The sequence below is a fragment of the Curtobacterium sp. AC272 genome (assembly GCF_979258155.1).
Genome location: NZ_OZ409838.1, coordinates 1,708,901 through 1,764,383, shown reverse-complemented (window position 1 = coordinate 1,764,383; position 55,483 = coordinate 1,708,901). Strand labels below are relative to the sequence as shown.

The 55,483-nt window shown below is 71.9% G+C and carries 57 protein-coding genes and 8 pseudogenes (2 of these 65 cut by a window edge); 24 read left to right on the top strand and 41 right to left on the bottom strand.

The window, feature by feature from the left end:
* On the bottom strand, nt 1-594 hold the 5' portion of the coding sequence (locus ACZZ0J_RS09040; RefSeq protein WP_463436317.1) for a LamB/YcsF family protein. It extends 168 nt beyond the left edge of the window; the window shows 594 of its 762 coding nt (coding positions 1-594); the start codon lies at nt 592-594; its stop codon lies off the left edge, out of view.
* Between the two features lie 172 nt (nt 595-766).
* Here ACZZ0J_RS09040 and ACZZ0J_RS09035 point away from each other — a divergent pair, with 172 nt between their 5' ends.
* On the top strand, nt 767-949 hold the full coding sequence (locus ACZZ0J_RS09035) for a hypothetical protein (protein ID WP_463436315.1): 183 nt from the start codon (nt 767-769) through the stop codon (nt 947-949).
* Between the two features lie 113 nt (nt 950-1,062).
* Here the strand turns inward: ACZZ0J_RS09035 and ACZZ0J_RS09030 are convergent, their stop codons facing one another.
* The gene (locus ACZZ0J_RS09030) at nt 1,063-1,647 is read right to left on the bottom strand and encodes a TetR/AcrR family transcriptional regulator (protein ID WP_463436313.1); all 585 of its coding nucleotides are present in this window, start codon (nt 1,645-1,647) and stop codon (nt 1,063-1,065) included.
* Between the two features lie 131 nt (nt 1,648-1,778).
* Here ACZZ0J_RS09030 and ACZZ0J_RS09025 point away from each other — a divergent pair, with 131 nt between their 5' ends.
* From ACZZ0J_RS09025 to ACZZ0J_RS09015, 3 genes are all read left to right on the top strand, one after another.
* Nucleotides 1,779-3,143 (top strand): MFS transporter, encoded by a 1,365-nt coding sequence (locus ACZZ0J_RS09025; RefSeq protein ID WP_194646996.1) that lies wholly within the window; start codon nt 1,779-1,781, stop codon nt 3,141-3,143.
* Nucleotides 3,144-3,235: 92 nt separating this feature from the next.
* Complete coding sequence (locus tag ACZZ0J_RS09020; RefSeq protein ID WP_111086653.1) at nt 3,236-4,069, top strand: sugar phosphate isomerase/epimerase family protein; 834 nt, start codon at nt 3,236-3,238, stop codon at nt 4,067-4,069.
* On the top strand, nt 4,066-5,217 hold the full coding sequence (locus ACZZ0J_RS09015) for a Gfo/Idh/MocA family protein (RefSeq protein ID WP_123939342.1): 1,152 nt from the start codon (nt 4,066-4,068) through the stop codon (nt 5,215-5,217). Before ACZZ0J_RS09020 ends, ACZZ0J_RS09015 begins: the two co-directional genes overlap by 4 nt.
* Before the next feature lie 100 nt (nt 5,218-5,317).
* On the opposite strand, the pseudogene ACZZ0J_RS09010 reads toward ACZZ0J_RS09015, so the two are convergent.
* From ACZZ0J_RS09010 to ACZZ0J_RS08995, 4 genes and pseudogenes are all read right to left on the bottom strand, one after another.
* Nucleotides 5,318-5,440, bottom strand: a pseudogene (locus ACZZ0J_RS09010) (DivIVA domain-containing protein); the annotation flags it as partial.
* Nucleotides 5,441-5,479: 39 nt separating this feature from the next.
* A pseudogene (locus ACZZ0J_RS09005) lies at nt 5,480-5,572 on the bottom strand (DivIVA domain-containing protein); the annotation flags it as partial.
* Between the two features lie 79 nt (nt 5,573-5,651).
* Complete coding sequence (locus ACZZ0J_RS09000) at nt 5,652-5,996, bottom strand: hypothetical protein (RefSeq protein ID WP_123341193.1); 345 nt, start codon at nt 5,994-5,996, stop codon at nt 5,652-5,654.
* A 146-nt stretch (nt 5,997-6,142) separates the two neighbouring features.
* Entirely contained in the window at nt 6,143-6,964 is an 822-nt protein-coding gene (locus ACZZ0J_RS08995) for an alpha/beta hydrolase (RefSeq protein WP_463436307.1), read from the bottom strand.
* A 64-nt stretch (nt 6,965-7,028) separates the two neighbouring features.
* Here ACZZ0J_RS08995 and ACZZ0J_RS08990 point away from each other — a divergent pair, with 64 nt between their 5' ends.
* On the top strand, nt 7,029-7,637 hold the full coding sequence (locus ACZZ0J_RS08990) for an LppP/LprE family lipoprotein (RefSeq protein WP_463436305.1): 609 nt from the start codon (nt 7,029-7,031) through the stop codon (nt 7,635-7,637).
* Here ACZZ0J_RS08990 and ACZZ0J_RS08985 read toward each other — a convergent pair.
* Entirely contained in the window at nt 7,628-8,293 is a 666-nt protein-coding gene (locus ACZZ0J_RS08985) for a hypothetical protein (RefSeq protein WP_463436303.1), read from the bottom strand. The two genes, ACZZ0J_RS08990 and ACZZ0J_RS08985, sit on opposite strands and share 10 nt — an antisense overlap.
* A gap of 57 nt (nt 8,294-8,350) precedes the next feature.
* Between ACZZ0J_RS08985 and ACZZ0J_RS08980 the strand changes: the two genes are divergently transcribed.
* The 3 genes from ACZZ0J_RS08980 to ACZZ0J_RS08970 all read left to right on the top strand — a co-directional run bounded on the left by ACZZ0J_RS08980 (nt 8,351) and on the right by ACZZ0J_RS08970 (nt 10,316).
* Complete coding sequence (locus ACZZ0J_RS08980; protein WP_123341189.1) at nt 8,351-9,382, top strand: YeiH family protein; 1,032 nt, start codon at nt 8,351-8,353, stop codon at nt 9,380-9,382.
* A gap of 71 nt (nt 9,383-9,453) precedes the next feature.
* Entirely contained in the window at nt 9,454-10,086 is a 633-nt protein-coding gene (locus ACZZ0J_RS08975) for a hypothetical protein (protein WP_463436301.1), read from the top strand.
* On the top strand, nt 10,086-10,316 hold the full coding sequence (locus ACZZ0J_RS08970) for a helix-turn-helix domain-containing protein (RefSeq protein ID WP_463436299.1): 231 nt from the start codon (nt 10,086-10,088) through the stop codon (nt 10,314-10,316). Before ACZZ0J_RS08975 ends, ACZZ0J_RS08970 begins: the two co-directional genes overlap by 1 nt.
* Nucleotides 10,317-10,331: 15 nt before the next feature.
* Here the strand turns inward: ACZZ0J_RS08970 and ACZZ0J_RS08965 are convergent, their stop codons facing one another.
* The 12 genes and pseudogenes from ACZZ0J_RS08965 to ACZZ0J_RS08910 all read right to left on the bottom strand — a co-directional run bounded on the left by ACZZ0J_RS08965 (nt 10,332) and on the right by ACZZ0J_RS08910 (nt 21,510).
* The gene (locus tag ACZZ0J_RS08965) at nt 10,332-11,150 is read right to left on the bottom strand and encodes a GntR family transcriptional regulator (RefSeq protein ID WP_463436297.1); all 819 of its coding nucleotides are present in this window, start codon (nt 11,148-11,150) and stop codon (nt 10,332-10,334) included.
* On the bottom strand, nt 11,147-11,437 hold the full coding sequence (locus ACZZ0J_RS08960; RefSeq protein ID WP_463436295.1) for a TetR-like C-terminal domain-containing protein: 291 nt from the start codon (nt 11,435-11,437) through the stop codon (nt 11,147-11,149). The genes ACZZ0J_RS08965 and ACZZ0J_RS08960 overlap by 4 nt, the downstream gene beginning before the upstream one ends.
* A complete protein-coding gene (locus tag ACZZ0J_RS08955; RefSeq protein WP_463436293.1) occupies nt 11,362-11,790 on the bottom strand; it encodes a TetR family transcriptional regulator in 429 nt (142 codons plus the stop codon). Before ACZZ0J_RS08955 ends, ACZZ0J_RS08960 begins: the two co-directional genes overlap by 76 nt.
* A complete protein-coding gene (locus ACZZ0J_RS08950; RefSeq protein WP_463436291.1) occupies nt 11,787-12,410 on the bottom strand; it encodes an isochorismatase family protein in 624 nt (207 codons plus the stop codon). Before ACZZ0J_RS08950 ends, ACZZ0J_RS08955 begins: the two co-directional genes overlap by 4 nt.
* A 46-nt stretch (nt 12,411-12,456) precedes the next feature.
* The gene (locus ACZZ0J_RS08945) at nt 12,457-13,914 is read right to left on the bottom strand and encodes an MFS transporter (RefSeq protein WP_463436289.1); all 1,458 of its coding nucleotides are present in this window, start codon (nt 13,912-13,914) and stop codon (nt 12,457-12,459) included.
* Nucleotides 13,915-13,957: 43 nt separating this feature from the next.
* A pseudogene (locus tag ACZZ0J_RS08940) lies at nt 13,958-15,606 on the bottom strand (amidase).
* 14 nt (nt 15,607-15,620) lie between these two features.
* A complete protein-coding gene (locus ACZZ0J_RS08935) occupies nt 15,621-16,532 on the bottom strand; it encodes a carbon-nitrogen hydrolase family protein (protein WP_463436287.1) in 912 nt (303 codons plus the stop codon).
* Nucleotides 16,529-17,629: a pyrimidine utilization protein A gene (gene rutA, locus ACZZ0J_RS08930; protein ID WP_463436285.1), complete on the bottom strand. Its 1,101-nt coding sequence runs from the start codon at nt 17,627-17,629 to the stop codon at nt 16,529-16,531. The genes ACZZ0J_RS08935 and rutA overlap by 4 nt, the downstream gene beginning before the upstream one ends.
* A 54-nt stretch (nt 17,630-17,683) precedes the next feature.
* Nucleotides 17,684-18,655, bottom strand: coding sequence for an ABC transporter permease (locus ACZZ0J_RS08925; RefSeq protein WP_463436283.1), 972 nt, complete (start codon nt 18,653-18,655; stop codon nt 17,684-17,686).
* Between the two features lie 64 nt (nt 18,656-18,719).
* Entirely contained in the window at nt 18,720-18,872 is a 153-nt protein-coding gene (locus tag ACZZ0J_RS08920; RefSeq protein WP_463436281.1) for a hypothetical protein, read from the bottom strand.
* Nucleotides 18,857-20,323 carry an ATP-binding cassette domain-containing protein gene (locus tag ACZZ0J_RS08915; protein ID WP_463436279.1) on the bottom strand — a complete coding sequence of 489 codons (1,467 nt, stop codon included), beginning with the start codon at nt 20,321-20,323 and terminating at the stop codon, nt 18,857-18,859. The genes ACZZ0J_RS08920 and ACZZ0J_RS08915 overlap by 16 nt, the downstream gene beginning before the upstream one ends.
* 5 nt (nt 20,324-20,328) lie before the next feature.
* Complete coding sequence (locus ACZZ0J_RS08910) at nt 20,329-21,510, bottom strand: sugar ABC transporter substrate-binding protein (RefSeq protein ID WP_463436277.1); 1,182 nt, start codon at nt 21,508-21,510, stop codon at nt 20,329-20,331.
* A 608-nt stretch (nt 21,511-22,118) separates the two neighbouring features.
* On the opposite strand from ACZZ0J_RS08910, the gene ACZZ0J_RS08905 reads away from it, so the two are divergent.
* Complete coding sequence (locus ACZZ0J_RS08905) at nt 22,119-22,634, top strand: NADPH-dependent FMN reductase (RefSeq protein WP_463436276.1); 516 nt, start codon at nt 22,119-22,121, stop codon at nt 22,632-22,634.
* Nucleotides 22,631-23,134, top strand: coding sequence for a flavin reductase family protein (locus ACZZ0J_RS08900; RefSeq protein ID WP_123673676.1), 504 nt, complete (start codon nt 22,631-22,633; stop codon nt 23,132-23,134). Before ACZZ0J_RS08905 ends, ACZZ0J_RS08900 begins: the two co-directional genes overlap by 4 nt.
* A gap of 102 nt (nt 23,135-23,236) precedes the next feature.
* On the opposite strand, the gene ACZZ0J_RS08895 is transcribed toward ACZZ0J_RS08900, so the two are convergent.
* The 5 genes and pseudogenes from ACZZ0J_RS08895 to ACZZ0J_RS08875 form a co-directional block, all read right to left on the bottom strand.
* Nucleotides 23,237-24,313: an ABC transporter permease gene (locus tag ACZZ0J_RS08895; RefSeq protein WP_463436275.1), complete on the bottom strand. Its 1,077-nt coding sequence runs from the start codon at nt 24,311-24,313 to the stop codon at nt 23,237-23,239.
* Nucleotides 24,310-25,190, bottom strand: a pseudogene (locus ACZZ0J_RS08890) (ABC transporter ATP-binding protein). The gene ACZZ0J_RS08895 and the pseudogene ACZZ0J_RS08890 overlap by 4 nt, the downstream one beginning before the upstream one ends.
* A 335-nt stretch (nt 25,191-25,525) precedes the next feature.
* A pseudogene (locus tag ACZZ0J_RS08885) lies at nt 25,526-26,228 on the bottom strand (response regulator).
* Nucleotides 26,210-27,136 carry a sensor histidine kinase gene (locus tag ACZZ0J_RS08880; RefSeq protein ID WP_463436274.1) on the bottom strand — a complete coding sequence of 309 codons (927 nt, stop codon included), beginning with the start codon at nt 27,134-27,136 and terminating at the stop codon, nt 26,210-26,212. The pseudogene ACZZ0J_RS08885 and the gene ACZZ0J_RS08880 overlap by 19 nt, the downstream one beginning before the upstream one ends.
* A 64-nt stretch (nt 27,137-27,200) precedes the next feature.
* Nucleotides 27,201-27,482: pseudogene (locus tag ACZZ0J_RS08875) on the bottom strand (DUF7134 domain-containing protein); the annotation flags it as partial.
* Between the two features lie 62 nt (nt 27,483-27,544).
* Here ACZZ0J_RS08875 and ACZZ0J_RS08870 point away from each other — a divergent pair.
* Nucleotides 27,545-27,883 (top strand): YciI family protein, encoded by a 339-nt coding sequence (locus tag ACZZ0J_RS08870; protein WP_194646965.1) that lies wholly within the window; start codon nt 27,545-27,547, stop codon nt 27,881-27,883.
* Here the strand turns inward: ACZZ0J_RS08870 and ACZZ0J_RS08865 are convergent.
* A complete protein-coding gene (locus tag ACZZ0J_RS08865) occupies nt 27,789-28,577 on the bottom strand; it encodes an MFS transporter (RefSeq protein WP_463436273.1) in 789 nt (262 codons plus the stop codon). The genes ACZZ0J_RS08870 and ACZZ0J_RS08865 overlap by 95 nt on opposite strands.
* Nucleotides 28,578-29,066: 489 nt before the next feature.
* On the opposite strand from ACZZ0J_RS08865, the gene ACZZ0J_RS08860 reads away from it, so the two are divergent.
* The gene (locus ACZZ0J_RS08860) at nt 29,067-29,726 is read left to right on the top strand and encodes a TetR/AcrR family transcriptional regulator (protein WP_463436272.1); all 660 of its coding nucleotides are present in this window, start codon (nt 29,067-29,069) and stop codon (nt 29,724-29,726) included.
* 1,026 nt (nt 29,727-30,752) lie between these two features.
* On the opposite strand, the pseudogene ACZZ0J_RS08855 reads toward ACZZ0J_RS08860, so the two are convergent.
* A pseudogene (locus ACZZ0J_RS08855) lies at nt 30,753-31,236 on the bottom strand (ATP-dependent zinc protease family protein).
* Nucleotides 31,237-31,269: 33 nt separating this feature from the next.
* The gene (locus ACZZ0J_RS08850) at nt 31,270-32,373 is read right to left on the bottom strand and encodes an RES family NAD+ phosphorylase (RefSeq protein WP_463436271.1); all 1,104 of its coding nucleotides are present in this window, start codon (nt 32,371-32,373) and stop codon (nt 31,270-31,272) included.
* A 335-nt stretch (nt 32,374-32,708) separates the two neighbouring features.
* Between ACZZ0J_RS08850 and rimK the strand changes: the two are divergent.
* From rimK to ACZZ0J_RS08830, 4 genes and pseudogenes are all read left to right on the top strand, one after another.
* Nucleotides 32,709-33,888, top strand: a pseudogene (rimK, locus tag ACZZ0J_RS08845) (30S ribosomal protein S6--L-glutamate ligase).
* A 68-nt stretch (nt 33,889-33,956) separates the two neighbouring features.
* A complete protein-coding gene (locus tag ACZZ0J_RS08840) occupies nt 33,957-35,048 on the top strand; it encodes a 3-oxoacyl-ACP synthase III (protein WP_463436270.1) in 1,092 nt (363 codons plus the stop codon).
* 94 nt (nt 35,049-35,142) lie between these two features.
* Nucleotides 35,143-37,758: an alpha/beta fold hydrolase gene (locus ACZZ0J_RS08835; RefSeq protein ID WP_463436269.1), complete on the top strand. Its 2,616-nt coding sequence runs from the start codon at nt 35,143-35,145 to the stop codon at nt 37,756-37,758.
* On the top strand, nt 37,755-38,741 hold the full coding sequence (locus ACZZ0J_RS08830; RefSeq protein WP_463436268.1) for an NAD-dependent epimerase/dehydratase family protein: 987 nt from the start codon (nt 37,755-37,757) through the stop codon (nt 38,739-38,741). Before ACZZ0J_RS08835 ends, ACZZ0J_RS08830 begins: the two co-directional genes overlap by 4 nt.
* A gap of 82 nt (nt 38,742-38,823) precedes the next feature.
* Here ACZZ0J_RS08830 and ACZZ0J_RS08825 read toward each other — a convergent pair whose 3' ends face one another.
* The 13 genes from ACZZ0J_RS08825 to ACZZ0J_RS08765 form a co-directional block, all read right to left on the bottom strand.
* Entirely contained in the window at nt 38,824-39,399 is a 576-nt protein-coding gene (locus ACZZ0J_RS08825) for a gamma-glutamylcyclotransferase family protein (RefSeq protein WP_323743123.1), read from the bottom strand.
* An 82-nt stretch (nt 39,400-39,481) separates the two neighbouring features.
* The gene (locus ACZZ0J_RS08820) at nt 39,482-40,180 is read right to left on the bottom strand and encodes a hypothetical protein (protein ID WP_463436267.1); all 699 of its coding nucleotides are present in this window, start codon (nt 40,178-40,180) and stop codon (nt 39,482-39,484) included.
* A gap of 123 nt (nt 40,181-40,303) precedes the next feature.
* Nucleotides 40,304-40,843: an RNA polymerase sigma factor gene (locus ACZZ0J_RS08815; RefSeq protein WP_123341163.1), complete on the bottom strand. Its 540-nt coding sequence runs from the start codon at nt 40,841-40,843 to the stop codon at nt 40,304-40,306.
* A 99-nt stretch (nt 40,844-40,942) separates the two neighbouring features.
* On the bottom strand, nt 40,943-41,134 hold the full coding sequence (locus ACZZ0J_RS08810; RefSeq protein WP_194646958.1) for a hypothetical protein: 192 nt from the start codon (nt 41,132-41,134) through the stop codon (nt 40,943-40,945).
* A 38-nt stretch (nt 41,135-41,172) separates the two neighbouring features.
* On the bottom strand, nt 41,173-41,589 hold the full coding sequence (locus tag ACZZ0J_RS08805; RefSeq protein WP_123673692.1) for an MFS transporter permease: 417 nt from the start codon (nt 41,587-41,589) through the stop codon (nt 41,173-41,175).
* Entirely contained in the window at nt 41,586-42,671 is a 1,086-nt protein-coding gene (locus ACZZ0J_RS08800; RefSeq protein ID WP_463436266.1) for an Asp23/Gls24 family envelope stress response protein, read from the bottom strand. The genes ACZZ0J_RS08805 and ACZZ0J_RS08800 overlap by 4 nt, the downstream gene beginning before the upstream one ends.
* A gap of 76 nt (nt 42,672-42,747) precedes the next feature.
* A complete protein-coding gene (locus tag ACZZ0J_RS08795) occupies nt 42,748-42,921 on the bottom strand; it encodes a CsbD family protein (RefSeq protein WP_123341159.1) in 174 nt (57 codons plus the stop codon).
* A gap of 98 nt (nt 42,922-43,019) precedes the next feature.
* Nucleotides 43,020-43,583 (bottom strand): hypothetical protein, encoded by a 564-nt coding sequence (locus ACZZ0J_RS08790; RefSeq protein ID WP_123339563.1) that lies wholly within the window; start codon nt 43,581-43,583, stop codon nt 43,020-43,022.
* Nucleotides 43,580-44,155, bottom strand: coding sequence for a DUF6286 domain-containing protein (locus ACZZ0J_RS08785; protein WP_123673696.1), 576 nt, complete (start codon nt 44,153-44,155; stop codon nt 43,580-43,582). Before ACZZ0J_RS08785 ends, ACZZ0J_RS08790 begins: the two co-directional genes overlap by 4 nt.
* 9 nt (nt 44,156-44,164) lie before the next feature.
* Nucleotides 44,165-44,482 (bottom strand): hypothetical protein, encoded by a 318-nt coding sequence (locus ACZZ0J_RS08780; RefSeq protein WP_123291765.1) that lies wholly within the window; start codon nt 44,480-44,482, stop codon nt 44,165-44,167.
* Nucleotides 44,479-44,670: a DUF2273 domain-containing protein gene (locus ACZZ0J_RS08775; RefSeq protein WP_123291766.1), complete on the bottom strand. Its 192-nt coding sequence runs from the start codon at nt 44,668-44,670 to the stop codon at nt 44,479-44,481. Before ACZZ0J_RS08775 ends, ACZZ0J_RS08780 begins: the two co-directional genes overlap by 4 nt.
* A complete protein-coding gene (locus ACZZ0J_RS08770) occupies nt 44,667-45,134 on the bottom strand; it encodes an Asp23/Gls24 family envelope stress response protein (RefSeq protein ID WP_123353902.1) in 468 nt (155 codons plus the stop codon). Before ACZZ0J_RS08770 ends, ACZZ0J_RS08775 begins: the two co-directional genes overlap by 4 nt.
* Before the next feature lie 162 nt (nt 45,135-45,296).
* Nucleotides 45,297-46,505, bottom strand: coding sequence for an AraC family transcriptional regulator (locus ACZZ0J_RS08765; RefSeq protein ID WP_194646954.1), 1,209 nt, complete (start codon nt 46,503-46,505; stop codon nt 45,297-45,299).
* 113 nt (nt 46,506-46,618) lie between these two features.
* Here ACZZ0J_RS08765 and ACZZ0J_RS08760 point away from each other — a divergent pair, with 113 nt between their 5' ends.
* From ACZZ0J_RS08760 to pgi, 4 genes are all read left to right on the top strand, one after another.
* On the top strand, nt 46,619-46,909 hold the full coding sequence (locus ACZZ0J_RS08760) for a metal-sensitive transcriptional regulator (protein WP_463436265.1): 291 nt from the start codon (nt 46,619-46,621) through the stop codon (nt 46,907-46,909).
* A 35-nt stretch (nt 46,910-46,944) separates the two neighbouring features.
* The gene (locus ACZZ0J_RS08755; RefSeq protein ID WP_333925306.1) at nt 46,945-47,163 is read left to right on the top strand and encodes a heavy-metal-associated domain-containing protein; all 219 of its coding nucleotides are present in this window, start codon (nt 46,945-46,947) and stop codon (nt 47,161-47,163) included.
* 32 nt (nt 47,164-47,195) lie between these two features.
* The gene (locus ACZZ0J_RS08750) at nt 47,196-49,397 is read left to right on the top strand and encodes a heavy metal translocating P-type ATPase (protein WP_463438161.1); all 2,202 of its coding nucleotides are present in this window, start codon (nt 47,196-47,198) and stop codon (nt 49,395-49,397) included.
* A gap of 167 nt (nt 49,398-49,564) precedes the next feature.
* Entirely contained in the window at nt 49,565-51,286 is a 1,722-nt protein-coding gene (pgi, locus tag ACZZ0J_RS08745) for a glucose-6-phosphate isomerase (protein ID WP_463436264.1), read from the top strand.
* Nucleotides 51,287-51,474: 188 nt separating this feature from the next.
* Here the strand turns inward: pgi and ACZZ0J_RS08740 are convergent, their stop codons facing one another.
* Complete coding sequence (locus tag ACZZ0J_RS08740; RefSeq protein ID WP_463436263.1) at nt 51,475-52,377, bottom strand: LysM domain-containing protein; 903 nt, start codon at nt 52,375-52,377, stop codon at nt 51,475-51,477.
* Between the two features lie 208 nt (nt 52,378-52,585).
* Between ACZZ0J_RS08740 and ACZZ0J_RS08735 the strand changes: the two genes are divergently transcribed.
* From ACZZ0J_RS08735 to ACZZ0J_RS08720, 4 genes are all read left to right on the top strand, one after another.
* Nucleotides 52,586-53,071: a hypothetical protein gene (locus tag ACZZ0J_RS08735; protein WP_123673706.1), complete on the top strand. Its 486-nt coding sequence runs from the start codon at nt 52,586-52,588 to the stop codon at nt 53,069-53,071.
* Nucleotides 53,072-53,088: 17 nt separating this feature from the next.
* Entirely contained in the window at nt 53,089-53,871 is a 783-nt protein-coding gene (locus ACZZ0J_RS08730) for a zeta toxin family protein (RefSeq protein WP_463436262.1), read from the top strand.
* A 107-nt stretch (nt 53,872-53,978) separates the two neighbouring features.
* Nucleotides 53,979-54,446, top strand: a complete 468-nt coding sequence (locus tag ACZZ0J_RS08725) for a hypothetical protein (RefSeq protein WP_463436261.1) — start codon at nt 53,979-53,981, stop codon at nt 54,444-54,446.
* 202 nt (nt 54,447-54,648) lie between these two features.
* Nucleotides 54,649-55,483, top strand: the 5' portion of a protein-coding gene (locus ACZZ0J_RS08720; RefSeq protein WP_463438160.1) for a sugar porter family MFS transporter. The gene runs 578 nt beyond the window's last position; 835 of the gene's 1,413 nt are visible here — the first part of the coding sequence; its start codon is at nt 54,649-54,651; the stop codon falls past the right edge of the window.

Genomic DNA, 55,483 nt, shown 5'->3' with positions numbered 1-55,483 from the left:
GAGGACGCGAGCCGCGACCTCGTCCGGATCGTGCAGCACCGAACCCGGCGTGCCGCGGGACACCAGGGAGCCGTCGGGTTCGTAGGCGCGGTCGGCGAAGGACTCCGCGACCGCGCGGAGCCCGTGACGTTCGGCAGCGAGCAGGAGTTCGGAACCCGGCAGCGCGAGCACCGCGAGCGAGCTGTCGACGTCGGCGATCGCCCGGACCACGGCCTCGGCCTGGACCGGGTCGGCGCACGCGGTGTTGTACAGGGCGCCGTGGGGCTTGACGTAGGTGACCGCGGTGCCGGCGACCCGCGCGGTGGCGGCCATCGCGCCGAGCTGGTGCACGACGTCGGCGTGGAGTTCGTCCGGGGTGACGTGCACCGGACGGCGCCCGAAGCCGGCGAGGTCGCGGTAGGCGACGTGCGCTCCGATGGCAACCCCGCGCTCGGCGGCGGCGCGGGCGGTGGCGAGCATGATCGTCGGATCGCCGGCGTGGAATCCGCAGGCGACGTTGGCGCTCGACACGACGTCGAGCATCGCGGCGTCGTCGCCCATCGTCCAGGCGCCGAACCCCTCGCCGAGGTCGCTGTTCAGGTCGATCGTCGTCACGGGGACTCCCTGTCGTCGCGGGTTGTTGAACAATCTACCGAGCGGCGACTCCGCTGTCGACCGGTCGGGGCACGCGGCTGGTGGGTGGATTCCGAGCAGCGGCACGTAGCGTCCGAGGTCAGCACCTGCCGGGGGCGTCGCCCTCGGTTCGACCACTGCACTGGAGCAGACCATGACCGACAGCAGCAACACGCACGACGACGACGCCAAGGCCCCCGTGAACGACTCCGAGGGCATCGAGAAGCCGGGCGGGCTCGGCGATGACAACACCATCCCCAACGCCCCGGACGGCCTGGCCGCTGGGCACGTCGGGGACGACTCGCACTTCAACCCGGAAGAGGACGGCGAGAAGTAAGGGTCGTTCGTCGACTCGGAACGACGTCCTGGTTGTCGTACGACGACGAGGACGTCGTTCCGAGTCGACCCGGTGTCGTTCTGAGTCGACCCGGTGTCGTTCCGAGTCGGTCCCTACAACACCCGCTCCAGCAACCGCAGCGTCCCCGCGATGTCCACGTTCCGGTCCAGCAGCCACTGCACCTGCAGTCCGTCGAACGCCGCGATGATGAGCGACGCCACCTGCTCGAGGTCGGCGTCCGAGCGCCGCCCCGACGCCGCGAGCTCGTCACGCAGCTGGGCGACCAGGTTCCCCCGTGCCTCGTCGAACCGGGCGGCGAAGAACTCCCGCGCCGTCTCGTTGCCGGACTCCACCGACGCCCCGAGCAGGGTCGTGTAGAGCGTCACGAGTGCCGGCTCGCTGACGTTCCGGTCGGCGACGAAGGCCAGTCGGGTGAAGACCCCGGCCGTGTCGCCGAGTGCCCGGTCCGAGGCGGCATCGCGTTCCCGCAGGACCTCGACCAGCAGCGCTTCCCGTGACGAGAAGTAGTGCTTCAGTGCCGCGTGCGAGACCCCGATCGCATCGCCGATGGCGCGCAGCGAGGTGCCGTCGATCCCGCGCGAGGCGACGACGTCGAGCGTCTGGTCGAGGATCTCCCGCCGACGCTGCACGCCCTTGGCGTAGGGGCCCCTGGTGCCGATTCCATCGTTGGAGGTCACGCGTGCCAATGTACCGGCGCAACAATCGGGACAAAACTTCCGGTCGGAGGTTTCCGGTGCTACAGTCCCGATCACCTAGCAGCACTAGGTATTCGAGGGCCCCGAAGCCCCCTATGACTCGAGGAGGAGTCATGTCGACACCGACGTCGAAGGAAGAACCCACCCGCGGCATCGCCGGGACCGCATCACCAGCGGTCACCGCAGCCGCCGGTGCCACCGCCTCGGACGCCGCGGCGCCCCGAGCGTTCTCGGTCGAGGGGATCACGCAGTCCGTCAGCACGATGCGTGTGGGCCGCGGCTACCTCTGGGGCCTCAGCTTCGCCCAGTTCGGCCTGTTCGTCGCCCTGCTCACGCCGGTCTTCGTGAGCATGTCGATCAAGGCGACCGAGCTCAACCCCACGAGCCCCGAGACCGTGGTCGGCTCCGTCCTGCCGTTCGGTGCCCTCGGCGCACTGTTCGCCAATCCGCTGTTCGGCGCGATCTCCGACCGCACCCGCAGCCGGTGGGGCCGCCGACGCCCGTGGATGCTCGGTGGCGTCATCGTCTTCGTCGGTTCGCTCGCCTGGCTCGCGTTCTCGCCGAACGTCCTGCAGCTCACGCTGGCCTGGGTCCTCGCGCAGGTCACGGCGAACGCCGTCCTCGCCACGCTGACCGCGAGCTTCGCCGACAACGTGCCGGAGTTCCAGCGCGGCAAGGCCTCGAGCGTCATCGCCCTCGCGCAGAACACCGCCATCCTCGCGGGCCTGTACCTCGCCGTGTACCTGGTCGGGAACCTGCCGGTCCTCTTCATCGCCCCGGGTGTCCTGGCGATCATCGCGATCCTCGTCTACTGCTTCGTGGCCCGCGACGACCTGCCGACGACGCCGGTCAAGCCGTTCAGCTGGATCAACCTGATCAGCTCGTTCTGGACCAACCCGATCAAGCACCCGGACTTCGGCCTGGCATGGTGGGGTCGCTTCCTCATCACCTTCGGCACGTTCATGTTCACGACGTACCGCCTGCTCTACATGCAGGACCGCATCGGTCTGCCGCAGGCCGAGGCCGTCGGGGTCGTCGCGTTCGGCGTCCTGCTGTACACGGTCGCCCTGCTCGTCAGCGCCGCCGTCTCCGGCTGGGTGTCGGACCGCGTCCAGCGCCGCAAGGTCTTCGTCTGGGGCTCCACCGCACTGACCGCGGTCGGCCTCGTGATCCTGGCCCACGTCGACACCGTCGGCGGCTTCTACTTCGCCGAGATCGTCCTCGGCTTCGCCTTCGGCATCTACGCGGCCATCGACACCGCCCTGATCGTCGACGTGCTGCCCGACCCGGAACGCCCCGGCAAGGACCTCGGCGTCATCAACATCGCGAACGCGCTGCCGCAGTCGCTCGCTCCGGCCGTCGGCCTGTTCCTGCTCGGCATCGGCGGCGGTCAGAACTACACGCTCATGCTCTGGGGTGCCGGCGTCGCCGTCATCCTCGGCGCCCTCGTCATCCTGCCGATCAAGTCGGTCCGCTGACCAACGCAACCAGCCGGGAGGCGCAACTCGCGTCCGCAACGCGAGTCGCGCCTCCAGGCAGTCACCTGCACCACCCCCGGAAAGGACCCGACATGGCTCCCGCCATCTCCCTGCAGCTCTACACGGTGAACGCCGCGCTGGAGCCCGACCTCGACGGCGGCGTCCGCCGCCTGGCCGAGATCGGCTTCGACACCGTCGAGGCGTTCGCGTTCGTGGACCGAGCACCGCAGCTCAAGTCCGCGTTCGACGCCCACGGCATCACCGCGAAGACCGGCCACGCGTTCCTGGTCGAGGAGACCATCCCGCTGCCCGACGGCACCGTGATGACCGCTCCGTCGCACGCCGACACCTTCGCCGCGGCGAAGGAACTCGGCCTCGAGATCGTCATCGACCCGTTCGTCGGACCCGACGCGTGGACGACCCGCGAGGGCGTCGAGCGCGTCGCCGCACGGCTGAACGCCGCCGCCGTCGAGGCCGCCGAGCACGGTCTGCGCGTCGGCTACCACAACCACGACCACGAGCTCCGGCCGCAGATCGACGGACAGCCCGCGCTGCAGGTGCTCGCGTCGCTGCTCGACCCGGCCGTGGTGCTCGAGCTCGACCTGTACTGGGCGTCGGCCGCGGGCATCGACGTCGTCGCGTTCATCGAGGAGCTCGGCGACCGCATCGTCGCCGTGCACGTCAAGGACGGTCCGATGCGCGACGACATCTCCACCGCGACGATCCCCACCGACCAGACCCCGGCCGGCCAGGGCGACGTCCGGCTCGCCGAGGCGCTGCGTGCGGCGACGGCGCTCGAGTACGCCGTCATCGAGTTCGACGGGTTCGACGGGGACGTCTTCGACGGTGTGCAGCAGTCGTACGAGTGGCTCGCGGCGCAGCTCGCGCCGGCCGGTTCGTCGTCCGCATCGGAGGTGTCCGCATGACCCGCACCGGACGCGTCGGCATCGGCTTCATCGGCGCCGGCATGATCAGCGAGCAGTACCTGGCCAACCTCACGACGTTCCCCGACGTCGAGGTCGTCCGGATCGGCGACATCGACACGGAGCGCGCCGCGGCGTCGGCTTCGAAGTGGGGTGTCGCGGCCTCGGGCGACGGCGCATCCGTGCTCGCCGATCCCGACGTCGAGATCGTCATCAACCTGACGCTCCCCGCCACGCACGTCGCCGTCTCGATGGACGCCCTGCGTGCCGGCAAGCACGTGTGGAGCGAGAAGCCGATCGGCGTGGACCGTGCCTCGGCCGCGTCGCTCGTCGAACTCGCCGACTCCCTCGGGCTGAAGCTCGGCATCGCGCCCGACACCGTGCTCGGTCCGGGCTGGCAGACCGCCAAGCGTGCGATCGAGGCCGGTGCGATCGGCACCCCGCTCACCGCGGTCACGAGCATGCAGTGGCAGGGGCCGGACGTGTTCCACCCGAACGCGTCGTTCCTCTACGCCAAGGGCGCGGGCCCGCTGTTCGACATCGGCCCGTACTACTTCACGGCGCTGGTGCACCTGCTCGGACCGATCGACTCGGTCGTCGCGACGGGTTCTCAGTCGCGGTCGACGCGGCAGTTGGTCGTCGGACCGAACGCGGGCGACTCGTTCCCCGTCGAGGTGCCGACCCACGTCTCCGTCCTGACCTCGTTCGAGCAGGGTGGCAACGCACAGTCGCTGCTGTCGTTCGACACCCCGCTGTTCCGGCACGGGGTCTTCGAGGTCAACGGGACCGAGGGCACGATCGTCCTGCCCGACCCGAACACGTTCGGTGGCGGGCACCCGATCCGGATCGCGCGACCGTTGACCGCGGACGCGACGTTCCCCTTCTCGCAGGAGTGGGACGTGCTGCTCGACGAGGAGCCCACCGTCGGCCGTGGGCTCGGCGTGCTCGACATGGCGCGGGCCATCCGTGGCGGCGGCTCGCACATCGCGACCGGCGAGGTCGGCTACCACGTGCTCGACACCATGGTCGCGGTCGAGGAGTCGATCGCCGCCCGCTCGTTCATCGAGGTCGAGTCGACCGTCGCACCGATCGCTTCGCTGCCCGAGGACTTCGACCCGCTCGCGGCGACGCTGGAGGGCGCGCAGGTCTGAGGGCTGGATCGACCCGGGATCGACCCGGAACGACATCCCCGACGTCGTACGACGACGGGGATGTCGTTCTGTGTCGGTGTCGGGGTCAGCGCACCGCGTGCTGGCGGAGGGCGACGACGACCTCGTCGAGGAAGTCGTCCACCTGGTCCTGGTCGTAGCCCTCGCGGAACTTCGTGGGCTGGAACCGGGCGGCGGACACCTGCTCCGGTGTGAGCGGATCCACCGGCCGCCCCTGCTCGTACCCGGCGAGGGTGGTCTGGATCCGGTCGAGGAAGGCGTCGACCTCACCCTGGTCGTAGCCCTCCCGCCACTTGGTCGGTCGGAACCGCTTGTCGGACACGTCCTTCGCGAGCATCTGCTCCCTTCTGCATGCCCGTCATGCTCTCACGGGCCTGCGAACGGGCAGGGGCCGAGACAGCGGTGGTACCGGCAGTTCAGCGCAGTGGGAGCCGGCGGCCGAACACGGCGTCGAGGAACCGCGCGAAGCGGGACTCCGTCGGCGGCGCGGTCTGGACCGCGCGCGTCGGCGACCGGAACGCCAGGTCGTGCAGCATGTTCCGCTTCGAGCCGTCCCAGTTCGCGAACAGGTAGGTGCCGCCGATGAACGACATGCTCCTGACCGGCGTGCGCTTCCAGGAGTCGGCAGCCACGTAGTAGCCGGTGTGTCCGGAGCGGATGTGCTGGATCACGGTGTCGACGTCGATGACGCTGGTGGTCGTCACGACGGCGGTGATGCCCGTGCGGTCACGGGCGACGTACTCGATGAGGTGTTCGGTCACAGTAGGACTCTTCGTCACAGAGGCGGGACGCCACGACGGTGAACGTGGCGAAGGGTGTTCGGAACCGCCGTTGCTTCCGACAGCAGAATACGTCCGGTTCGTCGTGGCGTCACCGGAATGTCCGACGGTCGCACACGCTCGAACGTTCAGACGGGCCGACGGACCACCCACGAAGCGATCAGGTCGACGGCAGCCGTGAAGTCGATGCTGCCCGGTCGGTTGAGGAACGCGTGCCGGCTGTCGGGCAGGACGTGCCGTTCGAGATCGACCCCCGCGGCACCGAGCCGCCGTGCGAACCGGTCGCCGGATGCGCGCATCGTGTCCCGCTCGGCGTCGAGCACCAGGGTGCGCGGGAACGTGCTGAGGTCCTCCGGCGCCGGGAACGCTCCGGCACCGAGCGGCCCGGCGTAGGTGCGGTTCGCGGCGTCGAGCAACAGTGGAGCGTGCGTGATCCGCCGGTGCCCGCGCACGAGACGCTGCACCGCTGGGTCGCGGGGGATCCGCGCGTGGAAGAACCCGTACGCGAGCACGGTGCCGGCCAGCGCGGGTCCGTGAGGGACCGCGGTGGCGGCGAGGCAGGCTCCAGCGCTCGCGCCACCCAGCACCAGACCGGCCGGACACTCCTCTGCGAGCGAGCGGAGCACGGCCACGACTTCGTCCCGAGCGTGCGGTGCGCGTCGGCGTGCTCGTGGACCCGTCCGCCCGATCCAGGGCAGACCCGGCAGCGGGCCGAGGCGGTAGTCGACGGTGACCACCGGGATGCCGCGGGCGCTGAGCACCCGGGCCACGGCGTCCGACTCGGGCAGGTCCAGGTCGCCCCGGAAGAACCCGCCGCCGTGCAGCCAGACCAGGGTCGGAGCGGCTGCGGGGTCCTGCGGTCGGTAGCGCCGGATGAGGACCGGTCCGTGCGGACCCACGACGTGGTCGTCCGCGACGTCCGCCGATGCCCCGATGCCCTCTCCCCGCATGCCAGCAGACTACGGGCCGGTAACGATGCGAGCGCCGACACCGCGGTCGGTGCACCGTGGAGTGGTGCGCACCTCGAAGACTGCTCTGTTCCTGACCGGCGCGGCCGTGGTCGCCCTGCTGACCGGCTGCTCCGGCGGCGGGGACGGCGGCGACGCGACCCCGACCGTCACCGAGACCGTGACCGCAGCGCCGACGGACACGGCAGCGACCCCGACGCCGACGAGCACGCCGAGCCAGACACCGACGCCCACCCCGACCTGTGGTCCCGCGGCCGGCTCCGAGGCAGCCGCCGCCGGGATCGCCGCGCTGCCGTCGCCCGCCGGCCTCGAGGGCACCAAGTGGGACGCCGCGAACGCCGACTACACCGGCTACGACGCCTGCGCCTCCCTGTCCTGGTCCGTCGTCTCGCCCGAGTTCGCCACGGCCGGCTCCCCGTACGCGATCCTGCTCTTCCACCAGGGCCGGTACCTCGGCACCGCGACCTCCGAGCAGTACGCGTTCGAGCCGACGGTCGAGCGGCTGGCCGACGCCTCGATCAAGGTCACCTACTCGTACGCGAAGGCCGGCGAGCCCAACGCAGAACCGTCCGGTCGCACCACCGCGACGTACATCTGGAACGACGGCACCGAGCGCGTCGACATGACCGGCGAGGTCCCGCCCGCTCAGGGCTGATCGGCGGCAGCGCCCCGCGGGTCGAGCTCGCGTCGCAGTGCGCGGAGTACCCGCACGATCGTCGCGAGCTCGTCCGGACCGCCCTCGAACCCGCGTCCGAGCGCTGGTCGTGGCTCCACCACGACGTCCTCGCCGACCGTCGTGCTGATCCAGACGCCGAAGTCGACCCGTTGTCCGCGTGCGTCCTTCGTGGCGACGGAGAACCTCCGGATGTGGGTCCAGGGCAGGTCGAACACCGGCTCCGCCCGCGACGGCGCCCACGCGTGCAGACCGGCCGCGTCGACGGTCCAGATCTCGGGTCGGGGGCCCGGCAGGTCGTCGGTCGCCCGCAACCCCGACGCGGAGACCGGCAGGTGGAACCGGGGCGCGCGGTGTTCCCGGATCCGTGCGAGGGTGCGGCGATCGGTCCGACCGGCGCTCCAGGTCACCACCGCCAGCAGCAGGCCGAACCCGGTGACGAGCAGCGGCCACAGGACGAAGTCGGCCTGTGTGCGGGCGCTGTCGAGACCGCGCAGGAAGTCCGGCGACGCGAACTCGGCGACGAGCACGCCGAGCCCCGCTGCCGTCATGACCGCGGCCACGAGCAGGACCGGCCACCGCTTCCGCATCTCCCCGTCGCGCAGCCGCTGCACCCACCGCTCGCCCGAGTACTCCACCGCACCATCCTGCCCGGCTGGACCGCACGACGGCCGCGAGCACGAGATGCTGTTCCCATGCAGTTCGCCCGCACCGCCGCACCCGGTGTCGCCGTCGCCGTCGCGATCGGCCTCGTCGCGACCCTGATCGGATCGGTCGTCCCGGTCGTGGGCGGACCCGTCCCCGCCGTCCTGATCGGCGCGGTGCTCGGTTGGCTCGTCCGTCGGCGCACCGGCGGCACCCTCGCCGTGCTCGCTCCCGGCGTGAAGTTCTCGTCGAGTCGTGTCCTGCAGTTCGCGGTGGTGCTGCTCGGCGCGCAGCTCTCGATCGGTGAGGTCCTGCGCATCGGCGGCGAGACCCTGCCGGTCATGGTGACGACCCTCGTGGTGTGCCTCGGTGCCGCCTGGGGGATCGGCCGGCTGCTGCGGGTGTCGAGCGCCCTCCGCACCCTGATCGGCGTGGGGACCGGCATCTGCGGTGCGTCCGCGATCGCGGCCGTCACGCCCGTCATCGGTGCGGTCAGCGCGGACGTCGCCTACGCGATGTCGACGATCTTCCTCTGCAACATCGCCGCGGTGTTCGCCTTCCCCCTGCTCGGCCACGCCCTCGGCCTCAGCCAGCACGCCTTCGGCGTCTTCGCGGGCACTGCGGTGAACGACACGTCGTCCGTCGTCGCCACCGCGACGGTCTACGGTCGCCAGGCGACCGACACGGCGGTCGTCGTGAAGCTGGTGCGCACCCTGATGATCATCCCGATCGTCATCGGGCTGGCCGGACTGGAGGCCCGACGCGCCTCCCGCGAGCAGCTCGCGCCCGACGCGGGGTCGCGCAGCGGCTTCCGTGTGTTCCGGTTGGTCCCGTGGTTCCTGATCGGGTTCCTCGTGGTGGTGCTGCTCCGGACCGTCGGGGTGCTGCCGGCTGACGCTGCCCCGGGCTTCTCGACCGCGGCGTCGTTCCTCATCACGGTGGCGCTCGCGGCGATCGGCTGTTCGACGGACTTCGCGGCGCTGCGACGTGCCGGGTTCCGTCCGATGCTGCTCGGCATCGCGCTCTGGGTGTTGGTGGCGGGCACGAGCCTCGGGGCGCAGGCGGTGTTCGGCCTGCTGTAGGTCGGAGCCGGGCAGGGTCTTGCACCGGTCCGACCCATCGTTTATCGTTGTATCGAAATTCGATGGTATCGATGATCGACAGGGAAGACGCCATGACCGCACCCGTGTACGAACCGCCCCGCGGGCGGAACTCCTACCTCGCCTACGTCGCCTGCTGCGTGATCGGCATCGCGCTCGTCGTCTGGCGGTACGTCGACCTGCTCGTCCGCTCGGTCAGCTCCGGGACGGTGTCGGTGCCCGTCCGGATGATCGCGACGAGCGACGTCCCACAGCCGCCCGGCGGGGCGACCGTCACCGCCGACCACCTCGTGCTCCGGGCCCCGATCGCGGACGTGCCGGCGGGGGCGATCGGGTACATCCGGGTCGGTGACGCGCTCGAGGTCCTGCTCGTCAGCGCCCTCATCGCCCTGGTGGCGGCGGTCGCGTGGAAGATCTCGCGCGGCGGGCTGTTCGACCGGTCGACGACCCGCATCCTCGACTGGCTCGCCGCCGCGGTGCTGGTGGCGGGGTTCGTGCCCCAGTTCGTCCGCCGGATGGGGTGGAACTGGGTGGTGTCGGGGCTCGGCTGGGACGGGCGCCTGCCGACGCCCGACGTCGACCACCAGTTCGTGCCCGTGTACCTCGGTCTGCTCGTCGTCATCTGCTTCCGGTTCGCCCTGACCGCCTCGCAGCGGATGGTCCGCGACCAGTCCGGGCTGGTCTGATGCCCCCGGAACAGGAGGACGGCCACGCGGTCGTCTGCCACCTCGACGAGCTGCTCGCCGCTCGGGGCATGACGCTGACCGAGCTCGCGGACCGGGTCGGGGTGACCGTGGTGAACCTGTCGGTGCTGAAGAACAACCGGGCGCGCGCGATCCGGTTCTCCACCCTCACCCGGCTCTGCCAGGAGCTCGGGTGCCAGCCGGGCGACGTCTTCTCGATGCGGACCGACTGAGCCCGGGCGCACGGGTCAGATGATCCGCGAGTCGATCACCGCCCGGTCGCCGCGGTACCGCGAGAAGCCGTACTCGACGGGCGTCCCGTCCGCCAGGCACATCAGCCGCTCGATGTGGAAGATCGCCTGACCGGGATCGATGTCCAGCAGGTCGGCCGTCCACTGGTCGGCGTTCACGGTGCTCAGCAACAGCCGCCGAGCCTCCGGCCGCGCACCGGCCTTCCGGACCAGCACGTCCGGCACGTACTCGGTGAGCGGCTCGGCGACCAGGTCGGGGAAGCGCTCGTGCGGCACCCAGCTCGTCCGGACCCGGCTCGGTTCGCCGTCGAACGAGATGAGGCTCTCGACGAAGAACGCGCTGCTGCCGGTCATCTGCAGGTTGCGTCGGACGGTCTCCGGCGCGGTCACCTGCTGCACGCACAGGTGCACGATGCTGAGCCGGGGTGACTCGAACACGCTGCCGCCGGCCGTCTCGCCGTAGATCGTGACCTCGTCGGACGTGCGGGCCAGGCTCACCGAGGCGACGGGCCGGACACCGAACGTGCCGGATCGCGGTGCACGGGTGAGCAGCCGCTGTTCCTTGAGCAACGTCAGCGCAGCCCGCAGGACGTTCCGCGTCGTGCCGTACAGGTCGAGCAGCTCCCACTCGTAGGGCAGCGGGCCGGTGAAGCGGCCCGCGACGATGTCGGCACGGATCAGGTCGGACACCTGGCGCGCCGCGTCGGATCGTCGGTTGAACCCGATCCAGTGCCCCGGCGCCGACGGGGTCGTCCCGACGCCCATGTCGGTCCAGGCCGTGGTCGGGGCGAACTCCTCCGGCGCGATCCCGGTCACGAGGCCACCCCCACCGTCGACACGTCGCCGGTCCAGCCGGCCCACCGCAGGAACTCCCGGGCCAGACGCACCGGGTAGTCGGGCGCCTGGATGTCGAGCGAGACGAACACGCGTCGGTAGAACGTCGGCCCGCCGAGCAGGTCGACGGCGATGCCGAGGTCGACGTCCGGGCGCAGGTCGCCGGCGTCCATCGCCCGCTGCAGCATCGCGTTCACCCGCAGCCGCCGGTCCAGGTGCCACTCGGTGACGGCCTCCGCGACGCGCGGCTCGTGCGACGCGGTCTCCACGATGAGCGGGAGTGCGCGGCCGACCGGCGTCGCGACGAGGGCGTGCACCCACCCCGGGTGAGCCCGAGGACGCCCTCGGCGATCGGGGCGTCCTGGATCGTGGGGATGTGCTCCTCCATCAACCGGATGACGGTCTCGGTGAGCAGGACCTCCTTGCTCGACCACCGCCGGTAGATCGTCGCGGCGCCGACCCCGGCCGCATCGGCGACGGCCCGGATCGTGAACGCGCGCAGGTCGCCCTCGGCCAGGATCTCGACGCACGCCGTGTAGACGGACTCGCCGACGGCGGCACTCCGAGGCCGACCGCGGACCGTCGCCGCGGTGCTCGTCACGGTGCTCGCCGCGGGGCTCATGCCACGTTCCAGTGCTCGAGGACCCGGTCCATGCTCCAGACCTCGCCGATCTTGGCGGCGATGTCGAACAGGTTCGCCTCGTGCACGCTGGGCAGCCGGTCGCCCACCGCCTCGCGCACGACGATCGGCACGAACCCGTGCTGCATGGCGTCCGTGGCGGTCGCGCGGATGCACCCGCTCGTCGACAGCCCCGCGATGAAGAGGGTGTCCACACCGCGGGCGACGAGGTCGGCGGCCAGCGAGGTGCCGAAGAACGCACTCGGGTACTGCTTGGGCACCAGGGTGTCCCCGCCCTGGGGTTCGAGCCCGTCGACGAACGCCCCCGTGGACGCACCTGGCAGGTACGCGGCGAGCGCCGGCACCTTGCGGAAGAACACCCCGGCGTTCGAGCCGTCGGCGGACAGCGCCATGGTGGTGATCGCCACGTGCACCCCGGCGGCGCGGGCAGCGGTCGTGAGCTCCCGCATCCGCTCGACGGGTTCCTCGACCCCGGCGTAGAGCCCGCAGTCGGGGTCGACGTAGGCGCGGACCGGGTCGACGACGACGAGCGCAGCGCGTCGTCCTGGCTGCAGCGCGCCGGTGAACCCGGCCGCCGCGTAGTCCTGGTGGTCGTCGGTCATGGGGTCCTGCTTCCGTCGTGGGTGGTCGTTGCCAGGGTGGGGACGGTCACGTGGACGCCCCCGGCTCGGGGACCGGACCCGACCTGTCGGGCCGGAGTGGTGCCTCCCGGTCGGGTGGTCCGAACGGACCGAACGCGACGATGAGCGCACCGAGGGCCGCGCAGCCGGCGAAGGTGAGCGCTGCGGCGCGGACGCCGTCGACGAACACCTGGACGTCGCCGGCCGGCAGGCCGAGCAGGCTGCCGTCGTAGGCGGCTGCCGCCTGGGAGGCGGACAGGCCGCCCGTCGCGATCGCGAGCCCGAGGGCCGTCGAGAACAGGAAACCGGCGTTCTGCAGGGCGGAGCGGATGGCGTTGGCGATGCCGCGTCGGTGTTCCGGGACCCGGGTCATCAGTGCGGACGTGCTCGGCGTCATGAACACGCCCGTCCCGACCCCGACCGCGCCGAGGCCGGTGGCGGTGACGACGTAGGCGCTGCCGTCGGCGAGGGAGACCGCGAGCACCGCGGCGCCGAGGGCGATGAGGAGCATGCCGATGGTCGACAGGGTCCTGGCGGCCACACGACGGGCGAGGAACCCCGCGGTCACGGCGGCGACGGTCGTGCCGATCGGGGTGGGGAGCACCCAGAGGGCGGCCTCGACGGCGCCCTTGCCGTCGACGGCCTGGAACGACAGGGACGCCAGCAGCACCAGCGCGTAGCTGGACAGGGCGCAGAGCCCGGCGGCGGAGAACAGGGTGATGGTGGCGCGGTCGCGGAAGATCGCCGGGTCGACCAGGGGGTGCGCGACCCGGCGCTGGGTCCACACGAACACGCCGCCGAGGACGACCGCGCCCGAGGCCATCGCCACGACGGGCACGGCCGACCAGCCGACCGAGCCGCCCATCGAGACGGCACCGACGAGCAGACCGACGGCCGCGACGGACAGGATCGATCCCGGTACGTCGAGGCGCTCGCCGGAACGGGGGCGGGTGCTGTGCGGGATCAGCCGGAGGGACCAGACGAGTCCGGCGAGCGAGATCGGCACACCGGCGAGGAAGATCCAGCGCCACCCGAAGGACTCGGCGACCAGCCCGCCCACGACCGGGCCGATGACCTGCCCGACCGCGGCGACGGTGGCGTTCAGGCCGAGGCCGAGCGACAGGATCGACTCAGGGAAGACGTCGGTGAGCAGTGCGGTCGTGTTCGTGACGATGGCCGCCGCACCCACGCCCTGCACGAGTCGGGCGCCGAGCAGGACGGCGGCGTCCGGGGCGAACCCGCACGCGAGCGAGGCGAGCAGGAAGACGAGGATGCCGGCGATGTACAGGCGCCGCCGCCCGACCAGGTCGGCGATCCGTCCGAAGACCAGGATCAGGGTGGTCGTGGTGAGCATGTAGCTCAGGAGCACCCAGCTGGACTGCACCGCGCTGGCGTCGAGGTCGCGGCTGACGTCGGGGAGCGCGACGAGCAGGGCGCTCGAGGAGATGAAGACGAGGACGACGCTCAGGCTCGAGGCGCAGAGCACCTGCCAGGCGCGTCGTCGGGCGGCGCCCTCGTCGATGGTGCGGCTACTGATCGGTCGGCCCTCGCACGGCGGACGACGGCGGCACCAGGCGGTGGTGCGTCGTGACCCGCTGGAAGGCGGCGGCCGCGGACAGCACCAGGCGGTCGTCCCACGGCCGCGCGACGAGCTGCACGCCGACGGGGAGACCGTCGGGCGCGGTGCCCGCCGGCATCATCAGCGCTGGGAACCCCACGTAGTCGAACAGGCGGGTGTTCCGGGGGATGACGTCGTGCAGGTTGAACCGCTCGCCGTCGACGGACATGGTCAGGTCGTCGAGTCGCGGAGCGGTGGCCCCGATGCCGGGGGTGAGCACCACGTCCGCGCCGACCTCGTCCATCCGGGCGACCATCGCGGCCTGCACCAGCGGGCGGCGGCGGAGCGCCCGGAGGTAGTCCGCCGCGGTCGGCAGGAACGACACGTCGAACCGGGCTCGGGTCCCGGCGTCGAACAGGTCGGCCGTGGCGGTGTTGGCCTCCTGGTTCGCGGCGAGCTCGCCGTAGAAGACGGTCCAGCACTCCGCGTCGATCGACTCGAGGTCGTCGAACTCGATCGGCACGAGGGTAGCCCCGAGGGCGCGGAACCGTTCGGTCGCGGCGGCGTGGGCGTCGAGCGCCGCGGTGTCGACGCGTTCGGTGAACCAGCCGCGCGGCACCCCGATGCGGAGGCCCTCGACCCGTTCCGGTGCCGCTTCGATGAGCGGGACGGCGGTGAACGTCGTCGGGTCCTCGCCGTCGGACCCGGCGATGACCGCCAGGACGAGCGCGAGGTCCTCGGCGGAGCGGGCCATCGGTCCGACGTGGTCGAGGGTCCACGACAGGCTCGCGACCCCGGTGCGCGGCACGAGGCCGTAGGTCGGCTTGATGCCGGTGGTGCCGCAGAGTGCGGACGGCACGCGGATCGATCCGCCGGTGTCGGATCCGAGCGCCAGCGGGACGATCCGGGCGGCGAGCGCCGAACCCGACCCGGTCGACGAGCCGCCGGTCCAGCGCTCGGGGTCCCAGGGGTTCCGCACGGCACCGTACCGGGCGTTGTGCGGCCCCCGCAGGCGAACTCCGTCGTGGCCGCCGTGAACACGGGGATCGCGCCGGCTGCACGGAGTCGGGCGACGACGGTCGCGTCGGCCGGGGCCACACGGTCGCCGGTCTGGAGCGAGCCGCTCGTGACGATGGTCCCCGCGACGTCGATGATGTCCTTCACGGCGAACGGGATGCCCTCGAGCGGTCGGGCCTCGTCGTCCGCCCAGCGGCGGGTGGACTCGGCGGCGGCTGCCTCGGCTCCGTCCACCAGGCGCAGGACCGCGTCCGACCAGACGTCGTCGCTCGTCCAGTGCGGGGCGAGTGCGGCCAGGACGGCCGACGGGGTGGTGGTGCCGGACCGGTAGGCGTCGAGGAGCTCGACGACCGTGGCTGCGGCGGGGTCGGCCGCGGCGTCGGTGTCGGCGCCGGTGTCGGCGGCGGGGCGGGACGCCGACGGCGCGTCTTCGGGCCTCGCCGCGGTCGGCGCAGCGTCGATCGCGGCGTCGAGCAGCCGGCCGAACAGCTGCGCACTGTGTGCCGGTTCCGCGCGCAGCGCCGACGGGGCGGCCGGCAGCGGGTTCGCGCGGCTGGCGGCCAGCGCCCGGTCGAGCTGCGGGGCGATGGTGCCGCGGACCACGGCGGCGACATCGGTCACGCGGGGACCGCCGCCGGTGCGTGGGCGTCGGCGAGGTACCGGAACACCCCGGGCTGGCGGTCGCGTCCGAGCGGGAAGTCGTGGCGTGCCGCCGCGACCTCGCCGACGTCGATGGTGGCCCGGATGATCGGCCCCGCCTGGTGGGCCGGTGCCGAGACGACCAGGTCGCCCCGCGGTGAGACGACCGACGACCGACCGAAGTAGCTCACGGTCTTGCCGTCGACGGTCTCCTCGCCACCGCGGTTGGGGGCGACGATCCACGTCTGCGTCTCGAGCGCGCGGACCTGCAGTTCCTGGGTGAACAGGGTCTCGCGGAAGCCCATCGACGACACGAGCACGAGCATCACCTCGGCACCGGCGGCCCGCGATGCGAGCCAGTACTCCGGGAAGCTCCGGTCGTAGCAGATGAGCATGCCGAAGCGGGTGCCGAGCGCGTCGAACACGACCGGTCCGGAGCCGGCGGCGAAGTAGTGCTTCTCGTCGACGTCGGAGATCGCGTTGGTCGGGATCGAGGTCTTGCGGTACGACGCCACCTGCTCGCCGTGCACGTCGGTGCCGTGCACGAGCGTGCCGTCGGCGTCGATGAGCACGGCGCTGTTGTACTGCGCGTCGCCCGCGTCCTCGTACAGGCCGAAGGCGACGGCGGTGCCCAGACGCTTCGCCGCGGCGGCGAACCGGGCGGTCGCGGGGCCGGGGACGGGCTGCGCCCAGGCCTTGCGGCTGTCGTTGACCACGCCGCAGAAGTAGGGCGTGGTGCAGAGCTCGGGGAACACGACGAGGTCGGCGCCCTCGGCCGCCTGTTCGAACAGGGCGATGAGCTCGTCGAGCGCGACGTCGCCGTCGGCCGGGGTCTGTCCGGCCTGGACGACGGCCACCTGGATGACCGGTCGGCTCACTGCGGCGCTCATGCGGTGACCGCGCTCGGAGCAACGGACTCCACGCCCTCGCGGGTGCGCATGAGCGGCTGGATGCGGGTGCCGAAGTCGTCCATGCCCTGCAGGAAGTCGTCGAACACGACCATGATGCCCTTCGTGCCCTCGACGACGGCGGCCTCGTCGAGCATGGCCGCGACCTGCTCGTACGAGCCGACGAGCGTGCCCATGTTCATGTTCACGGCGCCTTCGGGCAGCGAGATCCGCTTGGCGGTGTTGCCCTCCTCGCCCTCGGTGTCGGTGAGTGCCTGACCCGTCATCCACGAGATCGCCTCGACGTCGACGCCGTCGTTGTAGAGCGCCCACTTGGCCTGGGCGGCCTCCTCGGTCTCGTCGGCGATGACCATGAACAGCACGTACGAGCCGACGTCGCGACCGGTCTTCGCCCGCGCCTCGATGAGGGCCTTGTTCTGGTCGGCGTAGGCGGTCGGGGTGTTCACGCCGACGCCCATCGAGAAGTTGTAGTCGGAGTACTGGGCGGCGAACGCCATGCCCTGCGACGACTGCCCGGCCGAGACGATCGGGATGTGTCCGGTCGGCTTCGGCAGCATCTTGCAGTCGTTCATCGTGAAGTAGTCGCCCTTGAAGTCGGACTCGCCGTGCTCCCACAGCTCCTTCATGACCTGCATGTACTCGGTCTGGTAGGCGTAGCGGCGCTTGAAGTGCACGTCGTCGCCGGGCCACAGGCCCATCTGGTCGTACTCGGCCTTCTGCCACCCCGCGACGAGGTTCAGGCCGAAGCGACCGTGCGAGATCGAGTCGACCGTCGCCGCCATGCGCGCCGCGATCGCCGGCGGGATCGTCAGGACCGCGGTCGTGGCGAACAGGCGGATCCGCTCGGTGCGGGCGGCGAGACCGGCCATCAGCGTGAACGACTCGAGGTTCTCGTCCCAGAACCCGCTCGGGCCGCCGTACCCGTGCAGCTTGATCATCGACAGCGCGAAGTCGAAGCCGTACGCCTCGGCCTTCTGCACGATCTCGAGGTTCAGGTCGAAGGACGGCTTGTACTGGGGCGACGTGGTGGAGATGAGCCAGCCGTTGCTGCCGATCGGGATGAAGACTCCGATGTCCATGGGGGACTCGCTTTCTGTGGTGGGTGTCGAGCAGGGAGGGGAGGACGAGGTGGGTCAGGAACGCTTCGCGGCGGCCTTGGCGGCGGTCGCGACGGAGTGCCGCCGGATGGTCTGCGACACGGCGACGGCGACGATGAGCGCGCCGCCGTAGAACAGCTGCTGCACGAAGTTGTCGGCGCCGAGCATCTGCAGGCCGACGACCCCGGAGAACAGGAAGTACACGGCGATGAAGGTGCCGATCGCGTTGAACCGGCCCGGGATGACGGCGGTCGCGCCGAGGTAGCAGGCGGCGAACGCCGGGAGCAGGAACGACTGTCCGCTCGACGGGTCCGCGCCGCCGAGCGTGCCGGCGTAGACGACCCCGGCGACCGCGGCGGTGAGACCGGCGCCGACGAACGCACCGACCCGGAGGCGTCGGACGTTCAGCCCGGACAGCTCGGCGACGGTGCGGCCGGTGCCGACGAACAGCAGCCGTCGGCCGACCGGGGTGGCGCTCAGCACGACCAGGACGACGACGGTGGCGATCAGGCCGTAGACGAACGCGAGCGGCAGGCCGGCGAGCCCGCGCCACCCGACCGTGGCCTGCACGAGCGCGGGGTCGATGCCCGTCACCGACGACGAGGCGCTCATCCACTGGATGATCCCGATCATGAACGTCGAGGTGCCCAGCGTGACGATGAACGAGTCGATGCGGAACCCGACGGTGAGCAGGCCGTTGACGAGCCCCACCACGACGCCGATGACGAGACCGGCGGCGATCGCGGGCACGAGCGGGACGTCCATCTTCGCGTTGAGCACGGCGATGGTCATGGCGGAGAGTGACATCGTCGAGGCGCCGGACAGGTCGAACTCGCCCGCGGTCAGCGGGAAGAGGAACCCGAGCGCCAGGATGAGCAGCACCGACTGGGACCCGAGGATGTTCTGCAGGTTGCCGAGGGTCGGGTACGTGTCGGGCAGCGCGATGCTGAAGGCGATGACGATGACGAGCCAGGCACCGAGCAGGGCGTACCGCTCGGTGTGCCCCACGAGAAGCGCGGGCGGGTCGGACGGACGATCGAGGTCTCGAGGACGGGGTCGGCGGTGGTGGACATCAGGCGTTCTCCTTGACGAGGGAGGGAACAGCAGCAGGGGACGGAGCAGCGGCGGACGGCGCAGCGGGTTCGGCCGCGTCGACGAGGCTCGCCACGACGGCGGCCGCGATGACGTCGCGGTCGACGCGCTCGTCGGTCAGCACGTCGTGCACGCGGCCGTGGGCGAGGACGACGACGCGGTCGCACAGCTGCGCGAGCTGGTCGTAGTCGGTGGAGGCGCAGACGATGGCGACGCCCTGCTCCGCACTCCGGCGGAGCATCGAGAAGATGGCCGCGCGGGCTCCGACGTCGATGCCCTGGGTCGGTTCCTGCAGCAGCACGAGCCGGGGGTCGTCCTGCATCCACTTCGCCAGGACGGCCTTCTGCTGGTTGCCGCCGGACAGCGTGCCGAACAAGGCGGACGGGTCGGCGGGTCGGACGTCGTAGTCACGGACCAGTCCCGCGACGTGCGACCGTTCCCGCGCGGGGAGAGGCCGAGCAGTCCTCGGAGCTTCCCGAGGACTGGCAGGGTGACGTTCTGCTCGACGGACAGGGTGAGCGCCCCGCCCTCGCGCTTGCGGTCGGCAGGGACGTACACGACACGGCGGGCGATGGAGGAACCGGGCGAGACCCGGGTCAGGTCGGTCGGGGCGGCCTGCACCCCGTCGTCCCGCACGGTGAGCGATCCGGTCGCGGGTCGTGCGCCGTACAGGCCGGGCAGCACGTCCTCGACCCCGGAGCCGGCGAGGCCCGTGATGCCGACGACCTCGCCGTCGGCGACGTCGAACGACAGGCCGTCGACGACACCGACCCGGAGGTCGCGGACCGCCACGACGGCGTCGCCGGTGGTCGCCGGCCGAGGAGCCCTGGCGGCGGCGCCGTCGAGCCCGCGTCCGACGATGAGCGCGACGAGTTCGTCGGCCGTCGTCGTGGCGGTGTCACGGTGCGCCTGGACCCGGCCGGCCCGCAGGACGGTGACCCGGTCGGCGTGCTCGAGGACCTCGGACATGTCGTGTGACACCAGCAGTGCCGAGGTGCGGCCGTCCGCCACCAGGTCCTTGACGACCCGGAACAGCAGGTCGGCGTCTTCCTTCGGCAGGAACACCGTCGGTTCGTCGAGCACGATGAGCGCGCGGTCGTCACCGAGTTCGGCGACGGCCCGCAGGATCGCGACGAGCGCCTTCTGGGTGTCGGAGAGCTCGTCGATCCGTGCGCGGGGGTCGATGTCGACCCCGTACCGTGCGAACAGCTCGGCGGCGGCTCGGTGCTCGGCGCCCCAGCGGACGAAGGGGCCCCGGCCGGCCACGACGGTCGCGAGCCGCAGGTTCTCGGTCACGCCCAGGGACGGGACGAGCGCGAGGTCCTGGTGGACGAAGCTGATCCCGACGCGGCGGAAGTACCCGGGCGGCACCGGCAGCGGCAGCCGGGCGCCACGGACCTCGATCGTCGCCCCCGGCTCCGGCGCGTAGGTGCCGGACAGGATCTTGATGAGGGTCGACTTGCCGGAGCCGTTCTCGCCGAGGAGCGCGTGGACCTGGCCCGGCAGGACCTCGAGGTCGACGTCGTCGAGGGCGGTCAGTCCGCCGAAGCGCTTCGTGAGTCCGCTGATCCGCAGCACCGGCACGCCGCTCACTCGGCCGCGCCCCAGATGGCCTCGTACCCGGTCTTGTACGCGTCGCCGTAGCCCTTGCTCGGCGCCGGCGGGGTGCCGGTCTCGTCGACGTTGTCCTTCGTGAAGACCTTGAGCGGGGTCTTCTCGTCACCGTCCTCGATGATCGGGGTGTCGGTCAGGACGCGGCCGGCCTGGTCGAGCGTGGCGTACGCGAGCCACTCCATGTTCTCGCCGATGTCCATCGTGAGGACGCTGCCGTCCTGCAGGATCTTCAGCACGGCGGGGGTGCCGTTGTACGACGAGGTGAACACCTGGCCGGTCTTGCCCGCCGCGGTCACGCCGGCCTCGACGTAGAGGGTCATCGAGTCGTAGACCGGCAGCACGTAGTCGAGGTTCGGGTTGGACTGCACGGCGGACTGCACCGTCGACGAGATCTTCGTCGCCCAGTCGGCGACCGGCACGTTCGTCACCTTGACGCTGCAGCCGTCGCACTGCGCCTCGAACTCGTCCTGCATCGCCTGCACGATGCCGTCGGACGGCGGCACCTCGGAGGACGTGATGATGAGGACGTCGCCCTGGCCCTTCGTCTCCTTGATGGCCCAGTCGGCGTTGAGCTTCGCGGCCTCGTGGAACGGGGCGGTCACCTGCGCGGCGACGAGGTCCTGCAGCTGGTCCGGCAGCGCCTCGCCGGTCTGGTACGTGTGGCTGATCAGCACGGGGATCCCCGCGGCCTTCGCACGCTTCAGGGCCGGGACGATGAGTTCGCCGTTGACGCCCTGCGCCAGCACGATGATGTCGGCGCCGCGGCTGATCGCCTGGTCGATGCCGGCGGAGTGCTCGGTGGGCGTGCCCTGGTTCGTGTACTCGATCCACTTCGCGCCGTACTGCTCGGCGACCTTCTCGCCGGCCTCGTCGACCGCGGTGATGAACGGGACGGCGGACGAGTTCGGGATGTTGAAGATCGTCTTGCCGGCGATCCCCGACATGTCGAAGGGCTCGCCCTCGAAGGTGAACTCGGGGTCGACGCTGGCGGCCTCGATCTGGCTCGTGGCGTGCTCGACCCCGGCGGTGTCGTCGCCGGAGCTCGTCGACGCGGTCGAGGTGGCCGAGCAGGCGGACAGGAACAGCACGCCGGAGAGTGCGGCGGCGAGGAGCGCGGGGCGGGGGAGACGCGTTCGGGACGGTGCGGGGGACGACATCGGTCGGGGACCTCCTGGACGGGTGGAGCAGGGAAGGTGCGGGGAAGCTGCAGCGGGTACGACGAACACCCCGCGGCGCGGGGTGGCGTGTGCTGGGAACCGGGAGACGTTCACCGGCGGCGGGGCGTCGGGGTGACGCCGGCCGCTGCAGTGGGGCTGATGCGAATGTAACGGCAGTGAGGAGCCAGCAGGCGGTCGCCCGGTAACGGTCCTGTTAGGCGTTTGTTTCGCTGGTGTTAGGCCACCCGCGGCGATGGTGCGCGCGGGGCGTCCGCCGCGTGGTTCCGCGGGGAGCGACTGCGCCACCGAGGCCCGTGCACGTGCGGATCCGGGCGCTGACGCGGCGGCGGCGGCGGGGCGAAACACGCCGGACGCATCCGAGGCGACTTCCGGTAACGGCGCTCTCACAATTCGGTGCGACGGCCGCGCACGGCGGCTGGCGGAATGCCCAGGTGCCCCGGCCGCACAGCCGCGCTGACCGGGACATTCCGGCGTGGCCGGTCCGGGGGCCGCTGGCGTAACCCAGCCGATACGGATCCGGCACGGCGGCGAAACGAACGAGCGGTGGACTGCACGAGCACACCAGCCACCACGACAGGAGCACCCCGATGATCACCACCGTCGTCGCCGGCAACCCCAAGCCGGCCTCACGGACGCTCGACGCCGCGACGGTCGTGCTCGAACGACTCACCGGTCGCGCCCCCGACCACGTCGTCGACGTCATCGACCTCGGCGCCGGCCTGCTCGGCTGGGGCGACACGGCGGTGTCCGACGCCGTCCGGACCGTCGCCGGCTCCGACCTCGTGGTCGTCGCGTCGCCGACGTTCAAGGCGACCTACACCGGGGTGCTCAAGCTGTTCCTCGACCAGTTCGGCACCGGTGACGGGCTCGCCGGGGTCGTCGCGGTACCGCTCATGCTCGGTGCCGGTCCGGCCCACGCGCTCGCCCCGGAGGTCTTCCTCAAGCCGGTGCTGGTCGAACTCGGCGCGACCGTCCCCGCCCCCGCCCTGTACCTGAACGACAAGCAGTACTCGGACCCCGCATCGACCGACGTCTGGCTCACCCGCTGGCAGGACGTCGTCCTCGGTGCGACCGCCAGCCACCAGGAAGGAACCGCGTCATGATCAGCCCCTACTCCACCGAGGCCCCGGACCTGTCCGCACTCAAGCAGGCGTTCTCGGGCTTCCCCTGCGGTGTCGCCGCACTCTCCGCCGTCGTGGACGGCGAACCGACCGTGCTCGTCGCGTCGTCCTTCACCGTCGGGGTCTCGCAGGACCCACCGCTGGTGATGTTCGCCGTGCAGCACACCTCGACCACGTGGCCGGTGCTCCGCGACGCCGGCACGATCGGCGTCTCGATCCTCGGCGAGGGGCACGCGCAGGTCACGCGGCAGCTCGCCTCACGCGACAAGTCGGTCCGGTTCGTCGGGGTCGACACGACGGTCGCCGACACCGGAGCGGTCTTCCTGCAGGGGGCCCCGATCTGGCTGGAGTGCTCGGTCGAGCACACCTACCCCGCCGGCGACCACGACATCGTCGTGCTCCGCGTGCTCGGACTCATGTCCGACTTCGCGCACAGCCCGCTGGTCTGGCACCGGTCCGCCTTCGCGACGCTGAGCGCCTGACCGGCGCTGCGTGCCGGACCGGCACCGGGCAACGGACAGGAGGCCCGTCCCACGTGAGCCGGTCTGCTCACGTGATCCAGGCCTCCCGTCCACACCGCGGCGTCAGCCGCGCAACGCCTCCGTCAGCTTCACGCGACTGCCCGTCCGCAGCAGCGCGTTCTCGTAGACGCGGGCGCCCACCAGGACGACCACGACCACCGCGGCGACCACGATCAGGAGCGACAGGATCGGCTCCCACCACTCGGCCGTGCCGAGGAAGATCCGCATCGGCATGCCGATCGGTGCACTGAACGGCACGTACGACATGATGCCGAGCACCGTCGGGTTGTTGTACGCGACGATGATCAGGATGTACGGGATCATCACGAGCATCATCACCGGCGTGGTGACGCTGCCGACGTCCTCCTGCCGCGACACCAGCACGGCCGCCGCGGCGAAGAGCGACGCGATGAGCACGAAGCCGACGGCGAAGAACCCGACGAACCACAGGATGCTCGGGCCGAGCATCGAGAACATGTTGTCCTGCCCGGTCACCGCCAGGGTGACGACCGCGGCGATGGCCACGGCGACGATCTGCGCGAACGCCATCACGCTGTTCCCGAGGACCTTGCCGGCGAGCAGCGCCCTGGCCGAGATCGCGGACATCAGGATCTCCACGACCCTGGTCGACTTCTCCTCGACCACGCTCTGCGCGATGGACTGGCCGAAGGTCACGGCCGAGGCGAAGTACACGACGCCGAACGCGATGGCGATGAGGTACACGAGTCCGCCGGGCAGTGCGTCCGGGTCGAGCAGCTCGATCCGCGGTGTGACGCTCAGCGCGGAGACGACGTCGGTCGGGGCCTCGTCGAGGCCGACGACCTTGTAGCCGAGCGGGTCGTCGGACGGCACGATCGCCGCGTCGACGTCGCCGTCCCGCACGAGCCGTTCTGCGTCGGCCACGGAACCGGACTTCGTGACGTCGAGCCCGCTCGTGGTGGGCAGCGAGACGCCGTCGACCACGGCGACCGGCGTGGTGTCGTCGGCGGTGGCCTTGCCGACGATCCCGCCGACCACGATGGACGCGACGACCATGCCGATCAGGATGAGGGCGGAGACCACGAAGGCCTTGCTGCGGATGCGTGCCTGGATCTCGCGTGCGGAGACGAGCCGTACGGCCTGCACGAAGGAGTCGTTCATCGGATGACCTCCCGGAAGACCTCGCTGAGCCGCGGGACCCGCGGGGCGAACGAGCCGACGGTGCCCTGCTGGACGGCCCGCTGCAGGACGTGTTGGGCGGTGGACGGGTCGGCCTCGAAGACGGCGTAGCCGCCGTCGAACTCGCGGACCGTCACGCCGGGCTCGTCGCGGAGCCAGGCGACGTCGCCGTCGACCAGCAGCTCCCAGGCGGCAGGCCCGGCCTGCTTGCGGAGTTCGTCCTGCGGGCCGGCGGCGCGGATGGTGCCGCCCGCGATCACGACGACGTCGTCGCAGAGCCGTTCGACGACGTCGAGCTGGTGGCTCGAGACAGCACCGGGACCCCGCGCGCCGCGGTCTCGCGCAGGACACCGAGCACCGTGTCGACCGCCATCGGGTCGAGGCCCGAGAACGGCTCGTCGAGCACCAGCACCTCGGGGTCGTGGGCGAGGGCCGCGGCGATCTGCACCCGCTGCTGGTTGCCGAGCGACAGCTTCTCGACGGCGTCGTCGGCGTGGCCGGTCAGCTCGAGTCGTTCGAGCAGCTCGGTGGTCCGCGTGGTCGCCGCGCGCTTGTCGACGCCGTGCAACCGGGCCATGTAGGTGATCTGCTCGGCCACCGGCATCTTCGGGTACAGGCCGCGTTCCTCGGGCATGTAGCCGAAACGGCGGCGGTCGGCGGGCCGGACCGCGGTGCCGTCGATCGAGACGGATCCCGCGTCGGCCTGCAGCACACCGAGCATGATGCGCATGGTGGTCGTCTTGCCGGCGCCGTTGCCGCCGACGAACCCGGTGAGGCGGCCGTTGCCGACCGTGAACCCCACGTCGTCGAGCACCCGGCGGTCGCCGAAGTGCTTCGTCACCCCTTCGATGGTGAGCATGTCGTACCCCTCTCGCGACGGCCTGCGCCGCCTGCGTCGACGCTATTGGCCGGGAGGCCCGGGGCGCCTCCGCCATCCGGCGGGACTTGGGTGGGTGGTCGGCTCCACCGCGCGGGGGAGCCGGTGGGCGGGCGGCGTCGTCCCGCGGTGTGGTGCGACGTGCCTCCAGGCCGGATGCGTGTGCATGTTCCGACGTTCCACGCGTCGAACGACTCTCGTTCTGTCGGAACATGCACCCGCACGCAATGCGTGTGCATCTTCCGACGTTCCACGCGTCGAACGTCTCGTGGAACGTCGGACTTCGCGGCGGCAGCCGGTCGGCGGGTCGGCCTCGGTCAGCCGGCGACGCCGTGCTCGAACGCCCAGACGACCGCCTGGATGCGGTCGCGCAGCGCGAGCTTCTGCAGCACGTTCGACACGTGGGTCTTCACGGTGGCGTCGCCGACGTACAGCTCGGCAGCGATCTCGGCGTTGCTGAACCCCCGGGCGAGCAGCCGGAGCACCTCGGTCTCGCGCTCGGTGAGCCCGGCGGCTGCCAGCGCGCCGTCCGCGGTCCGCGCGCTCGCCACCGGCGCGGCCGTCGCCCGGCTGATCACCCGGCGCGTGACGTCGGGCGCGAGCAGGGCGTCCCCGGCGGCGACGGTCCGGACGGCGTCGATCAGCCGTTCGGGGAGGCGTTCTTCAGCAGGAAGCCGCTGGCACCCGCCTCGAGCGCCTGGAACAGTGCGTCGTCGCTGTCGAACGTCGTCAGGATGAGTACCGCCGGCGGGTCCGGCAACGCTGCGATCCGCCGTGCGGCCTCGAGGCCGTCGACGCCGGGCATCTGCACGTCGAGGCACACCACGTCGGGGCGCAGGGTCCGGACGGCCTCGACCGCACGGGCGCCGTCGGGGCCTCGCCGACCACCCGGAACCCCGGCTCGGACTCCAGGATCACGCGGAACCCGGCCCGCACCAGCTCCTGGTCGTCGGCGAGCACGATCGTCAGGTCGGTCGTGCCGTTCAGGTCGTTCGTGTCGTTCACGTCGTCGGCAGCCATGCCCGCACCAGGTAGCCTCCCCGGGCGCGTGGCCCGATCTCGATCCGTCCGTCCACCGCAGCGACCCGCTCCCGCATGCCGATGTGCCCGAGGCCGCTGCCCGACGGATTCCGCGCAGCACGGTCGCCGTGCCCGTCGTCGGTGACCTCGACCTCGACGCCGTCGTCGAGGTACCGGAGCCGGACGTCCGCGCGAGCGGTGGGGCCGGCGTGCTTCAGGACGTTCGTCACGGCCTCCTGCACGATCCGGTACGCGACGGCGGCGACCGTCGGCGGCACGGGACGCTCGTCGCCCACGACCACGTACTCGGTCGGGTGACCGGCGACCCGGGCGGACTCGGCGAGCTCGACGATGCGGGCGATGCCCTCGGTGCTCGGAGCGTCCCCATCGCGGTCGCCCGTGCCCGGCTCGTCCGCCGACCGCAGGGTGCCGAGCATCCGCCGGAGTTCCTCCACAGCCGTGCGCGCACTCTCCTCGACCACGGCGAGCGACGCCGTCGCCTGTGCTGGATCGCGGTCGATGACCCGTCGGGCAGCGCCGGCCTGCACACCCATCAGGGACACATGGTGCGCGACGACGTCGTGCAGTTCGCGGGCGATCCGGACCCGCTCGATCGTCACGGCCTGTGCGGCGCTGCGCTCCCGTTCGGCCGCGAGCTCCGCGGTGCGTTCGTCGAGCTGGTGCCGGGCGACCGCCGAGGCCCACGCCCGGTTGCCCGCGTACCAGGCGGCGCCGAAGTAGATGACGTTGATCACGATGTTCAGCAGCGAGTACGCGATGTACGGCGGGATGAGGGCGCCCTCGTCGTTCGGCAGCGCGTTCGGCACCGCCCAGCCGAACGAGATCGCGAGGAACAGCCACGCGAACATCCCGCCGATGACGACCCACCGGACCACCTCGGCCCGCACCCGGTCGGCGCACGCAAGCGCCGACGGAGTAGAGCGAGATGAACAGGGTGAAGTTGACCAGGAACACCTCGGGCACGTGCAGCAGCTGCGTGGCCGCGAACGCCAGCGCGGACACCACGGCAGCGGACATCGGGAACCGGCGGCGGAACGCGATCGGGACGGCGTTCGCGATGATCATCAGGGCCGAGACCCACCAGGCGGCCTGGTCGTCGCCGTAGGTCCCCGCCGACCCGTACAGGACCGTGGTGACGGCCAGGCCAGCGGCGAGCACGAGCGCGAGCACGGCGTCCTGCCGGTGCTCGCGGCGCCCCACGGGCAGCCGTGACCACTCCGCCGTCGTCCCCATGCAGAGAACGCTGGCGGTGGCCTCGGGCGGGAGTAGCCTCCGCCATCGAGCAGGGAGTCACCATGCAGTTCCTCGTCAACGTCATCGACGACGGGCAGGCCGACGCTGCCGGTCGGACGGAGTCCGCCACCCGGGCCGAGGCCACCGCGGTCGACGCCCTCAACGAACGCCTGGGTGACGCGGTCGTCTTCGCCGCCGGGGTGTCCGCCCCCGCCGACGGCACCGTCGTCGACGCCCGTGGCGGCGGTTCGGATACCACGCCCGGACTGGTGGCCGACAGCTCCGAGTTCGTCGCGGGGTTCTGGGTCATGGAGCTGCCCGATGCCGAGACGGCGCTCCGTGTGGCGCACGAGGCGTCGCAGGCGTGCAACCGGAAGATCGAGCTGCGCCCGCTCCTGTGACGGCGGCGTCACCGCGCGGAGGGCGTCCGCGCCTGCCGACCACGGCGGGCACGGCGCTCGCCGCCGTGACGAGCGCCCCGACCACGAACGTCACCGCGTAGCCCGCCGTGCCGACGAGTGCGCCCGACGCCGCCGCTCCCACCGCCTGGCCGAGCACGAGCGCGACGAAGAGCACCGACGTCCCGGCCGACGACCGCGCAGCGTCGAGTTCGGTCGTCCAGGCGATCAACGCGCCGGTCGCCGCCGTGTAGCCCCAGCCGAACACCGCACACGCCAGCATCGCCACCGCCGTGGACTCCGTCGCGGCACCGAGTGCGACGACGGCCACCGCCACGGCGCCCGCGGTCACCGCCCAGAGCGTCCGTGCGCGGAGTCCACTCGTCCACCGAGCCGTCACGGCGACCGCAGCACCGCCGACCCCGAGCGCGATCCACGCCGAAACCGACACCACGACGGGCGCGCCAGCGCCGACCAGCGCAGCGCGGCCGTAGGTCCACACGACCGCCGATCCGGCACCGAAGAGCAGCGCGAGCGCGATGACCCGTCGGTGCGCCGCGAACCACGCCGTCCCCGGTGTGGCTGGCCGGTCGCCGCCGGACCCGCTCCCGCGGGACACCACCAGCAGCACGACGCCGACGACGAGTGCGAAGACCCCGGACCACGCCCAGGCAGTCCGCCAGTCCGGCAGGAGCACGAGTGCGAGCGCTCCGGCGGCGACCAGCCCGGACCGGTCCCCGAGTTGACGACCGCCTGCGCCGCCCCTGCGCGGACCCCGGCACCGCGCGCGACACGAGCTGCACGAGGGCCGGGGAGGCGAGCCCGGCCCCGGCCGAGGCGACCACCGCGGCGATCCCGAAGGACCACGGCCCCGGCGCCGCTGCCATCGCGAGCGCACCGCCCCCGGCGACCACGGCGGCTGCGGCGAGGAGCACCCGGGGGACGCGTGCGGCGACCAGGAACCCGACCACCGCGCCGACGCAGTACATCGCCGAGGCCCCCGAGGAGACCCACCCGGCGGCGTCCTGGCGCAGGCCGAGGTCGCGTTGGACGTCGGGCAGGAAGAGGCCGAACGCCAGGCGCACCAGCCCGTACGTCGCGGCGATGAGCGCCAGCCCGCTGCCGAGGAACACCCACTGTCGTAACGAAAACGATCGTTTCACTTTTGAGAGCCTAGGGTGCTTGCATGGCGATGCGTCCAGGAACCGAGCAGCGGCTGCTCGACGCGGCCGAGGAGCTCTTCTTCACGCGGGGCATCGCCGCCACCCCGATCGACGCCGTGCTCGACCGCGCCGGGATCTCGGGCGCCACGCTCTACCGCGGGTACGCGAGCAAGGAAGCCCTGGTCGCCGCGGCCCTCGATCGGCGGCACGATGACTGGCTCGCCACGTGGGACCGCGCGGTCGACGCGGCTCCGGACGACCGTGGCCGTCTGCTCGCGGTGTTCGACGCGCTCGACGACTACCGGTCGACCGCCGCCGGCTCGCGCTGGTGCGCGTTCCTCGGGACCGCTGCTGAGTACGCGGACGCCCCCGCCGAGGTGCACGAGGTGCTCGACCGCGAGACCGGTGCGCTCCGGACCCGGCTGACCGAACGTGCCGCGCCCGTCGTCGGCGAGCGCGCCGACCCTGGCCGACCAGCTGCTGCTCGTCGTGTCCGGGTACCTCGCGATGCGCCTGCGCGATCCGTCGATCGGCACGGCGACGGCGCGCGCGGTCGCCGCGGCGCTCGTCGCAGCAGCCTGACCGCTCGTCAGCGCCCCGGGGTTCTCCGACGCTGCGCTGGGTATCTTGCCCGGTGTGCAGCGACTCTCCTCGACCCTCGTGATGCAGCGCGTGACCTCTGACGGAACCGCGCCCCTCGGATGAGCCGTTCGCGTGCGTCGACGATCACCCGTCGGTCGCTGCTGATCGGGGGAGTCGGCATCGTCGCCGCGGGTGCAGCCGCCGAGGCGGTGAACCTCGACCTGCTGCCCGGTCGGTCGACGATGTACCGCGTGCTCGGGCTGAACGGCACGGACGGCACGATCCCCGACGTCGACCCGGTCCCCTCGGTCTCCGGCACCTTCGTGTCGGCGGCCCGGGCGGGGCGAACGGTCGGCTGGACCATCGCCGCTCCGGAGTCGGACACCCCGCTGCCGGTGGCCGTCGCGTTGCACGGCTACGGCGACGACCACTCGGCGTTCTTCGGGCGGGAACTCGGCTGGGACCGGTTCCTCGCGGCGCACATCACGGGTGGCGGCGCTCCGTTCGCGATCGCCTCGATCGACGGCGGCAACCGCTACTGGCACCACCGTTCCGACGGGGACGACCCCGCGGCGATGGTCGTCGACGAGTTCCTGCCCCGGATCGCTCGGCGCGGGTTCGACACCGACCGGCTCGCGCTGACCGGGTACTCGATGGGCGGGTTCGGCGCCCTCCGGCTCGGCGGGGCGCTCGGTGCGTCTCGCGTCCGCGCAGTGTCGGCGATCAGTCCGGCGCTCTGGACGGCAGCAGCGGACGCCGCCCGCGGAGCCTTCGACGACGCGGCCGACTTCCGTGCGAACACGGTCCTCGGTCGGCAGCGCGCGCTCGACGGGGTCGCCGTCCGTGTCGACTGCGGCAACGGTGACGGGTTCGCTCCGGCGGCGCACGCCTACGTCGACGGATTCGCGACGCCGCCCGCCGGGGCTTCGAGCCCGGCGCGCACAGCACGGCTACTGGCGCCGCCTGGCACCGCAGCAGCTCGCCTTCCTCGGCCGTCACCTGGGTCGCTGACCCAGCCCGCGCCCTGGGCGGTCGCCGAGGCGGACGGGAGGCCCGTGGCGGCCCCGCACCGCGCCTCCAGGCCGCCGACCGGTCGCGCCCACGGCACGCGACGCGTGAGGGAGCGCTCAGCCGCGCCCGCGGTTGCGGCGCCGGATCTCCCTTCGGAGCCCGTCCGGCCATGAAGGACCTCGCAGGGTCGACGAGGAAGCCCTGCCGCAGGGCCTCGCGCCCGACGAGCATCCGGAACCCCATCTGGTCGCGGTTGCTCAGGGTGACCTCGGACACGACGGCGCGCCCGGCCAGGGTGATCGTGGTGAGCACGACGATGCGCTCCTGGGTGTGCCCGGTCGAGCTGCGGATGATGCGCCGGTCGTGCACGTCGCACTCGATCGTGACGGCGTCGGCATCGGTGTCCTGCCACGGGTGCACGGAGAACCGGACCCGGTTGTCGGGGAGTTCTTCGAGGTCGAACGCGTGCAGTGCCGAGCTGCGCGCACCGGTGTCGAGCTTGACCTTGATCCACGGCAGGCCGAGGTCCGGCAGGCCGGCCCACTCGCGCCAGCCGGCGACGACGAGTCCGCCGTCGGGGGACTTCGGAGCACGGGCCATGTGCCCATCCTGTCCCATGCACGACCCGGCCGGTCAGGCGGGCGGGTCCGGCACCATCCGCACGGCGCTCTTCCGCGGCGGTCCGGGCAGCACCGAGACGCCGGCTGCCTCGACCGCACGTGCTCCGTCGATGACTGCGGCCGCGCCGCCGAGCGACGGCGCCGGGCCGGCGGTTCCGAACAGTGCCCACGCCTCGCCCCCCGGGTCGAACCGCGAGTCGTAGCGGAGCGCATCGACCTGGTCCTTGAACAGCTCGGCCCATGCCTGCGTGACGGCGTAGTCGCCCATGGTCGTGAGTTCACTCGTGACCCCGAAGCGTGCGGCGCCGGCGCCACTGACGTGGGCGGAGCTCGCATCGGACGGCGGCGTGATCGTCGAGACGCGGAGGACGGCAGCGTCGGCAGCGCTCACTTCGTTGCGGCGGACCTTCGGGCCGAAGAACTCTCGGACAGCGGTCGAGGCCGCGGCTGCGAAGCAGCACGTGCCGTTCGGGTCCCGGAGGTTGAAGCGACCGTGGGGGTGGCTGGCGAAGTACCAGGGCGCGAACTCGGCGAGGTGCGCGCGGAACGCCTCGGCGGGGAGTCTGCCCCCGTCGGGGAAGCCGGTCAGGTCGAGACCGGCCGGTGGTGCGGTCTGGACGACGTCGGTGCGTGCGGCGGTGCTCATCCGAGTCGGAACGCTCCGGCGAGCGCGGCGAGACGGACCGCTTCGTCCGCGCGGTCCGTGCGGAGCGCCTGGGCTGGCGTGAGTCCGTCGAGTTCGTCCGCCGGCGCGTTCAGCCACGGCATCGCCCCAGGGGTCGACCCGCTCGGGGTCCAGGCCAGCCAGGACGTCACGCAACCGTGGCAGCAGGATGCCCCGTGCATCGAACTGGAACGACGGGTAGAGCCGGAAGCCATCGGCTGACATCACGCAGAGCACGTCGCCGACCTTGGCTTGCGCGTCGAGGGTCTGGCGGCTCATCCGGAACCAGTTCCGCAGGCCGGCGGTGTCGTAGAACGGTCCGACGCGGTCGTCGAGCACATCGGCGCCGGGGATGCTGGCGAGCATCCGCTCCGCGACGGCGTCCATCGATCCGTTCACGCGCTCGACCTCGGCGAGGTCGATCAGGTCGACGTGCCGCAGGAGTGCGGCCACGAGGCGATCCCGGAGGTCGTCGGCCGGACCGGTGGAGGTGGCGGTCGGCGCCGTGACCGCCTCGGTCGAGGACGGTCTCCGCGATCGGACACGCCACTCTGACGACGCGGCTCGCCGCGACGCCGACCGTCCGGACCCTGCGAGCCGAGGGTCCGGTTGCTCCAGGTCGCCCGGAGACCGTGCTGGTTCTTCGTCATTGCACCACGTCCGATCAGTCAATCCACGATAGCGCACACGCGTCAAAAACGTACAACACGCGGTGGTTGGCGGCGCCGCGGCCCGGGCGTGCTTGGATGGACCGTCGCCGTCGATCCCACCCCGCGGAGAACCCCTCGATGAAACTCGCCATCCTGTCCCGCGCCCCGCAGGCCGTACTCGACCCAGCGCCTCCGTGCTGCGGCGCTCGACCGCGGCCACGACGTCAAGGTGCTGAACACGCTGCGCTTCGCGATCGACCTGTCCGGCGAGGACCCGGACCTGCTGTACCGCGGCAAGCTCCTGTCCGACTACGACGCGGTGCTGCCCCGGATCGGCAACTCGATCACCTACTACGGCACCGCGGTGGTGCGGCAGTTCGAGCAGATGGACGTGTACACGCCGAACACCGCGACCGGCATCACGAACTCCCGCGACAAGCTCCGGGCGAACCAGATCCTGTCCCGCCACCACATCGGCATGCCCGCGACGACGTTCGTGAATAGCCGGGCCGACGTCCGCGGCGCGATCGAACGGGTCGGCGGGGCCCCGGTCGTGATCAAGCTGCTCGAGGGCACGCAGGGGATCGGCGTGATCCTGGCACCGGAGGAGAAGGTCGCCGAGTCGATCGTCGAGACCCTGCACTCGACGAAGCAGAACGTCCTGATCCAGTCGTTCATCTCGGAGAGCCGTGGCCGTGACATCCGCGCCCTCGTCGTCGGCGACCGGGTGGTGGCCGCGATGCGCAGGACGGCGTCGGGGGACGAGTTCCGGTCCAACGTGCACCGTGGCGGCACCGTCGAGAAGGTCACGCTGTCGCCCGAGTACGAGGCGGTCGCTGTTCGGTCGGCGCAGATCATGGGGCTCAAGGTCGCCGGTGTCGACATGCTCGAGGGCAACGACGGTCCGCTCGTGATGGAGGTCAACTCGTCACCGGGGCTCGAGGGGATCGAGCGCGCGACGGGCCTCGACGTCGCGGGCGCGATCATCGACTTCATCGGCAACCAGGTCGCGTTCCCCGAGATCGACGTGCGCCAGCGGCTCGGTGTCTCGACCGGCTACGGCGTCGCCGAGCTGCTCGTCCACACCAACGCCGACCTGGTCGGGAAGACGATCAAGGAGTCCGGACTGTGGGACCGGGACATCACCGTGCTGACCCTGCACCGGGGCGCGACCGTCATCCCGAACCCGCGCAGTGGCGTCGAGCTGCAGGCCAGTGACCGGCTGCTCTGCTTCGGCAAGCTCGAGGAGATGCGCTCGATGGTGCCGGACCGTCGACGCCGTCGCAGCAAGATCCGGAAGCTCCCGAAGGACGCCTGACACCGCGCGTCCAGCCGAGCCGGACTGCACACACAGGTGAAATGAGGAAGTATGTGTCGGTGACGATCATGACGGAACGGCCGGTCGACCGGGCAGCGAGCAGTGACCGGGCGCCGAGCAGTGAACCCGAGCAGCCCGGCAACGCCACGGCGAAGCACCACAACGTCTCGCTGCTCTCCGTGGCGACGACGACCGCCGAACGCGTGACGACCTCTGCGGACATCGAAGCGCGGCTGCGCGGCGTGCTCCGCCGCCTCCGCCTGCCGATGGGACTGCTCGAGCGGGTCGCCGGTGTGATCGAGCGCCGCAACTGGGGCGAGGGCCAGACCTTCCAGGACGCCGCCATCGACGCCGGCCGTCGTGCCATGGCCGAGGCGGGGGTACGCCCGGACGAGATCGGCCTGCTGATCAACACCTCGGTGACCCGTCCGCACCTCGAGCCGTCGGTCGCCGTGCGCCTGCACCACGGGCTCGGTCTGCCGTCGTCCGCGATCAACTTCGACATCGCGAACGCCTGCCTGGGGTTCGTCAACGCCATGAGCGTCGCCGCGGGCATGATCGACTCCGGTCAGATCAAGTACGCGCTCGTCGTCGACGGCGAGGACGCCGACCAGGTGCAGCTGAACACCATCGACCGCCTGAACCAGGGCGGTCGGAACCGCAAGGACTTCATGAGCGAGTTCGCGAGCCTGACCCTCGGGTCCGGTGCCGCGGCCGCCGTGCTGGGCCCGGCGGACCTGCACCCCGAGGGACACCGGATCGTCGGCGGCGTCACCCGCGCGGCGACCCAGTGGTACGACCTGTGCGTCGGCAGCGTGGACGGCATGTTCACGGACGCCAAGATGCTGCTCAAGGGCGGCATGGAGCTCGTCGTCGCGGCCTGGACCGAGGCCCGCGCCCACTTCGACTGGGCCGACATGGACCGCTACGTCCTGCACCAGGTCTCCGACGTGCGCACCAACGCGTTCGTCGAGGCCATCGGCATCCCGCGCGACAAGGTCCCCACCACCTACCAGCGCTTCGGCAACGTCGGCCCGGCGTCGATCCCGATCACCCTGGCCGACGAGGTCGAGTCCGGCGGCATCCGCCGCGGTGACCGCGTGTTCCTGGGCGGCGTCGGTTCCGGCATCAACACGGCGATGATGGAACTCCACTGGTGAGGTCCCGGCTGCCCCGCGTCGCCGCGAGCACGGCTCCGGCGACGCAGCCGCCCTCCTGCCCGGACTCGACCCGGCCTGGTCGCGCCTGGTCACGGTGCCGGAATGGTCCGAGAGCCGGTCAGGAGGCACGGATCGCGCCGCGCGCACCTGGCACCTCCTCGACACGGCCGGGTCCCTGGCCGCGCTCGGCGTGGAACCGGTCGGCACCATCCTGTGCGTGCACGGCAACCCGACGTGGTCGTACCTGTGGCGGTCGGTGCTCCGCACCTCGCTCGAGGTCGCCCAGGCCGGTGGCCCGGCCTGGCGCGTGGTCGCCGTCGACCAGCTCGACATGGGCTTCTCGGAGCGCACCGGGGTGGAACAGGGGCTGCCGCAGCGCGTCGCGGACCTCGGCGCCCTGACCGACGAACTCGGGCTGACCGGCCCGGTCGTCACCCTCGGCCACGACTGGGGCGGTGTGGTGTCGCTCGGCTGGGCGGTCGACCACCCCGACGTCCTGGCTGCCGTGGTGACGTGCAACACCGCCGTGCACCAGCCCGACGACGCCCCGATCCCGGCGCCGCTGCGGCTCGCCCTGGGGCCGGGGCTGCTCGGCCGTGCGACCGTCGTGACGCCGGCGTTCCTCGAGACGACGCTCGGCATCGCGCACCCGAAGCTCGACCGTGCCGTGGCCGACGGCTACCGTGCCCCCTACCGCGGTGCCGCGCGTCGTGGTGGCATCGGCGGGTTCGTGGCGGACATCCCCGTCGACGCCCGGCACCGGAGTGCGCCCGAGCTCGACCGGATCGCGGCCGGGGTCGCTGCGCTCGACGTCCCGGCGCTGCTGCTCTGGGGTCCCCGCGACCCGGTGTTCCTGGAGCGCTACCTCGACGACCTGTCCGAGCGGCTGCCGCAGGCCGACGTGCACCGCTTCGAGGGTGCCGGCCACCTCCTGCCCGACGACGCCGACGTGGCGGGCGCGGTGTTCGACTGGATCGGCGACCGCCTGCCGGACGGACACGTGCCTGCTCCAGCCGAGAAGGGCCTCCCGGTCGACGCCGACCAGTCGACCGACGTGAGCCGCCCGCTCGGCGCCGCGCTCGAGGACCTGCGCGACAGCGAAGAACCCGCCCTGGTCGAGATGGCCGCCGCCGGCGGTCTCCGGACGATCACGTGGCGCCTGCTCGCCCGTCGGGTGGACGAGATCGCCGCGGGGCTGGACGACCTCGGTGTCCGGAGCGGTGACCGTGTCTCGCTGCTCGTCACCCCGGGAGCCGACCTGACGGCCGTCCTGTACGCCTGCGTGCGGATCGGCGCGGTCGTCGTGGTGGCGGATGCCGGGCTCGGTCTGCGCGGCCTGACCCGTGCGGTCCGCGGAGCCCGCCCCGACTGGATCATCGGTGCGCTGCCCGGCCTCGGGGCCGCTCGTGCGCTCGGCTGGCCGGGGCGGCGCATCGCGACCGTCCCGCTGCCCGCACCCGCACGGCGTGCGCTGCGCGTCGAGCACACGCTCGTCGACGTCGCCCGGCGGGGTGCCCGTCGGCTCGCTAACGGTTCCGGGCTGCCCACGCTGCCGGCGTCCGACGCTCCGGCCGCGATCCTGTTCACCTCCGGGTCGACCGGACCGGCGAAGGGCGTCGTCTACACGCACGGACAGCTCGGTGCGGTCCGCGACGTCCTGGCGGCCCAGTACGACATCGGTGTCGGCACCGGCCTCGTCGCGGGCTTCGCCCCCTTCGCGCTGCTCGGTCCGGCCCTCGGCGCCCGGTCGGTGGCGCCGGACATGGACGTCACCGCGCCCCGGACCCTGACGGCGCGCGCCGTCGCGGCCTCGGTGGCCGCGGCGGACGCGACCGTGGTGTTCCTGTCGCCGGCGGCGTTGGCGAACGTCGTGGCGACGGCATCGGTCCTGACCGACGCCGACCGCGCGGCGCTCGCGCGCGTCCGGTTGTTCCTGTCGGCGGGCGCCCCGGTGTCGGCCGCGCTGTTGACCGCGGCGACCGAGCTGATGCCGAACGCGAGTGCGCACACCCCCTACGGCATGACCGAGGGGCTGCTCATGACCGACGTCGACCTGGACGGCGTCCGTTCGGCGGCGGCCTCGGACGACGAGGGCATCTGCGTCGGACTCCCGGCGGCGAACGTGCGGGTGCGGATCGCGCCGCTCGACACCGCGGGTGCTGCGACCGGTGCGCTGACCGAGGCGGCGGGCGTCACGGGCGAGATCGTCGTCGTGGCACCGCACGTGCGCGACCACTACGACCGGCTCTGGCGGACGAACCGCGTCGCGCGGCTCGGCGTCGAGGACCCGCGCGGACACCGCACCGGTGACGTCGGCCACCTGGATGCCTCCGGGCGCCTCTGGGTCGAGGGGCGGATGCAGCACGTGCTCACCACCCCCGACGGTGTGCTCACCCCGGTCGGACCGGAGCAGCGCATCGAGGGCGTTCCCGGGGTCGGCCGTGCCGGCGTCGCGGGGATCGGCCCGCGCGGGACGCAGCAGGTCGTGGCCGTCGTCGAGACCACCGGAGGGCGACGTGCCCGACGGCCCGCCCTGGCTCCGCCGGCGTTGGCCGCGTCGGTCCGGGCCGCGGCCGGGGTCCCGCTCGCAGCGGTGCTGACCGTGCCCGTGCTGCCGACCGACATCCGGCACAACTCGAAGGTCGACCGCGCCCGGCTGTCCCGCTGGGCCACCGTGGTGCTGTCGGGTGGACGGATGGCCCGACCGTGACGGTCCTGGTCACCGGTGCGAGCGGGTTCCTCGGACAGGCGACCGCCGCAGCCGTGCGGGATGCCGGACACGAGGTCCGCACGTTCCAGCGACGGCCGTCCGGGGTCGCCGGCGTGCAGGACGTCGCCGGATCGATGACCGACGCCGCAGCCGTGGCACGCGCGGTCGACGGTGTCGACGCCGTCGTGCACCTCGCCGCGAAGGTCTCCCTGGCCGGTGATCCGGCCGACTTCGTCCGCGTGAACGTCGAGGGCACTCGAACGCTCGTCGACGCCGCACGTCGTGCCGGTGCCCGGCGCTTCGTGTTCGTGTCGTCGCCGTCGGTCGCGCACACCGGGTCGTCGCTCGTCGGTGCCGGAGCGGGTGTCGCCGAACCGCAGCACGCGCGCGGCGACTACGCCCGCACGAAGGCGGCGGCCGAACTGCTCGCGCTCGACGCCGACGCTCCGGGGTTCGCCGTCGTCGCCGTCCGGCCGCACCTGGTGTGGGGCCCGGGGGACACGCAGTTGATCGGCCGCATCGTCGAGCGGGCACGGGCCGGGCGACTGCCGGTGCTCGACTCCGGTGCCGCCCTGATCGACACCCTGTACGTGGACAACGCCGCGTCGGCCATGGTCGCGGCGCTCGAGCACGCTGCCGACGACGGGGTGCACGGCAACGCCTACGTCGTCACGAACGGCGAGCCCCGGCCGGTCGCGGACCTGCTCGCCGGGATCTGCGCGGCCTCGGGGGTCGCGGCACCGCGGTGGCACGTGCCGGCAGCGGTCGCACAGGCCGCGGGGTCGCTGGTCGAGGCCGTGTGGCGGGTGCGTCCGGGGCAGGACGAGCCGCCGATGACGCGGTTCCTCGCCGAGCAGCTCTCCACGGCGCACTGGTTCGACCAGCGCCGCACCCGTGCCGACCTGCAGTGGGCCCCGTCGGTGTCGATCGACGAGGGCCTCGCGCGCTTGGCAGCGGCGGACGGCACCCGAGTCTCGCGCTGAGCGACAGTTCTCGGACGCTGCGCCCTGAGGAGTGTCGCTCAGCCCAATTCTCGCGCACACGCGAACGAGTCTTGGCAGCGGCTCAGACCTCGTCGGCCGCCACGTAGACCCAGGCCGACAGACCCGAGGTGAGCTCGACCCGGATGCGCTGGTAGTCCGACACCTCGTACGCGTCGACGGCACGCAGGTGCCACTCGTGGCCCAGTGTCAGGGCCACGCCGTCGACGACGTCGCCCGCTGCGCCCCGGCGGAGGATCGGGTGGCGGTCCGAGCCACTCGCCCGGATGACCTCGGGGTCGGTGATCGTCACCCAGTCGAGTCGCCAGCCGGGCAGCGTGTCCGGGGTGGTGGGGACGTGTTCGCCGAACAGCGACTCCTGCACGAGCGGCTGCCGCAGTGTGCCGTACGAGAACACCCGGTGCGTGGTGCCGGGCCACGCTGCGGAGCGTCGGATCGGCTTCGGACCGATCGTCGGGGTCGACGTCCACACGAGTGCGCCGGTGACTCCGGTGAGGCCGAGGTGGAGCAGCCCGGCGACGACGAGGAGGATCCCCCAACCGGCGCCGACGGCGATCGCGATGATGCCGACGACGAGACAGACGAGCGCGAACGCGCCGAGACCGATGACCCAGCGCTGGCCGGGGGAGAGACGCTTCACGTCGCGAGGGTAGCGGACGGGAGGCCCGGATCACGTGCGCCGATCGGCGCACGTGATCCGGGCCTCCCGTCCGGATGCGGCGTCAGCCGCAGAACTCCGTCGGTGGCGACTGGTCGACGGTGCTGACCCAGACCGAGTTCGCCCGCTCGCCCGAGCCCACGGGTGGGAACCGGAAGCTCACGAACACCCCGTTGACGGTGGTCGTCCAGCCGCCGTAGGGCGAGTCCGACGGCTGGGCGGCGTCGTTGCCCGGCTCCGTGTAGTGCAGGTCCGGGTACGCCGCTCGCAACTCGGTGAGGGTGCTGCCGGTCCCGAGTCCCGCAGCCGTCGTCGGTCCCGCCACCTCGTCGGAGTTCATCCCGACCATGACGCTCGCGATCGTTCCGTCGTCCGCCTTCACGACGGTCAGTGCCGGGTTGTTGCGGTCGTCGGCGTACCAGAACACGACGTTCGGGTTCAGGCAGCCGTCGCTCGCCGTGTACACGCCGTCCAGGTCGTCCGTCTCGGCGGTGTACTCCCCGCCGAGCGCGATCGGCCCCACCTCGCTACCGGAGATCGTCCACGTGTCCGGGTCCGACAGCGAGTACGGCGCCCGTGTGGAGGCGGGCGTCGCCGATGGTGTCGACGTCGGCGTCGGCTGTCCGACGACCGGGGCGCCCGACGGCGTCTCGGTCGGCGTCGGTTCCGTGGACGGTGACGCGGTCGGAGTGGGCTCCGCGGTGATCGACGTCGGGATGAGGCCGAGTGCGACCCCACCGCCGGCGGCTCCGAGCAGGAGCACCCCGACGACGCCGATCGCGATGCCGACACGACGGCCGTGGCGCTTCGGGCGAGGGTGGCCCGCTCGAGGACGTTCTGCTTCATCGAGACGAGCATGCGCTGCAGGTCGTCTCCCTCGGGAGGTTCAGTGTTCATCGTGCGTCACCGCCTTCCTGAGTCGTCGGCGGGACCGCGAGACCCGCTGGGTGACCGCTCCGACACTGAGTCCGAGCAGCTGTGCGGCCTCGGCGTAGGAGTACCCCTGCAGCAGGCACAGCTCGCAGATGCGGCGATCGGTCTCCGGCAGCGCGGCGATCTCGCTCCGGACCCACCGGAGTTGCTCGGAAGCATCGGTGGTGTCGGCGGGGGCGGCGAGGTCGAAGGGCAGTTCGTCGCCGGCGTGCTTCGCGTTGCGGCGACCGAGGTTCTTCGCGTGGTTGCGGCACACGACCAGCAGCCACGGCAGGAGCGTGCCGGTGGGGAGCTGGAGGCCGTCGGCGCGTTGCCAGAGCGTCAGGAACGTGTCCTGGACCAGTTCCTCGACGTCCTGCTTGCTGCCCGCGATCGCCCACGCGTACCGGGTGAGCGTGGGCGCGAACCGGTCGAACGCGGTCGCGAGTGCTGCTCTGTCCCCCGAGGCGAGGCGCCGTGCGAGGCCGGCGTCGTCATCTGCGGTGTTGTCCACGGTGCTCCCTTCACTACGACAATGTCGTGAAGAGGCCGAACATGACACGGATCACGACACGATTCGTCCGTGTCGTGATCCGATGGTGATGCGGAGGTGTCAGCCGTGCCGCTTCGCGGCCTTGGCGATCTTCTTGCCCAGCTTCTTGCGGGCCTTGCGGGCGTGCGGGTCGTTCCAGGCCTTGCGGACGGTCTCGCCCTTGGACGTCTTGATCACCGGACGGTTGGCGCGGGAGCCGAACCAGAACCCGACGAGGACGATCAGGCCGATGACGATGATGCGGTTGCGCATGGTGGGACTCCTTGGTCGATGGTGCAGGTGCCGGCGGATCAGCCGGTGAAGCGTTGCCAGAGCTCGGTGATGATGGGCCACACGTCGCCGGCGCGGTCGGCGGACCCGACGGCCACCAGCACCACGGGGACGATCGTGACGGCGATGCTCACCAGGACGGCGAGCACGACCGAGATCGTCGCCGTCGTGGTGTGCCGACGGGTGAGCGCCGTCGCGAGGAGCGCCAGCACGACGACCAGCCCGAGGACCGCGACGACCGTGACCCGTACGAACGGGAACGGCACGAGGCCCGCGGTCGTGGCGGTGATGCCGCCGAGGAACCCGACCAGGGGCAGGAACGCCCCGAGCAGGACCCCGGCGACCAGGACCACACCGACGCCGCCGGCGATCCAGACGCCGCGCGGCCGGGGTCGTCGGGTGCGGGGCCGACGACCGCCGGACCAGGCGGTGGTCACGGTCGGTCCGTGGTCGGGGCGGCTGGCTGGTCGCCGTCGCGGGCTGCTGCCCGCGCTGCCTCGCTCGCGTCGGCTGCGGCGTCGGCGGCGTCCTGCGCGGCGTCCTCGGCGGAGTCGGCGGCACGCACGGCGGCGTCGGCAGCGGTCTCGGAGGACACGGTGGGGGTCGCAGTGTCCTCGTCGGCTGCGACGGCCGCACGTGCACGGCCGGCGGCGTCGCGCGCGGTGTCAGCGGCGTCCCGTGCGCCCTCGGACGCACGGTCGAGCGCATCGGACGCGGCTTCGTGCACACGGCCGGCGGTGTCGGTCGTCGCGTCCACGGCCTGTTCTGCGGCGTCCGCAGTGACGTCGGCCGCACGCTTGGTGGCGTCGGCGGTCGCGTCGGCGGCCTGCTTGGTCGCCTCGGCGGTGGCCGAGGCAGCACGCTTGGCGGTGTCGACCGTTGCGTCGGCCGCACGCTTGGTGGCGTCGGCGGTGACCTCGGCGGCCTGCTTCGTGACGTCGGCCGTGGCGTCCGCAGCGCGCTTCGTCGCCTCGGCCGTCGCGTCGGCCGCCTGCTTCGTGGCGTCGACGGTCGCCGTCGCCACACGCTTCGTGGTCTCGCTCGTCGCCGTCGCGGCGTCCTGCACGGCATCGCCGACAGCAGTGGCCGCTCGCTCGACGGGCGAGGGCTCGTCGTCGAACGGTCCGTGCACGTCGAGCACGCGGACGTCCACGGTCGTCGGTACGGATGCGACCTGGCCGGCTGCTGCAGCGACCTGTCGTTTCACCTCGTCGGCGACCTCGCGGACGTTCCGCGGGTAGGTCACGATCACGGAGACCTGCACCGCGAAGGTGCCGTCCTCGTCGTCGACCTGCACACCGGCGGTCCCGGCCGAGCGGCCGAGCCGCTTCCGCAGTTCGTCGGCGGCTCGGGACACGGTCCCGCCGAGGTGGTGCACGCCGGGCACGCCGAGCGCCGTCTCCGCCGCGGTTCGCGCGATGAGCATCGCGGGGGTCGCGTCGTCGGGCAGCGGCTCCGTCAGTTCTGCGGGCAGGGCCACCTCGGTGACCTGCGTGTGCGCATGGGGGTCGTGCTGCATGGTTCCTCCTCGTTCGGGTCCGCGGAACGCATCGGGGCACTCGACGTCGCGAGTGCCCCGACACGCATCGAGCGTCCTAGTTCTTGAAGACGTCCTTGACGTCCTCGCCGGTCTTCTTGACGCTCGCGGAGGCCTGGTCCTTCTGGCCCTCGGCGACCTTGGAGTCGTCGTTCGTGGCGTTCCCCACTGCCTCCTTCGCCTTGCCGGCGAGGTCCTGGGCAGCGTTCTTGATCTTGTCGTCGAGTCCCATGACGGGTCCTTTCATCGGTCGGGCGTTCGCCCGGTGGTGGGTGTTGCGTGGGTCTTCGGTGGGCCGGGAGGCCCGGGGTCGCGTCCGGCTGACGGGTGTCAGTGGACGCGGGTCGACTTCGCGAGCGCCGAACGGGTCCCACCGGTCAGGTGGACCAGGACGGGCACCTCGCGGCCGAGCGTGCGGTCGAGGACCGCGACGGCGCGGTCGACGGCGTCGAGCACGGAGACGGCGTCCCCGCCGCGGCGGACCGCGACGCGGATGCGAGCGGCACGCTGCTTGCGCACCAGGTAGGTGTCGACGCGGGAGCCGACGACGTCGCGGACACCCGCGAGCTCGTGCTCGACGACGTCGCGGACGAGTGCGACGTTCACCGTGACGGCGTCCTCGCCCGAGCGCTCGCGGACGGCGACGGACGTGCCGCCCCCGCCGCGGGTGAACACCCAGACCAGGGCGAGCACGATCACGACGGCGCAGGCGGCGGCGACGATCCAGAGCGAGGACGCGGGGACGTCCAGGCTGCTCGGCAGGTCGATGGTGGGCTTGATCGCGTCCTGCACGGCGGGCACCACGCCCGCGCCGATCGTGAGACCGACGACGACGGCGACGAGGCCGAGGACGAAGAGGATGATCCGGTTCATGGTCCGGTTGCTCTTGGTCATGCGAGGGTCCCCTTCTCGTCGACGCGGACGCGGATGTTCCGGCCGAATCGTTCGTCGAGACCACTGAGGCGGTCGCGGACGGCTGCCTGCACGGCCTGCTCGTCGACCGGGATGCCGGTGACGGGCACGATCCGGACGTCGGTGCGCCGACCGCGGGCGGTGGCCGAGGCGTTGCCCTCGGGGACCCCTGCTGCCGTGCCGGCGGCGTTGGCCGCCGTGGAGGCGACGATGCGGGTGTCGATGACGACGGCACCACGGTCGTGCTGGACGACCGAGCGGTGCTGGCGACCCGGCTTCAGGGCCAGGACGATCAGCACGATGCCCAGGACCACGAGCACGACGGCGATGACCTCAGCGATCGTGACGAACGCGGCGTCGGGCTGCAGTGCGGCGTCGACGGCGGTCTGCGGGTCGGCGAGGAGCGGAGGCCGCCCGATCGCCCGCAGGACCGACTCCGTGCCGATCCACGCGGCGACCAGTGCGAGGACCACCAGCGCCACCGCCACTGCGGTCGAGCGGGAGCGGTGCACGCTCCGACGACGGATGCGTCGTTCGACGGAACCGTTGCTCATGATGGTCTCCTACCGGGTTCGGGACTCGCGCTCGCGCACGATCCCGGTGAGTTCGATGTGGGCACTGCCGACGCGTCGGCCGGTGAGTTCGCTCACGCGGCGCTTGACCTCGTCGGCGACCTGGGCCGAACGGGCGACGAGGTCGTCGCCCGCGGCGATCGGGCCGGTGACGTCGAGGGCCATCGCTCCGGCCGCGTCTCCGAGACCGACCCTGACCCGCTTGGCGGGGGCGCCGAGCCGTTCGGCTGCGACGGCCCGCGCCAGCGAGGTCAGTGCACGAGCGGTGATCTCGACGCGGCCCGGGACGACGTCCGGGCCGGCGTTCACCGGGAGCTCCGGCGCCCGGTGAGCACGTCGGTCAGGGCGCCACGGTCGATCTTGCCGGTGGCGAGGGCGGCCACGAGGGCCCCGATCGCACCGAAGACGATGACCAGGACGAAGCCCCAGAACCCGAACTGCAGTGCGACGACTGCGAGGACGGCGCCGATGAGGGCACCGATCAGTGTGTTGCTCATGCGACTCGCGCTTCCTTCTTCTCGTCGTTGTCGTTGTCGTCGTCGTCACCCGGGATGAAGACGTCCTGGACGGTCACGTTGACCTCGGCGACCTCCATGCCGACGATCTGCTCGAGGGCACGTGCGACGCTGCTGCGGACGCCGTCGGCGACCTGCTGGAGCGACACCGGGTACTCGGCGACGATGACGATGTCCGCGGCGACCTGCTTCTCGCCGACCTCGACCTTGACGCCCTGACCGAAGTCGCGCTGGCCGATCGCGTCGCGGAGGGCGCCGATCGCACGGGCAGCGCCGCCGCCGAGCGAGTGCACGCCGTTGACCTCGCGGGCCGCGATGCCGGCGACCTTCGACACGACGGTGTCGTCGATGACGGTCTTGCCGGTGACGCCGCTGTTCGAGCCGGCGTGCGAGGTGGCACGGGCCGCAGCGGTGGTTGCCGGGGTGGTGGTGATGGAGTCAGCCATGGTTCGTTCCTTCCGAGTGACCCGCCGGGCGTTCCCAGCGGTTGCTGTTCACGGATGAGACGGGCTGCACCAGAGATTCGTCACACATGATTTTTCGGATTCGGCGGAAATCCAGGAATCCGCGGAAACACGGGGATGTGGCTGTACCCCCTGGCCGTCCGCTCAGGCGGTTTCGCGTGTTCCGTCCGCCGCGTTGCGTTCTGCAGCGGCGCGGATCGCCCGGGCGCACGCCATCGGGGACTCGCCCCGCTCGGCCCGGAAGAGCTGCTGCAGGCGTCGCGGCAGGACCCCGGCGGCGTCGGCGATGTCCTGCAGGGAGAGGTCCTCGTCGGTGTGCTCCTCGATGAACGCGACCGCGCGGCGGACGCGCCACGACGACCGACCGCTGTCGGGGCGTGCGGACAGCGACGTGCGGAGCGTGGTGGCGGGGTCCTCGCCGAACCGCTCACGGTAGGCGGTGGCGAACCGGCCCGGGTTGGTGAAGCCCCACCGACGCGCGACCACGGCGACCCCGTCCGCACCGGGGGCCCGGTCGTCGCCCGCGCGCAGGAGCTCACTCCGGGCACGGTCGAGCCGGTGCTCGCGCAGGAACCGGTGCGGCGTGGAGTCGAGGGTGCGGGCGAACACGTCCTGCAGTCCCCGCTGGCTGAGCCCGCACGCCGCGGCGATGTCCGACACCGCCGGACGTTCGGCCGCGTGCTGCTCGACGTAGCGGATCGCGTCGCGCAGGCGGTTCGCGACGGGGACGTCGTCGCCGCGGTTGCGGATCGGGAAGGTGTCGAGCACGACGATCGCCAGGCGACGGTTCAGGGCCGTCCGCATCGGACCGACCACGCGGTCGTCCACGAGTGCCGGGCCGAGCTCCCCGATCAGGTGGCGCAGGGGCTCGCGGCGGGCGATGACCTCGTCCTGCTGCTCGAACAGCAGCGGGCCGTCCGGCAGTCGGTAGCCGAGGTCGCGCCCCACGGTCCGCAGGAACGAGTCGGCGATGTGCACCCCGTTGTAGACGGTGCCGTCCGACTCGAAGCGGTACGCCTCGGACGCACTCGCGATGTACGGGCTGCCCGGCTCGACCACGCGCGTGCGGTCGGGGAAGTGCATCTCGAGTCGGCCCCTGGTGAGCCAGAAGACCACGTGGTCCTCCCGCGCCCCGATCACCCCGCCGCGTCGCCCACCCTCGGCGCGCATGGTCCGCAGCGTCAGGTCGTCGTCGCCCACCACGGTGTACTCGTAGCGGGTGTCGTTCGTCGCGTACGTCTCCGAGGCGAAGTCGGACCCGTGGTACTCCGCCTCGAAGATGTCGGAGTAGTCGGAACCGTCGCCGTCGGCGAACCGCAGTCTGCGGAAGCCGTTCGTCGCCGGATCGGTCATGGTCGAAATCATGACATCGACGGCACGGCGAGGTGAATACCCTCGTTCGTGTCCGCGGGTCGATCCGAGGGAATACCCTAGGGGGTACCGTATTGAGGACCGTGGAGGCCACCATGCACGAACACGTCGGGTACATCGGCGACAAGGACGACCTGCTCAAGCGGCTCCGTCGCGCCGAGGGCCAGGTACGCGGCATCGCCCGCATGGTCGAGGACGAGACGTACTGCATCGACGTCCTCACCCAGATCTCGGCGGCGAACCGGGCGCTCGAACGCGTGGCGCTGTCGCTGCTCGAGGACCACCTCAAGCACTGCGTCGCCGAGGCGGTCGCCCAGGGCGGCGACGCCGCGGACGAGAAGGTCCGCGAAGCGAGCCAGGCCATCGCCCGGCTCGTGCGCTCGTGACCGCCGCCCGCACCCGAACCACAGGAGGAGACACCGTGACCACCGAACTGCTGCTCGTCGAGGGCATGACCTGCGAGCACTGCGTGCTGAGCGTGACCGAGGAACTCACCGAACTCGAGGGGGTGTCCGACGTCGCCGTCGCGCTCGTCCCCGGCGGTGCCTCGTCGGTGACCGTCACCTCGGACGCACCCGTCGACGCCGGTGCCCTCCGCGGTGCGGTCGCCGAGGCGGGGTACGAGGTCGTGCCGTCGTGACGGACGGCATCGTCGAGCTCGACATCACGGGCATGACCTGCGCCTCGTGCGCGAACCGCATCGAACGGAAGCTCGGCAAGCTCCCCGGGGTCACCGCCACCGTCAACTACGCCACCGAGAAGGCACAGGTGCAGGTCGCCGCGGACGGCCCCGCCGACCCCGCTGCCCTCATCGCCGCCGTCGAGTCCGCGGGCTACGGTGCGACCGTCCCCGCGCCGCCGGCCGACACGATGGAGCCGGACGACGACGCCGACGACCCGGCCGGTGCGCTGCGCCGACGACTCGTCGTGTCGACGGTCCTGGCCGTGCCGGTCGTCCTGCTCTCGATGGTGCCGGTCCTGCAGTTCCCGAACTGGCAGTGGCTCGCGCTGACGCTCGCCGCGCCCGTCGCGGTGTGGGGTGCGCTCCCGTTCCACCGCGCCGCGTGGGTGAACGCCCGACACGGTGCCGCGACCATGGACACCCTGGTCAGTCTGGGTGTGCTGGCGGCCTTCGGCTGGTCCCTCTACGCCCTCTTCTTCGGCGACGCCGGCACCACCGGCATGCACATGACCTTCTCGTGGATCGCGACCGACCCCGAGACGACCGACCTGTACCTCGAGGTCGCCGCGGCCGTGACGGTGTTCATCCTGGCCGGCCGGTACATGGAGGCCCGCGCCAAGAAGCAGTCCGGGGCGGCACTCCGCGCCCTGCTCGAACTCGGCGCGAAGGAGGCCACGGTGCTGCGCGACGGCGTCGAGCAGCGGGTCGCCGCGTCGGCGCTCGTCGTCGGGGACGTCGTCGTCGTGCGGCCAGGGGAGCGGATCCCCAGCGACGGCCTCGTGCAGGACGGGTCCTCGGCCGTGGACCGCAGCATGGTCACCGGCGAATCCGTCCCGGTCGAGGTCGGCCCGGGCGACCGGGTGACCGGCGCGACGATCAACGTCGGCGGCCGGCTCGTGGTCGCCGTCACCCGCGTCGGCGCCGACACCGAGCTCGCCCGGATGGGACGGCTCGTCGAGGACGCGCAGACCGGCAAGGCCGACGTCCAACGCCTGGCCGACCGGGTCTCCGGCGTCTTCGTGCCGATCGTCATCGGGCTCGCCGTGCTGGCGTTCGTCGGCTGGCTCGTGCTCGGCGGCTCGGTCACGGCGGCGTTCACCGCGGCCGTCGCCACGCTCATCATCGCCTGCCCGTGCGCCCTCGGACTCGCGACGCCGACCGCCCTGCTCGTCGGCACCGGCCGCGGGTCCCAGCTCGGCATCCTGATCGGCGGTCCGCAGGTGCTCGAACGGACCCGTGGCGTCGACACCGTCGTGCTCGACAAGACCGGCACCGTCACCACCGGCGAGATGACCCTGCGCGCCGTGACCTCGACGGACGCGACCCTCGACGCGGACGCCGTGCTCCGACTGGCCGCCGCCGTCGAGCACGGATCGGAACACCCCGTGGCACGAGCGGTCGTGCGGGCCGCGACGGCCCGGCAGCTCGACGTCCCGGCCGCCGAGCAGTTCGACTCCACCCCCGGCGCCGGCGTGCAGGCCGTCGTGGACGGCGACGTCTTGCTCGTCGGCGGGACCCGCTGGCTCGCAGCGTCCTGGGCGGTCGTCGTGCCCGACGACGCCTCGGCCGCGGTCACCGCCGCCGAGGCCGACGGGGGCACCGCGGTCGTCGTCGCGCGGAACGGCCGCGTGCTGGGCGTCGTGGTCGTCGGCGACACCGTGAAGCCCGAGGCAGCCGACGCGGTCGCGCGCTTCGTGGCCCTCGGTCTGCACCCCGTCCTGCTCACCGGCGACAACGACGGTGCCGCACGGGCCGTCGCCGCACGGGTCGGCATCGACGAGGTGCACGCCCGAGCGACCCCGGCCGGCAAGCTCGACGCCGTCCGGGGCATGCAGGCCCAGGGGCGGAGCGTGGCCATGGTCGGTGACGGCGTCAACGACGCTGCGGCGCTCGCCGCGGCCGACCTCGGCATCGCGATGGGGGCCGGCACCGACGCCGCGATCGCGGCCAGTGACATCACGGTCGTGAGCGGTCGGCTCACCGTCGTCGCCGATGCCGTCCGACTGTCGCGCGCCACGCTCGGCATCATCAAGGGCAACCTGTTCTGGGCGTTCGCGTACAACGTGGCGGCGATCCCGCTCGCGATGGCGGGGCTGCTCAACCCGGTGCTCGCCGGCGCCGCCATGGCGTTCTCGTCGGTGTTCGTCGTGACGAACAGCCTGCGGCTGCGGCGTTTCGCACCCCGGCCCTGAGGTCGACCACCCGCCGGACGTGACGCGCGCAGCGAACGCGCCCCGTGCCTCCCGTCCGGCGGTGCGCGCGACGGTGCCGACGGCACTACGCTCGAAGACGGTCCGCGACGCACTGGTGCGGTGACCTGCGGGCTGTACGTCTCGAACGTGATCCCAGGAGGACCGAAGTGACCGAATCCGCTCCCGTCGACCCCACATCGACCGAAGGCTGGAAGAAGCTCGACAGCATCGCTGCCGACTTCACCCCTGACCTGCGCGGGTGGTTCGACAGCGACCCCGGCCGTGCCGAGCAGTACACGTTCCAGGCAGCCGACCTGACCGTGGACCTGTCGAAGGGCCTCGTCACCGAGGACATCCTCGCCGCCCTGCTGCAGGTCGCGAAGGACACCGGCGTCGCCGAGCGCTTCCAGGCGATGCTCTCCGGCGAGCACATCAACGTCACCGAGGACCGCGCCGTCCTGCACACCGCGCTCCGCCGTCCGAAGGCGACCGAGGGGCTCGTCCCGGCGGCGCCGCTGACCGTCGACGGCCAGGACGTCGACGCCGACGTGCACGCCACGCTCGACAAGGTCTACGCGTTCGCGTCGCAGGTGCGTGACGGCTCGTGGACCGGTGTCACCGGCAAGCGCATCGAGACCGTCGTCAACATCGGCATCGGTGGGTCCGACCTCGGCCCCGTCATGGTCTACGAAGCACTCAAGCCGTACGTGCAGGCCGGGCTCGAAGCTCGCTTCGTGTCGAACATCGACCCCGCGGACATCTACGAGAAGACCGTGGACCTCGACCCCGAGACGACGCTGTTCATCGTCGCGTCGAAGACCTTCGGCACCCTCGAGACCCTGACGAACGCGCGCCTCGCACGCCAGTGGCTGTGGGAGCGGCTCGGCCTGACCGACGCCGGTGACGACGAGAAGAAGAACGCCGTCGCGAAGCACTTCGTCGCCGTCTCCACTGCGCTCGACAAGGTCGAGGCCTTCGGCATCGACCCCGAGAACGCCTTCGGGTTCTGGGACTGGGTGGGCGGCCGCTACTCCGTCGACTCCGCGATCGGCACGAGCGTCATCGTCGCGATCGGCCAGGAGAACTGGGAGCAGTTCCTCGCCGGCTTCCACGCCATCGACGAGCACGTCCGCACCACGCCGCTCGAGCAGAACGTCCCGGTCCTGATGGGCCTGCTCAACGTCTGGTACACGAACTTCCTCGGTGCGCAGAGCCACGCGGTCCTGCCGTACACGCAGTACCTGCACCGCTTCGCCGCGTACCTGCAGCAGCTCACCATGGAGTCGAACGGCAAGCGCGTCCGCTGGGACGGCTCACCCGTCACCACCGAGACCGGCGAGGTCTTCTGGGGCGAGCCCGGCACGAACGGCCAGCACGCGTTCTACCAGCTCATCCACCAGGGCACCCGCCTGATCCCGGCCGACTTCATCACGGTCGCGAACCCGGCCCGTCCGCTCAAGGACGAGACCGGTGACGGCAAGGGCGTCGCACCCGGTACCGACGTGCACACGCTGTTCCTGGCGAACTTCTTCGCGCAGACCAAGGCGCTGGCGTTCGGCAAGAGCGCCGACGAGGTCCGGGCCGAGGGCACCACCGACGAGGGCATCGTCGCGGCGCGCACGTTCCCGGGCAACAAGCCGACGACGTCGATCCTGGCGCCGGAGCTCACCCCGAGCGTGCTCGGCCAGCTCATCGCGCTCTACGAGCACATCGTGTTCACCGAGGGCACGATCTGGGGCATCGACTCGTTCGACCAGTGGGGCGTGGAGCTCGGCAAGCAGCTGGCGCTGCAGGTCACGCCCGCCGTCGAGGGCGACCAGGCCGCGCTCGACGCGCAGGACGCCTCGACCAAGGCGCTCATCGCGAAGTACCTGGAGCTGCGCAAGTAGCGAGGTGCCCACCTGACGGACGGGAGGCCCGTGGCGGATCCGCCACGGGCCTCCCGTCCGTCTGCCGGTCGCGCTGGCCGCGGGGCGGACGCGGCCCGAGACTCGGGGTGAGCGACAGTTCTCGGGACGCGCGCGCCGAGAACTGTCGCTGAGCGCGAGTCTCGGGCCCTGCGCTCCGAGACTCGCGGTCAGCGAGCGAGCGGGTCGAGGTTGAGCGTCGTTCCCTCGTAGAGGTGCTGGTCCGTCCCGAACACCTGCACGCCCGCGTTGAGCCAGACGAGCGCCCGCACGCTGATGCCGAACCGCGCGGCGACGTCCCCGATGAGGTCGTCCGGCGCCACCGTGTACGACCGCGGCGCCCCGCCGGTCGTCGTCGCGGTGACCGGACCGGTCGCGTTCGCCCGGGCACCGGCGTCCTCCGGGTGCACGTTCGTCTGCCGCGCCGGGACGGACCACCGCACGGTGGTCACCGCGAGCACCTTGCCGGCCCCGATCTCGACCGGGACCTCCTGCCCCGGAGCCGCCGCGGAGTAGGTCACGAGCGTGGTGAGGTGCGACGGGTCGACGCCGGAGCCGCTCAGTGGGACGTCCACCGCGGTCGCCGTGCTGGTCGGCCCACCGAGCGTCCGGTCGCCGACGCCGGGGTAGGTCAGGCCGTCGCCGACCGCGCGCGGCAGGTCGAACAGGCCGACCCCGACCGGTACCGGCAGGGTCGAGGTGAAGCCGGAGTACTGCGCGGTGAACGTGTCGTCGCCGACCGCCACCACGCGGAACCGGAAGTGCACGCTGCCCTTCGGCGACGCGACGTCACCCTGGGCGAGGACGGTCCCGGCGGGGATCGGCGTCAACGTCGGAGCCGGAGCCGCCGACTCGGTCGGTTCCGGGGTCGGCGTGCGGGGGTGCGCCGACGACTCGAGGAGGTCACCCTCCGGGTCGGCGCCGAGCGTCGGCGTCGGGGTGGCCGACGAGCTCGGCGTCGTCGCCGGGGTGGACGGGGCGGGAAGGGCTCGGTCCGACCCGCGCAGCAGCGAGCACCCCGACAGTGCCACGGTGGCCGCGACGACGACCCCGATCGCGAGCGTCCGGTTCATGATTCCCCCTCAGCTCGATGCTAACCGCGCGGTGCCCCCGGGGCGAACGCCGTGCTCCCGCCGTGTGTCTGCGGACGTACCGCGGATTCTCGGTCGTCCACGACGGGTGATACCATCGGTATCAACGAGAGCAGGTGGTCATGGGCGTCAGGGTGGTCCCGGGCGACGCGGTGGGTCGGACCCCCGCCGGCCCGACACGGAAGCCGTCGTGCGAGCGTTGGCCGGTCGGACCGACAGTGCGCCCGCGACCGTCCGTGCGGCGGTCGAGCACGTCCTGCACAGTCGTGAGCAGCAACACCACGCCGAGATGGAACTGCGGCGCGGGATCTTCAAGCTCGCCGACCTCGGCGTCCCGCAGCGCGAGATCGCGAAGCTCGCCGGGATCTCCCAGCCCGAGGTCTCGCGGCGGCTCTCCCGTCGAACCCTGACCACCAAGCGGCCGTCTCCGCGTGAGGTCATCTCCCGGCGCGAGGGCGGCCAGATCGACTCGGAGACGATGCTGCGCGAGCTGTCGTCGATGGCGTTGACGCACCGCACCCCGAAGCGTGGTGCGGCGTTCGACGGTGCCGCCTCGGCCACCGGCACCACCAAGGAACTCGCGGCGGCGTTCCAGGACGGCCTCCTGTCCGAGGTCGAGTACGAGACCGTCCGCCGGGCGATCGCCGAACGGCAGACCCGCAAGCGCACCCGGTGACGGAGCTCCGCGACCGGGTGGCCGTCGAGCTGGGCCGTGCGCTCCGGGCCGACTCGCTCGACAACCCCTGGTCGGACACGGCGGGCGCGACCACCAGGACGATCTACGCGCCGGACGGCTTCCTGTACGAGGCGAGTCGCCTGCGGTTCCACGAGTCCGTGCTCGAGGCGCACCGCGCGCTGACCCCGTCGCCGGTCACCGACGGCTCGCTCGCCGTGGTCGTGACGGCCGGTCCGCCGGGGTCGGGGAAGTCGACCGCCCTGGAGCGGATGCCGGAGCTGTGCGGGTACCGGTCGATCGACGCCGACGAGTTCAAGGACCCGCTGCTCCTGCGCGCACAGGCGGACGGTCTGGTGGATCGGTGGACGGCTCGCCGCCTGGCCGACGACCGGCCGGTGCAGCTGCGTGAGATCGCCGGGTTCGTGCACGCCGAGTCGACCACCGTGGCCGACACGCTGCGCCGCCGCGCCCTCCGCAACGGCGAGAACGTCGTCGTGCACGGCACCCTGTCGAGCGTGGACTACCTCGACGACCTCCTCGCCGAGCTCGACGACGCCGGCTACGAGAAGCTGCGCATCGTCACCGTCGAGGTCCTGCTCGAGACGGCGATCGCGCAGGCGACCGATCGGTGGTGGAGGGTGCGTGATGCCGCCACGGATCCGCTCGGTGGTCGCTTCGTCCCGGAAGCAGCCATCCGTCGCTACTACCCGACCGGGTCGACCGAGTCGGTGTGCGGCGCGAACGCCCGGGTCCTCGGTGACCGGGCCGCCGACCTCGGCTGGGACGTGTCGATCGTCTGAGCGGTCGCCGGTGTCGGTCGGAACGGCTACCGTCGAGGCCATGGAGCGTTCGGAGATCCTCGCCGCGGCTGCCGCCGCGCACGCCGCCCGCATCGCAGAAGAAGGCGGTGACGACGGCGCTGCTCGTGAACGAGGCGGAGAGCGTCCGGCGCCGGGCCGACGGCCTCACCGACCGGTACGACACGGTCGAGGGCGCGAGCGAATCCGACGCGCGTGACGCCGCGCGCCGTCGAGCGGGCGAGGCCGACCGGGCGGCCTCCCGGACCGAGGGCGTGCTGTCCGACTGGCACCGCATGGGCACACGACGGGGTGTGACGCCGGACGCCCAGGTGCGCACGGCGTGGACGGTCACCGGGGTGCCCGAGCGGGGTGACGCCCGAGCACTGGCGAACGTGCTGCTCTCGACGGCGGGGCACGCGGGCCGGGTGGCCGACGCCGCGCGACGCAACCCGGCGCTGTCCGGTGCCGCGAGCGCAGCTGCTCGACGGACCGTCCGGCGCTACACCGACCACGGCGCGGACATGGCGTCGCTCGGCGACGTGCTGGGGGACAGCCCGGAGTCCGACGGGTCCTGATGCTCACCCGGAGTGCGTTGGAGCGCTCCTGCTCTGACCAGGTGTTATGTGGACCGATCCAATCGTCCTGACGACAGAATGTCCAATTGACAGGACATGGATTCGGGTTACCATCGGTGCACGCACTGAAGCGCGATCACCGACGAAGGAGTCACCGAATGGTCGACATCAAGCCGACAGCCCCGACTGTCGCACTGCCCCGATCGGGACCGGACCGCACCGCCGACGCCTCGGCGTCCTGGCCCTGGTCGCCACGTTCGGCGGGCTGCTCTTCGGGTACGACACCGGTGTCATCAACGGTGCCCTGAACCCGATGAAGGCCGAACTCGGCCTCACGAACTTCACCGAGGGCGTCGTCACCAGCTCCCTGTTGTTCGGCGCCGCGATCGGTGCCATGCTCGGCGGCCGCATCGCCGACGGCTGGGGGCGTCGCAAGACGATCATCGCCCTCGCCGTGACGTTCTTCCTCGGCACCCTCATCTGCGTCTTCGCACCGACGTTCGGCGTCATCGTCGTCGGCCGTGTCCTCCTCGGCCTCGCGGTGGGTGGTGCATCGACCGTCGTCCCGGTGTTCCTCGCTGAACTCGCGCCGTACGAGATCCGGGGTTCGCTGTCCGGCCGCAACGAGCTCATGATCGTGATCGGGCAGCTCGCCGCGTTCGTGGTCAACGCCATCATCGGCAACCTGTGGGGTGAGGGCAACGGCGTCTGGCGCGTCATGCTGGCCGTCTGTGCGCTTCCTGCCATCGCACTCTTCGTCGGCATGCTCCGGGTGCCGGAGTCGCCGCGCTGGCTCGCGTCCAAGGGGCGCTACGACGAAGCGCTGTCCGTCCTGCAGCAGGTCCGCACCACGGAGCGTGCGACCGCCGAACTCGACGACATCAAGCGGAGCAACGACCTCGAGGCGAAGGCCGATCGCGTCAGCGGGTGGCAGACGCTGCGCGGCAACAAGTGGCTCATCCGCATCGTGCTCATCGGTGCCGGGCTCGGCGTCGCCCAGCAGCTCACCGGCATCAACTCGATCATGTACTACGGCC

Excerpts from the sequence above, each read along its gene's own strand:
- ACZZ0J_RS09035 (WP_463436315.1), top strand. The coding sequence starts at position 767 with ATGACCGACAGCAGCAACACGCACGACGACGACGCCAAGGCCCCCGTG.
- ACZZ0J_RS09025 (WP_194646996.1), top strand. The coding sequence starts at position 1,779 with ATGTCGACACCGACGTCGAAGGAAGAACCCACCCGCGGCATCGCCGGG.
- ACZZ0J_RS09020 (WP_111086653.1), top strand. The coding sequence starts at position 3,236 with ATGGCTCCCGCCATCTCCCTGCAGCTCTACACGGTGAACGCCGCGCTG.
- ACZZ0J_RS09015 (WP_123939342.1), top strand. The coding sequence starts at position 4,066 with ATGACCCGCACCGGACGCGTCGGCATCGGCTTCATCGGCGCCGGCATG.
- ACZZ0J_RS08995 (WP_463436307.1), bottom strand. The coding sequence starts at position 6,964 with ATGCGGGGAGAGGGCATCGGGGCATCGGCGGACGTCGCGGACGACCAC.
- ACZZ0J_RS08980 (WP_123341189.1), top strand. The coding sequence starts at position 8,351 with ATGCAGTTCGCCCGCACCGCCGCACCCGGTGTCGCCGTCGCCGTCGCG.
- ACZZ0J_RS08975 (WP_463436301.1), top strand. The coding sequence starts at position 9,454 with ATGATCGACAGGGAAGACGCCATGACCGCACCCGTGTACGAACCGCCC.
- ACZZ0J_RS08970 (WP_463436299.1), top strand. The coding sequence starts at position 10,086 with ATGCCCCCGGAACAGGAGGACGGCCACGCGGTCGTCTGCCACCTCGAC.
- ACZZ0J_RS08955 (WP_463436293.1), bottom strand. The coding sequence starts at position 11,790 with ATGAGCCCCGCGGCGAGCACCGTGACGAGCACCGCGGCGACGGTCCGC.
- ACZZ0J_RS08950 (WP_463436291.1), bottom strand. The coding sequence starts at position 12,410 with ATGACCGACGACCACCAGGACTACGCGGCGGCCGGGTTCACCGGCGCG.
- ACZZ0J_RS08935 (WP_463436287.1), bottom strand. The coding sequence starts at position 16,532 with ATGAGCGCCGCAGTGAGCCGACCGGTCATCCAGGTGGCCGTCGTCCAG.
- rutA (WP_463436285.1), bottom strand. The coding sequence starts at position 17,629 with ATGGACATCGGAGTCTTCATCCCGATCGGCAGCAACGGCTGGCTCATC.
- ACZZ0J_RS08910 (WP_463436277.1), bottom strand. The coding sequence starts at position 21,510 with ATGTCGTCCCCCGCACCGTCCCGAACGCGTCTCCCCCGCCCCGCGCTC.
- ACZZ0J_RS08905 (WP_463436276.1), top strand. The coding sequence starts at position 22,119 with ATGATCACCACCGTCGTCGCCGGCAACCCCAAGCCGGCCTCACGGACG.
- ACZZ0J_RS08900 (WP_123673676.1), top strand. The coding sequence starts at position 22,631 with ATGATCAGCCCCTACTCCACCGAGGCCCCGGACCTGTCCGCACTCAAG.
- ACZZ0J_RS08895 (WP_463436275.1), bottom strand. The coding sequence starts at position 24,313 with ATGAACGACTCCTTCGTGCAGGCCGTACGGCTCGTCTCCGCACGCGAG.
- ACZZ0J_RS08870 (WP_194646965.1), top strand. The coding sequence starts at position 27,545 with ATGCAGTTCCTCGTCAACGTCATCGACGACGGGCAGGCCGACGCTGCC.
- ACZZ0J_RS08860 (WP_463436272.1), top strand. The coding sequence starts at position 29,067 with ATGGCGATGCGTCCAGGAACCGAGCAGCGGCTGCTCGACGCGGCCGAG.
- ACZZ0J_RS08840 (WP_463436270.1), top strand. The coding sequence starts at position 33,957 with ATGACGGAACGGCCGGTCGACCGGGCAGCGAGCAGTGACCGGGCGCCG.
- ACZZ0J_RS08810 (WP_194646958.1), bottom strand. The coding sequence starts at position 41,134 with ATGCGCAACCGCATCATCGTCATCGGCCTGATCGTCCTCGTCGGGTTC.
- ACZZ0J_RS08800 (WP_463436266.1), bottom strand. The coding sequence starts at position 42,671 with ATGCAGCACGACCCCCATGCGCACACGCAGGTCACCGAGGTGGCCCTG.
- ACZZ0J_RS08795 (WP_123341159.1), bottom strand. The coding sequence starts at position 42,921 with ATGGGACTCGACGACAAGATCAAGAACGCTGCCCAGGACCTCGCCGGC.
- ACZZ0J_RS08790 (WP_123339563.1), bottom strand. The coding sequence starts at position 43,583 with ATGACCAAGAGCAACCGGACCATGAACCGGATCATCCTCTTCGTCCTC.
- ACZZ0J_RS08785 (WP_123673696.1), bottom strand. The coding sequence starts at position 44,155 with ATGAGCAACGGTTCCGTCGAACGACGCATCCGTCGTCGGAGCGTGCAC.
- ACZZ0J_RS08775 (WP_123291766.1), bottom strand. The coding sequence starts at position 44,670 with ATGAGCAACACACTGATCGGTGCCCTCATCGGCGCCGTCCTCGCAGTC.
- ACZZ0J_RS08770 (WP_123353902.1), bottom strand. The coding sequence starts at position 45,134 with ATGGCTGACTCCATCACCACCACCCCGGCAACCACCGCTGCGGCCCGT.
- ACZZ0J_RS08765 (WP_194646954.1), bottom strand. The coding sequence starts at position 46,505 with ATGACCGATCCGGCGACGAACGGCTTCCGCAGACTGCGGTTCGCCGAC.
- ACZZ0J_RS08760 (WP_463436265.1), top strand. The coding sequence starts at position 46,619 with ATGCACGAACACGTCGGGTACATCGGCGACAAGGACGACCTGCTCAAG.
- ACZZ0J_RS08750 (WP_463438161.1), top strand. The coding sequence starts at position 47,196 with ATGACCTGCGCCTCGTGCGCGAACCGCATCGAACGGAAGCTCGGCAAG.
- ACZZ0J_RS08740 (WP_463436263.1), bottom strand. The coding sequence starts at position 52,377 with ATGAACCGGACGCTCGCGATCGGGGTCGTCGTCGCGGCCACCGTGGCA.